Here is a 57,241-nt window from a genome sequence, read left to right on the forward strand (position 1 = left end):
GCCCTGGTCCTCACCGGCCGGGCGAGCGCCGTGGGCACCCCGTACGTGGCCACGCTCGCCCCGCGACCGAACATCGCGGTGGGCGACGAGACCCCGTGGGGCGTGGCCGCCGAGCTCGCCGCGCTGCTTCCCGGGACCGCGTCGGGCGTCTTCCACGAGGGGGTCGGCGTCGGGGAGGTCCTGGCCGCCGCCGGGGAGCGAACGGTCGTCGCGGTGGTCCGGGACGCGCACCGGCATCCTTGGATGACCGAGGTCCTGGACGCCCTCGTGGCGGCCGGGCCGGACACCGTGGTGGTCGAGATGGGCCTGCCCCGGGCCGAGCCGCGCGGCGCGCTGCACATCGCCACGCACGGCGCCTCGCGGGTGTGCGGCCGGGCCGCCGCGGAGGTCATCGCGGGCGCGTAGCGCGCATCCGCACGGCACGGAGGTCGGGGCGCGGCATCAGTACGGCACGGAGGCCGGGCCCCTGAACCGGGGCCCGGCCTCCGTGCGCCGTGGGCGACCTCCGCCGCGGGCGCTCCGCGCTGTTACAGGCCCTGCCAGGCGGGCTTGTCGGCGTAGGTCTGGCGGAAGTAGTCGGCCAGCTTCAGCTTCGATGCGGCGGCCTCGTCCACCACGACCGTCGCGTGGCGGTGCAACTGGAGCGCGGACGCCGGGACGAGGGCGGACAGGGGGCCCTCGACGGTCTGCGCGACGGCCTCGGCCTTGCCCTCGCCGGTGGCGAGCAGCACCAGGTGGCGGGCGTCGAGGATGGTGCCTATGCCCTGGGTGATGACGTGGTGCGGGACCTGGTCCATGTCGCCGCCGAAGAAGCGGGCGTTGTCGACGCGGGTCTGGTGGGTCAGCGTCTTGATCCGGGTGCGGGAGGCGAGCGAGGAGCAGGGCTCGTTGAAGCCGATGTGCCCGTCCGTGCCGATTCCCAGCAGCTGGAGGTCGACGCCGCCCGCCTCGGCGAGGGCGCGGTCGTACGCGTCGCAGGCGGCCACGATGTCCTCGGCGGAGCCGTCGGGGCCCATGAAGGACGCCTCGGACAGCCCGAGGGGTTCGACGACCTCGCGCAGGACGACGGCGCGGTAGGACTCCGGGTGCCCGGCCGGCAGGCCCACGTACTCGTCGAGCTGGCAGATGCGGACCTGCGCAACGTCGGCCGCGCCGGCCTCGACCTTGGCGGCGAGGGCCTCGTACACGGGCAGCGGGGTGGAGCCGGTCGCCACCCCGAGCAGGGCGTCGGGCTTGCGGCGTACCAGGGCGGCCATGGCCTCCGCGATGAGCTCGCCGCCTGCCTTGGCGTTCGGGACGATGACAACTTCCACGCGGGGCCTGCCGATCTGGAGAGGTGATGTGGTATAGACCAATCTAGCAGAATCGACCCGTTCGTGGCGGGCCCTCCGCCCCTCTTCCATGGTGATCCGATCCCCGTCCGGCGGCCTCTCGGCGCGGTCTCGACGGCCCCGCGGCGCCGCCTACAGCAGCGCGAGCTGGAGGCCGCCCGTCGCGTCCAGGTGCTTGCCCGTCATCCAGCGGGAGTCCGGCGAGGCCAGGAAGGCGACGATGTCCGCGACCTCCTCCGCCGTGCCGGTCCGACCGAAGACCGAGCGGGCCGATACGTGCGCGCGGGCGGCCGGGTCGGCCAGCCAGCCCGCGTTGAGGTCGGTTTCGATGACGCCCGGGCCCACCGAGTTGACGGTGATGCCGCGCGGCGCGAGCGCCGCGGCCAGTGACACCGTCAGCGCGTTCACCGCCCCCTTGGCCGTGATCGTCGCCAGGATCGCCGGCAGCGCGAGGTCCGGCGTGCCCGTCACGTTGACGATCCGGCCCCCGTCCCGCAGGCGCGGCAGTCCGTGCTTGATCACGAAGAAGGGCGCCCTCGCGTTGAGCGCGTGCGCGCGGTCGTAGGTCTCCTCGTCCGTGTCCTCGATCCCCGCGAAGGCCGCGGCCCCGGCGTTGTTGACCAGGATGTCCAGCCCCTCCTCCGCCCTCGGGTGGGAGTCGTACGCGGCCCACAGCGCCCGCGCGTCGCCCGGGACCCCCAGTTCCGCCCCGATAGCGAAGGCCCGGCCGCCCTCCGCCTCGATCGAGGCGACCGTCTCCCGCGCGGCCTCCCGGTCGTGGCCGTAGTGCACCGTGACCAGCGCCCCGTCCCGCGCCAAGCGCCGGGACACGGCCCGGCCGATGCCCCGGCTGCCGCCCGTGACCAGAGCCGTCTTCCCCTTGAGCACGCCCATGACGCGCCCCCCTTCAAAATCTCTAGTGGTCGCTACAGAAGGCACCGTAACAGATTCCTTAATGGCCGCTATAGAATGTGCGCATGGTGACCGGACAGCGCGGCAGGCCCCGCTCCTTCGACCGCGACGCCGCCCTCGACACGGCCTTGCGCGTCTTCTGGGAGCGCGGCTACGAGGCGACCTCCATCGCCGACCTCACCCGGGAGCTGGGCATCGGCGCGCCCAGCCTCTACGCGGCCTTCGGTGACAAGCGCACGCTCTTCGAGGAGGTCGTCACGGCCTACGGCGGCCGGTACGGCGGCTTCGCGGCCGTCGCCCTCGCCGAGGAGCCCACCGCCGCCGCGGCCGTACGGCGCGTGCTGCGCGAGGCCGCCGTCATCTACACCGATCCGGCCCACCCCAAGGGCTGCATGGTCATCAGCGCGGCGATCAACACCACCTCGGACGAGGTGGCCGAGGCCCTCCGGGAGCGGCGCAACGAGAACCTGGCGACCTTCGAGAGCCGGATCGCGGCGGACGTCGCCACCGGTGCGCTGCCCGTCGACACTGACGCGAGGGCACTCGCCCGCTACGTCGGGGCGGTGCTCCAGGGGATGTCCCAGCAGGCGCGGGACGGGGCGGGCCGCGAAGAGCTCGAAGCGGTCGCGGAGACGGCGATGCGGGCCTGGCCGCGGTAGGGGCCCGTGGGGAGTGCTTGCTCCGCGCCACGTCTTGCCCGGGGCCGTCGTGTTTCCTCTGGGCCACGGTGCAGGACGGGACCCTCAACCCGTCCGGCACCGTAGCCCGGAGTACTTACGGCCGGCGGGTGTGCGGTTCCCGGCGGCCGGTGGGAGGCGCCTACGCGGTCAGGGCAGAGCGCGCGGCTTCCTCGATCCGTCCTCCTGTGCGGGGAGGGCGGAAGCTTAAACCATTGTGGACTAGACCAATCTGTCCTGTCCATCCAAGGACGGAGGTCGTATTCCCGTCACTTCCTCCAACCCTACGCGGCAGGAGGCCCTCCTGGATACTCCTGGGTATCCGCCGTGGGGAAAGTCATGGTCGTACCCGGGGTACGCTCGGGCCCGTGCCCTCCATGAACGACCTCGTACGCCAGCACACCGCTCTCAGTGAAACCGACCTGGAGTGGCTGCACCTGCTGGTCTCGGAGTGGCAACTGCTCTCCGACCTGTCCTTCGCGGACCTCGTGCTCTGGGTTCCCACCCTCGACGGCACCCGGTACGTGTCGGTCGCGCAGATGCGCCCGAACACCGGCCCCACCTCGTACCAGGACGACATGGTCGGCCATCTGGTGCCCCGGGGCCGCCGCCCGCTCCTCGACGCGGCCCTCGACGAGGGCCGGATCGTCCGCGAGGGCGACCCCGAGTGGCGCGAGGAGGTCCCGGTCCGCGTCGAGTCCATCCCCGTGCGGCGCGAGGGTCGGGTACTCGGAGTGATCGCGCGCAACACCAACCTGCTCACCGTGCGTACACCGAGCCGGTTGGAGCTCACCTACCTCCAGTCCGCGTCCGACCTGGCCCAGATGATCGCGGCGGGCTCCTTCCCCTTCCCTGGCCAGCAGGTGGACATGGACGCCTCCCCGCGCGCCGGGGACGGGTTGATCCGGCTCGACGCCGAGGGCGTGGTGACGTACGCGTCCCCGAACGCGCTCTCCGCCTACCACCGGCTCGGGCTCGCCTCCGACCTGGTCGGCCAGCACCTGGGCACCACCACCGCCGAACTGGCCCCCTCGCGCGGCCCGGTGGACGAAGCCCTGGTGAAGCTGGCCAGCGGCTGGGCCCCCCGCGAGACGGAGATCGAGGGCAACGGCGGGGTCATCCAGCTGCGCGCCATCCCGCTCAAGCCCAAGGGCACCCGCATCGGTTCGCTGGTGCTGTGCCGCGACGTCACCGAGCTGCGCCGTCGCGAACGTGAACTGATCACCAAGGACGCGACCATCCGGGAGATCCACCACCGGGTGAAGAACAACCTCCAGACGGTGGCCGCCCTCCTGCGCCTCCAGGCCCGGCGGATGGATTCCCCGCAGGGGCGCGAGGCGCTGAACGAGGCCGTTCGGCGCGTCGGTTCGATCGCGATCGTGCACGAGACGCTGTCTCAGAACCTCGACGAGCGCGTGGAGTTCGACGAGATCGCCGACCGCGTCATCGCGATGGTCGCCGAGATCTCGCCCGGCAAGGTCGCGTGCCGGCGTACCGGCCGGTTCGGAATCCTGGACGCGGAAGTCGCCACCCCGCTCGCGATGGTGCTGACCGAGATCCTCCAGAACGCCCTGGAGCACGCCTTCACCCAGGGGGAGGGCGGCACCGTCGAGGTGTCCGCCACCCGCTCGGGCACGGGCCGCGCCGACGCCCGGCTGTTGATCAAGGTGCTGGACGACGGGTGCGGCCTGCCCGAGGGCTTCGACCCGCAGCGGGCCGGCAACCTCGGGCTCCAGATCGTCCGCACCCTGGTCGAGGGAGAACTCGGCGGGACGTTCGACATGGTCCGGGTGGAGCCGCACGGCACCCGGGTCGTCCTCGACGTCCCGGCCAGCCCGCAGAAGTAGGCGACCGAGGGTAACGTGGCGCGGCGACGGGTGCGTCACGCTGTGTGACGGCCGCCGTGGTGTCCGGATATCGGGTCCCCCGGGTCGGCACAGCACTGAGCCCCGGACCGATGTTCCGGTCCGGGGCTCAAGAGCACGTTGCTGAGCGCTTCTCAGGTTCTACGCGCTGCGGCTCGAGGCTCGAAAGTCGATGTCAGGCGCTGGCGTTGCGCGCCCGGTTGCGAGCGGCGCGGCGCTTCATGGCGCGGCGCTCGTCCTCGCTGAGACCGCCCCAGACGCCGGAGTCCTGACCGGACTCGAGCGCCCACTGCAGGCACTGCTCCATGACGGGGCAGCGGCGGCAGACGGCCTTGGCTTCCTCGATCTGCAGCAGCGCAGGACCGGTGTTGCCGATGGGGAAGAAGAGCTCCGGGTCTTCCTCGCGGCAAACGGCGTTGTGACGCCAGTCCATGGCTGCTCCATCTCCTTGTATTGCGAACATGTGGCTTGTGAATGTGAACGCTTTCACGAATCCCCCCGTGAGGGAAGGGCTGGCCCTCAGAAGAAGACTGGGGGGTCCGAAGATTCGTGGTGGGGTTCTGGCGGTCTGTGTGGGTGCCGGGTTGTGCGGGCTGTCCCGATCGCCATGTAGAGATTCGCAAACCTCGGACGGGGATACAACCCCTTCCGGAAAGTTTTTTTGGATTCGTCGGTGTCGACTAGGTCACAGCCCTAGTTCCTGGGGGTGTACCGGCGTGTAAACGTTCGAGTGAAAGGACTTTGGGCTCTTCTACTCACACAATCACACGCAGTGCACGGCGAACGCCTGTGAACCGAACGCTGGTCCGCAGTCCCAGGTGATCACCGTCCATCTGGAAGGGGAGCGGAACCTTCGAATGCAAGGTGAAGTCGGTCAGATCGTGCAGACTCACCGCGTGCTTGCCCTGCGGACCGCGCTCAGGAGTCGAGGTCAGGAGCTGCGTCGCGTATCTGGCGACCGCCGGAGTTGACAAACGGTCCAGGGCCAATACGTCAAGTGCGGTATCGAACGACGCGTCCGGGGACGCGTAGAGCGGCCGATTGCCCAGATACGTCCAGGGCGAGGTGTTGCAGACTATCGACAGCACCAGATCCGTCACGGGCTCCGCGCCGGGCCGCTCCAACGTGACGGTCCCGTGCCGGCGATTGGGTTCGTCGAGGAATTGGCGCACCAGTTGTCTTACATAGAGGGCGTGTGTCGAACGCTTGCCGCGCTCGCGCTGCTGCTCGACCCGGCCCACCACCCCCGCGTCGAAGCCGAAGCCGGCGCAGAAGGTGAACCAGCGCGCCGGGACCGACTCGTCCTCCGTGCCGGGGGCGCCGGCCGCCAGGCCCAGGCCCACCGTGCGCTCGCGCCGCTCCCGCAGTGCGTCGAGCAGGGCTCCGGTCGCCTCGACGGCGTCGTTGGGCAGTCCGAGCGCGCGGGCGAACACGTTTGTCGACCCGCCGGGGACCACCGCGAGCCTCGGCAGCCGGTCCGGATCGGGGCCGTCGTGCAGCAGGCCGTTGACCACCTCGTTGACGGTGCCGTCGCCGCCCAGCGCCACCACGAGGTCCAGGCCCTCCCGCGCGGCCCTGCGTCCCAGGTCGCGGGCGTGCCCCCGGTACTCGGTGGTGACCGCCTCCAGCTTCATCTCGCTGGCCAGCGCGTGGGTCAGGACGTCACGCGTACGTGCACTGGTGGTCGTCGCTGCTGGGTTGGCCACGAGAAGTGCACGCATGAGCGCCAGCCTACCCACCCGCCCGCGGGCGTCCCGTACTGCCCGTCCCCGCCGCCGTCCGCTCCGGCGCGGGCGGGGCGCGGCTACCCTGCTGGAGTGAGTGAGAAGCAGACCCCGAACGTCCCCACCGACGCCGCGGCCCCCGGCGGTGCGCCCGCCGGGCTGCCCGGCCGGCTGACCGCCGCCGCCGTACTGTGCGCGCTCCAGGGCCTGGCCCTGGCCGGCCTCGGCGGCTACCTGCTGTTCGACGGGATCGCCGGACACGTCAACTCCGCGCGGCAGGCCGAGACCGGGGGACTGACCCTGCTCGCCATCGCCGCGCTCCCGCTGATCGCGGCGCGCGGGCTGCGCCTGGGTCGCCGGTGGAGCCGGGGCCCGGCGCTGATCACCCAGCTGACGTCGCTGCCCGTGGCGTGGACGCTGTGGACCGCCGGCGGTGCGCTGACCGCCGCCGCGGTGGCCTTGGCGGCGGTCGCGCTGGCGGTCGTGGCCCTGTTGGTGAACCCGACGGCGACCGAGGCCCTCGGCATCGGGCCCGCGGCCTAGGTTTCGGCCGCCTGCGAGCGGACGACCGTCACTGCTCGGTCGTCACTCCTCGGTCGTCACTCCTCCACGAGGAGCTTCTCGCGCAGCTGGGCCAGGGTCCGGGCCAGCAGGCGGGAGACGTGCATCTGGGAGATGCCGACCTCCTGCGCGATCTGCGACTGGGTCATGTTGCCGAAGAACCGGAGCAGAAGAATCCGCTTCTCTCGCGGGGGCAGGCCCTCCAGCAGCGGCTTGAGGGACTCGCGGTACTCGACCCCCTCCAGCGCCTCGTCCTCCGAGCCCAGCGTGTCCGCGACCGCCGGGGACTCGTCGTCCGTGTCCGGCACGTCCAGGGAGAGCGTGCTGTAGGCATTGGCCGATTCCAGCCCCTCCAGAACCTCCTCCTCGGAGATCCCGAGCCGCTCGGCCAGTTCGTGGACCGTGGGCGAGCGGCCGTGCTGCTGGGAGAGTTCCGCGGTGGCCGTGGTCAGCGAGAGCCGCAGCTCCTGGAGGCGCCGGGGCACCCGTACCGCCCAGCCCTTGTCGCGGAAGTGCCGCTTGATCTCGCCGACGACCGTGGGCGTGGCGTACGTGGAGAACTCCACACCGCGATCCGGGTCGAACCGGTCCACCGACTTGATCAGGCCGATCGTCGCGACCTGCGTCAGGTCGTCGAGCGGCTCGCCCCGGTTGCGGAACCGCCGGGCCAGGTGCTCGACCAGCGGCAGGTGCATCCGGACCAGGCGATTGCGCAGCTCCGCCCGCTCCGGCGAGCCATCGGGCAGCTCCCGCAGTTCGAAGAACAGCGCCCGCGCGCCACTGCGGTCGCGCGGGTCCGGCAGCGCCGGAGCCGCCTGGGCCACGGCCGCGGGTGGCTGTGAGGGTTGTGGTTCGTGGTGCTGGTTCTCGCTCATAGGGCCCGCCCGTCGCTCCGCCGAGTCCAAAAAGCCGTCTTCCGCTTCCGCGTCAGCCGGGTGCGGCCGGGCGTGCTGCTGCTCCGGGATGCCGCCGTCGACCTCATGCCGTACCCGGGGCCGATCCCCGCCCCGCACCGGGATCTCCCCGCCGCTCACGCCGGGCCTGGCCCCGCGCCGCGTTGTTTGTAGAGGCTGATGCACACGGTGCGGTCCTCCTCGACCGTCGCCTCGACCTTGCCGGCCAGGGCCGACAGGACCGTCCATGCGAACGTGTCGCGCTCGGGCGCGCGGCCGTCCGTGGTCGGTGCCGAGACGGTGACCTCCAGCGAATCGTCGATCAGCCGGAACACGCAGCTGAGGACGGAGCCGGGCACGGCCTGCTGGAGCAGGATCGCGCACGCCTCGTCCACCGCGATGCGGAGGTCCTCGATCTCGTCGAGGGTGAAGTCCAACCGTGCCGCGAGACCGGCTGTCGCCGTTCGCAGCACCGACAGGTAGGCACCCGCAGCCGGCAGCCGGACTTCCACGAAGTCCTGGGTCGCGGGCTCGCCTGCGATCTGGGACACCCTCACCTCCAAGGTGGTACGAGCTCTGTTCGCCGGTGACGCTACCGCGATCCGGGCGATCGTGTCGCGGCACCCCTCGTGGCGCCCGCCGTGGGCGCCCGGGTCACCCGCCGTTCCCGCGGCCGGTGACCGATGGTAAGCCCATGGGTACGCACAGTGGCTAGGGGTCTGCGGGCCCAATTCGGGGGAACCGGCGGAGGGTTGACCTACCCCGCCTCAGACGATCGAACCGTCGACAAAACACCACCGCCACGTCTCGCCCGGTTCGAAGCTGCGCATCACCGGATGGCCCGTCTCGTGGTGGTGCGCCGTGGCGTGCCGGTAGGGGGAGGAATCGCAGCACGCCACGTGTCCGCACCCCAGACACATCCGGAGTTGCACGGGATGGCTGCCGACCGCCAGACATTCCGGGCAGGTCAGGGCAAGCGGGATGGGCTCGGGGCGCGGCAGTTCGGCAACGTGGGTGCACTCGCTCATGATGGCCAGCGTACTGACGTGCGGGCGCACAGGACGGTTGATACCGAGGAGGATCGATCTTCGATGGAGGTATTGCAGCTGGTGGCCCTGGTGGCGGGCAGCGCGGTCGTCGCCGGGGTGGCCCGCCGCACACCGGTGCCCGCACCGCTGCTGCTCGTCGCCGCCGGCCTGATCGCCTCGTACGTCCCGGGCGTGCCGTCGTACACCCTCGACCCGCACATCGTGCTGCCCCTGCTGCTGCCGCCCCTGCTGTACACGGCCTCCATGGAGAGCTCGTACCTGGACCTGCGGGCCAACCTACGGCCGATCGCGATGCTGTCCGTGGGGTACGTGCTCTTCGCGACGCTCGCCGTGGGGTACGCGGCCTACCTGCTGGTGCCCGGCCTGACGCCGCCGGTCGCGCTGGTGCTGGGCGCCGTGGTCGCGCCGCCCGACGCGGTGGCGGCGACCGCGATCGCCCGGAAACTGGGACTGCCGAACCGGATCACGACCATCTTGCAGGGCGAGTCCCTGGTCAACGACGCCACCGCGATCACCGCCTACAAGGTGGCGTTGGCCGCGGCCGTCGGCGTCGGCGCGGGCTGGGCCGACGGCATCGCGGAGTTCCTGCTCGCGTCGGTGGGCGGCGTCGGGGTCGGGCTGGTGCTGATGGTGCCGATCCACCTGCTGCGCAAGCGGCTGCGGGAGCCGCTGCTGCAGAACACCCTGTCGCTGCTGATCCCCTTCGTGGCGTACGCGGTGGCCGAGCGGGTGCACGCCTCGGGCGTGCTGGCGGTGGTGGTGGTCGCGCTGTACCTCGGGCACCGCAATTGGCAGGTCGACTTCGCGACCCGGCTCCAGGAGGCCGCGGTGTGGAAGGTGATCTCCTTCGTGCTGGAGTCGGTCGTCTTCGCGCTGATCGGCCTCCAGCTGCCGGTGGTCCTCAAGGGGCTCGCCGAGTACGAGGGGGCGCGCGCGGTCTGGTACGCGCTGGGGGTGTTCCTGGCCGTGGTGGTGGCGCGCTTCCTGTGGGTGTTCCCGGCGACCTTCCTGCCCCGGGTGCTGTCCGACCGCATCCGCCGGCGGGAGCCCGAGACGAACTGGAAGGCGCCGGTCATCGTGGGATGGGCCGGCATGCGCGGGGTGGTCTCGCTGGCCATCGCCTTCTCCGTGCCGACGAGCGTGCCGCACCGGAACCTGATCCTGTTCCTGACCTTCACGACGGTCATCGCGACGCTGGTGGTGCAGGGGCTGACCCTGCCGCCGCTGATCCGGCTGCTGCGGTTGCCGCCGCGCGACCTCCAGGCGGAGACGCTGGCGGAGGCCCAGGCGCAGAGCGAGGCCTCGCGCGCGGCGGAGGACCGGCTGGACGAACTGCTGGCGGAGCCGCGCAACGCCCTGCCGCCGCCGCTGGCCGACCGGCTGCGGACGGTGCTGGAGCGGCGGCGCAACGCGGTGTGGGAACGGCTCGGCGAGACCAACCCCGTCACGGGGGAGTCGGCGGACGACATCTACCGGCGGCTGGCGGGGGAGATGATCGAGGCCGAGCGGGAGGTGTTCGTGACGCTGCGCGACCGTCGGCGGATCGACGACGAGATGCTGCGGGTGCTGCTGCGCCGGCTGGACCTGGAGGAGGCCGCGGCCTACCGGGAGGAGTCGGCCTGAGCCGGGCCGGACGGTTCGGGAGCGCCGGTGACGACCGCGGCGAGGGTGGTGCCGCGGGGGAAGGCGCCCGCCGCCGTCAGCTCCGTCAGGGCCCACAGCAGCTTCGCGACGTAGACCCGCTCGACCGGCACGCCGTGGCGCGCCTCGAACCCGGCGGCGAAGGCCTCCAGCTCGGCGGGGACGCGGGCGTAGCCGCCGTGGTGGAAGCCCTCGGCCAGGGTCCAGTCGCCCGCGGGGCCGCCGAAGGCCTGCCGCTGGAGGGAACGTATCTCCGCTCCCAGGAAGCCGCCCGCCAGCACCGGGACGCCCAGGGCCCGCCCGCCCGGCCCCAGCCCTGCCGCCAGTCCGGCCAGGGTCCCGCCGGTCCCGCAGGCGACGGCGACGACATCGGCCTCGCCGCGCAGCTCGCGGCCCAGTTCCGCGCATCCGGACAGGGCGAGGGCGTTGCTGCCGCCCTCCGGGATCACGTACGCGTCGCCGACCCCGGCCGCGGCGAGGAGTGCGGCCCGCACCTCGGGCTCGTTCTTGCGGCGGTACTCCGACCGGGAGGCGAAGTGCAACCGCATCCCGTCGGCGGCGCAGCGGGCCAGCGACGCGTTCAGCGGCCGCCCGGCCAGCTCGTCCCCGCGGACCACCCCGACAGTCGAGATCCCGAGCAACCGCCCGGCCGCGGCGGTGGCCCGCAGGTGGTTGGAGTAGGCCCCGCCGAAGGTCACCAGCCCGGGATGTCCGCCCCGCACCGCGGCCCGCAGGTTCGGCGCGAGCTTGCGCCACTTGTTCCCTGGCAGCTCGGGATGGACGAGGTCGTCCCGCTTGAGCAGCAACCGCACCCCGTGCCGCTCGAACCCGTCGTCGCGGACCTCCCGCAGAGGGGACGGCGGTCGCGGCTGCAGGAGCAGGTCAAGGCGCGTGGTGCGGTTCACCCGTCCATTGTCGCGTCGGGCGGAGCCGGACGTCCGGGCGGCCGTCGCCGACGCCCGGGCGGCTATTTCAGGCGGTCCGCCACACGGGCGCGGAACCAGTCCATCGTGAATCCCTTCGGGTCGATCTTGCCGGGCTGCCATTCGAGGTGGCCGATCACCGAGCGCTCGCACCAGCCGTGCACCCGGCACACCGCGGCCGCCGCCTTGGCCATCGCGTCCAACTGCACCTGCGGCCACGGGTCGTCACCGCTGCCGAGGTTCTCGCACTCGAAGCCGTAGAAGTAGCGGTTGCCGTCGGTGTCGGCCTCGTTGTCGGGCGGGAGCCGCTTCTCCGCGATCACCGCCGCCAGGACGTCGGAGTCGCCCGCGCCCGCGTGGTTGGCGCGGCCGTAGCCGACCAGGTGGACACGGCCGTCCTTGGTGATCACGCCGTGGCACAGGGGGCCGGGAAGCTCCTCGTCGCCGTCGCGGCAGAGGGAGACGGTGTAGGCGGTGCCGTGGGTGACGGTGTGGTGGATCATCACCCCGTGCACCGGGCCCCAGGGCCCCTTGTGGTTGCGGTTGTGGGTGCGCCACGCCCCGACCTCCACCACGGTCAGGCCTTCTTGGCGCAGCGCTCCGATGAACCGGTCCGCGGACATGGGTGCGGACATGGCCGCCTCCTTTGCGATACGGGGCGGTCACCTTGCGTGCCCGTCTCGTCACGTACCGGTGTAATGGAGGCGCCCCTTCCGGGCTAGTGCGTTCGTACGGCGAGCGAGCGAAACCGGCCGGCCGGACCCACCCCCGCCGTCCTCGGCGGTCGGCCCATGAGGGTGCCCACGTCACGTACGGAGTAGTCCCACCCTTTTGTGTAATGGTCTCACTACGTTCCGTACTGAAAGCTGGAGCCGCAGATCCATGGAGTGATCGAAAGGGAAACACATGTCGGTCCAGGCAGGTTCCGAGTCCGAAGCACAGGCCCAGACCCCGCAACGGAGTCTCGGCACCTCGGCCGCGCGGAACTTGGCAACCACGACCAAGTCCGCGCCGCAGATGCAGGAGATCACCTCGCGGTGGCTGCTGAAGATGCTGCCGTGGGTGTCCGTGCAGGGCGGCACGTACCGGGTCAACCGGCGACTGAGCTACTCCGTCGGCAACGGCATCGTGGAATTCGTCAAGACCGGGACCCAGGTGCAGGTGATCCCGGCCGAACTCGGCGAACTCCCGCTGCTGCGCGACTACGAGGACCTCGACGTCCTCACCGAACTCGCCGCCCGTTGCCGGCAGATCGACTTCGAGCCCGGCCAGGAGCTGACCTCCTTCGGCAGTGCCTCCGACCAGGTGTTCCTCCTCGCCCACGGCCGCATCGAGCAGGTCGGCCCCGGCCCCTACGGCGAGGACGCGGTGCTGCGCACCGTCGCGGACGGCGCCTTCTTCGGCGAGGACGCCCTCGTCGACGAGGAGTCGATCTGGGAGTACACCGCCCGGGCGGTCACCTCCGGAACCGCCCTCGTCCTGTCCCGCCAGGACTTCCAGCTCCTCGCGGACCGGGTCGACTCCCTGCGCGCGCACGTGGACCGGCAACGCTCGCTGCCGCCCCAGCGCACCAACAAGCACGGCGAGGCCGAGATCGAGCTCTCCGCCGGCCACCAGGGCGAAGCCGTACTCCCCGGCACCTTCGTGGACTACGAGGCGCGCCCGCGCGAGTACGAACTCTCCATCGCACAAACGGTTCTCCGGGTGCACACGCGCGTCGCCGACCTGTACAACCACCCGATGAACCAGACCGAGCAGCAGTTGCGGCTCACCGTCGAGGCGCTGCGCGAGCGTCAAGAGCACGAGATGATCAACAACCCGGGCTTCGGTCTGCTCCACAACGCCGACTACGACCAGCGCATCCAGCCGCACGACGGCGCGCCCAGCCCGGACGACATGGACCAGCTGCTCAGCATGCGGCGCGGCTCGAAGCTCTTCCTCGCCCACCCCAAGGCCATCGCGGCCTTCGGGCGCGAGTGCAACAAGCGCGGCCTCTACCCCGAGTCCATCGACGTCGGCGGCAACCGCGTGCCCTCGTGGCGGGGCGTGCCGATCTTCCCCTGCAACAAGATCCCGATCAGTGACGCCCGGACGACCTCGATCCTGTGCATGCGCACCGGCGAGGACGAGTCCGGCGTGATCGGCCTCCACCAGCCCGGCATCCCGGACGAGATCGAGCCGAGCATGTCGGTGCGCTTCATGGGCATCAGCGAGCAGGCGATCATCTCCTACCTGGTGACCGCCTACTTCTCCGCCGCGGTCCTGGTGCCGGACGCACTCGGCGTCCTGGAGAACGTCGAGATCGGCCGCTGGCGCTGAGCCGGCCGGCTCGGGGCACGACGGGGCACACGATGGCGACGACCGACACGGTCACCACGGGCGAGGGCCAGGAAGCGGCCGCGCTGCTGGAACGGACGAGGGAAGCGGTCAATCCGAGCCTGCGCCGGGCGGTCGAGAGCCTGCCCGGGTCCATGCGGCGGGTGGCGATGTACCACTTCGGTTGGGAGGGCGCGGACGGCACCCCGGCCTCGGCCGGGGAGGGCAAGGCGATCCGCCCCGCCCTGGTGCTCGCGGCGACGCGGGCCCTGGGCGGACCGGGCGGCGATGAGCAGGAGGACGCCGTACGCGCGGCGGTCGCCGTGGAACTGGCGCACAATTTCACGCTCCTGCACGACGACGTCATCGACAAGGACGTCCGGCGGCGGGGCCGTGCCACGGCCTGGACCGTCTTCGGCATACCGGACGCGATCATCACGGGTGACGCCATGATGGCGCTCGCGCTGAGGCAACTCGCCGAGGACCCGCACCCGGCCTCGGCGGCGGCCGCCGCCCGGCTCGCGACCTGCGTCATCGAGCTGTGCGCCGGGCAGCAGGCGGACTGCGCCTTCGAACAGCGACCGGACGTCTCCCTCGACGAGTGCCTGAGGATGGCCACCGCCAAGACCGGCGCCCTGTTGGGCTGTGCCTGCGCGTTGGGCGCCCTGTACGCGGGGGCCGGGCCGGACCAGGTCGAGGCGATGGACGCCTTCGGCCGGGAGGCGGGGCTGGCCTTCCAGCTGATCGACGACCTGATCGGCATCTGGGGTGACCCCGGGCACACCGGAAAGCCCGCCGGGGCCGACCTGATCGCCCGCAAGAAGTCCCTGCCGGTCGTCGCCGCCCTCACCTCGGGCACCGCGGCCGGGGCGGAGCTGGTCGAGCTGTACGCGGGACCCATGACCGGGGACGACGTACGAAGGGCGGCCGACGCGGTGGACCGGGCCGGAGGCCGCGACTGGGCGCAGGCCCACGCGGCGGACCGGATGGGCCGGGCGGTGCAGCAGCTGTCGCGGGCCGTACCGGACCTCGGGGCGGCGGGCGGTCTGCTGGCGCTGGCGGAGTTCGTCACGCGCCGCACCAGGTGACCGCGCAGGACGCCCGGGGACAGGCCTGTTCCGGCACCATACGGTGCCGGAACAGGCCTGTCCGTGTACGGGGCCCAACTCTAGGATCACTCACGGTCGTTGCGACGTGAGCGAGGGATGGGTTCCGTGGTGTTGGAGATACGTACGGCGGATCAGACGGACCGGGACGCGGTGGCCCGGCTGCTGGACGAGGCGTTCCGCGACGACCCGGTGAGCAGCTGGGTCTTCCCCGACCCGGAGCACCGGGCCGCGGTCCACGGGAGGTTCCTCGGCGTGTTCGTCGACGTGGCGCTGGCCCAAGGGCGGATCGACTACGCGGCCGACGGCTCGGCGGCGGCGCTGTGGCTGCGCATCCCGGCCGGGGACCACGAGGAGGAGGCCGCCGAGGACGACATCCCCGCCAGGATGCGCGAGGTGGCCGACCCGGACAACGAGCGCTGCGAGTTGGTCGGCCGGCTGACGGGCGAAGCGCACCCCACCGCCGAGGACCACGAGTACCTGCTGATGATCGCGGTCGCGCCGGGGCGACAGGGCGAGGGGCTGGGCACGGAGCTGATGCGGCCGGTGCTGGAGCGGTGCGACCGCGAGGGCGTACCGGCGTACCTGGAGGCGAGCAGCGAGCGCAGCAAGGCGCTGTACGAGCGGCTCGGGTGGCGGTTCACGGGCACGGCGGTGCGGCTGCCGGACGGGCCGCTGTTGTGGCCGATGTGGCGCAAGCCCCAGCCGTGACGGCTCCCGCGCCGCCGGATGCGCCGAACCGGCCTACCGTGGAGGTATGGCCGGTGACGAGCGACAGGGCGCTGGAGCGGCGGACGCACCGCCGGCCGGGCACGAGCAGGAGTCGTGCCCGGCCTGCGGGCGACCCGTCGAGCGGGTGATCGTGGGGCGGCACAAGTCCCTCGGGATCTTCGTACCGCGGTGGGGTCCGGGACCGTGCCGTGCCCCCGGCTGCCCCAGGTACGCACCTTAGGAACCCGGGCCCGGACCGGGCGGTCAGGCACGGTCCGGGCTCGGCCCGAACGGGCTCGGTGGGTCAGCTCTTGGTGCCCAGGCCCGAGGCGACCAGGCCGTTCGCCCACAGTTGGTTCACCCGGGAGCGCTCGGTGCTGTTCGGGTACGGGTTCGTGCAGGAGGTGCCCGGCCCGCCGCCCGACATCAGCTCGCTGCACGGGCCCGAGTAGTGGTCCGGCAGGCCCAGCACGTGGCCGGTCTCGTGCGCGGTCACCCGGGTCGAGTCGTACTGCTGGTTCTGCGCGTAGTCGAGGAAGATGTAGCCGCGGCCGTGGCCGTCGGTGCTCGCGTACGAACCCCGCGAGTCGTTGCCCTCCCGGTAGGAGAAGTTCCCGCCCGAGGACACCTCCTGGAGCTTGACGTTGGACACCGAGCCGTTCCAGATCTGCGTGGAACGGGCTATCACGGTACGGAAGCTGGGCGCGTTGCGGGTGTTGTACGTGACGGTGACGGACTGGATGCCCGGGTTCGCGGCGCGCTGCTCGGCCACCGAGCGCTGGACGGCTTCGAAGAAGGCCCGGTTGGCGGCCTGGTTCTCCTGCGAGCCCTGGTAGGCGGCGTAGCTCGCGGGGTTGCCGGAGGGGGCCGGTGCGGCGCCGGCGGTGGGTGCGATACCGACCAGGGCGGCCGCCAGGACGAAACCGATGGTGGCGGCCGGAACGGCCGTACGGGAGTGGCGCATGTGGGGGAGCTCCTACTCATCCGGTGGGGGGTGGGTTGTTCGAACCGGAGTCTGCGGGAGCGCGGGTGCCGGGCGGATGATGTCAGCCACCGATAACACCGGCCTATCGGTGGGTTTTCGGCAGGCCAACTTCCGCGAAATTGGCGGGATTCGGGGGGATACCTGTGGCTGGTGCGGCCGCCAGGGGCCGTCCTACTCTCTGGTCATGGAGCTTGAGGTGAGGCACCTGCGCGCACTGTGCGCCATCGCCGACGCCGGCAGCCTGCACAAGGCCGCGCGGCAGCTCGGCGTGAGCCAGCCCTCCCTCACGACGCAGCTCCGCCGGATCGAACGGGCCCTGGAGGGCGAGCTGTTCCTCCGCGAGAGGACCGGCTGCCGGCCCACGCCGTTCGGCCGTACCGTACTGGGCCGGGCCCGACCCCTGCTGGCCGAGATGGCCGCTCTGGTCGCCGACGCCCGCGCGGTCGCCCGCGGGCCGCGCCTGCGGATCGGCTCGACGGCCAGCCGGGCCCTGCCGGGCTGGTTGCGCAGACTGCACCGGCGCGCGCCCGAGACGGAAACCTCGCTGGTGGTCGACGTGTCGGCCAACGCCCTGCTGCGGATGGTGGAGGCGGGACAACTGGACGTGGCCTTCGTGCACGAGGTCGAGGGGTGCCCGCTGCGGGTGCCGCCGGGGCTGGAGGTGCGCGTCCTGATGGAGCGCGAGCCGCAGTTCGTGTCCATGTCCCGGGACCATCCCGCCGCGCGCAGGCCGGTGGTGGAGTTACGGGAACTCGCCGCGGACCGCTGGACGGTCGACCCGTCGGTGGACGGCGAATGGGACGGACTGCGGCGGGTCTTCGCGGGCGCCGGGGTGGACCCGCCGGTGCTGCACGCCGATTACCACACCGCGGCGTCGCTGATCGTCTCCGGCGAGGCGGTCGCCCCCTGCCAGCCGACCTCCGTACCCCGCGACGACATGGCGATCCGGCCGCTCTCGGGCGACCCCCTCGCCGTGCGGCTGCTGCTGGCGAGCCGGCCGGGCGCGCACGGCGAGGTGTACGAGGACCTCCGCGCCGCCTATCGCGAGGCCGCCCTGCGCACCCCGCCCTACCGGGCGTGGCTCCACCACCACGGAAGCCCGCTGCTGGCCGCGTAGCCCGTGCCCGGCCCCGTGCGCCGGCCCTCCCGCCCCACCTCTTCCCTCCCTGCGCCCCGGACCCCGTCCGGTCCTCGTGCTGCCCGCCCACGGGCCGGCGCCGCGCCGTGTCGGCCGCTTGACTTCGCCGATCCGCGATATATCGTGTTCTGTAGAAGACGCGATATGTTGCGAGCGTCGAGCCCGTCCGTGCGCCCACGAGGAGGATCAGAACCATGGCAGAGCAGATGACGTGGTCCGTCGCCGAACCGCAGAAGCTCACCTTCGAGCAGCCGGTGAGGGAACTCCGCGTCCGCGTCGTCGGCGGCACCGTGAACGTGGTCGCCGCCGCCGACGAGGGCCCCGCCCGGCTCGAAGTGGCCGAGGTCAGCGGGCCTCCCCTGCACGTCGTACAGGAGGGCGGAACGCTCACCCTCTCCTACGAGGACCTCCCCTGGAACGGTTCCCAGGGCTTCAAGAAGTGGTTCGAGGGCAAGCCCTGGAAGGCCTGGTCCGGCAGCTCCGCCGACGGCCGCAAGGCCTGGGAGCGCAGCGCCGCCGTCACCCTCACCGTCCCCGCCGCCACGGTCGTCCAACTGGCCACCGTCAGCGCGACCACCTTCGTCTCCGGCATCGGCGGAGCCACCGACGTCAACGGCGTCAGCGGCGACACGACCCTGGTGGGCCTCTCCGGCAAGGTGAAGGCCAACACGGTGTCCGGCAGCGTCGAGGCGCAGTCCGTGACCGGCGAGTTCGCCTTCCACTCCGTCTCCGGCGGCCTGACCGTCGTCGACGGCGCGGGCGGCAGCGTACGGGCCGACTCGGTCAGCGGTGACATGCTCATCGACCTCGTACTCGACCCGGCCGACGCGCGCCCCGTCGACATCTCGCTGAACTCCGTCTCCGGACAGGTGGCGATCCGCCTCCCGCACCCCGCCGACGCCCGTGTGGAGGCCAACACCGCCACCGGCGGCGTCTCCAACGCCTTCGAGGACCTCAGGGTCACCGGACAGTGGGCCGCCAAGCGGATCACCGGCACGCTCGGCGCCGGTACCGGGACGCTGCGCGCCACCACCGTCTCCGGCGCCATCGCCCTGCTGCGCCGCCCGGCGGCCGACAGCCCCGATGCCGCCGCCCCGCTCGCGCTCGACAAGAAGGTGCTCTGACATGCCGCCCGTCTTCGCCCACGGACGTCTGCGCCTCTACCTGCTCAAGCTGCTGGACGAGGCCCCGCGCCACGGCTACGAGGTGATCCGGCTGCTGGAGGAGCGGTTCCAGGGGCTGTACGCGCCCTCCGCGGGCACGGTGTACCCGCGCCTGGCCAAACTGGAGGCGGAGGGGCTGGTCACGTACGCCACCGAGGGCGGGCGCAAGGTGTACTCCATCACCGAGGCGGGCCGCGCCGAACTCGCCGACCGGGGCGGGGAACTCGCCGACCTGGAACTGGAGATCCGCGACTCGGTCTCCGAACTGGCCGCCGAGATCCGCGACGACGTCCGGGGCGCCGCGGGGGACCTGCGGCGCGAGATGCGGGCGGCGGCCGCCTCGGCGACGGCCACCCAGGTCGAGGACGAGGGCTGGAAGGCGGCCAAGGAGGAGCTCCGCAAGGCGAAGGCGGAGTGGAAGGAGCAGGCGCGGCGGGCGAAGGACGAGAGCCGCCGGGCGCGCGAGGAGGCGCAGCAGGCCCGCCGCCAGGCCAAGGAGGCCCAGGAGCGGGCGCGCGAGGAGGTCCAGCGCATCGCGAGCCAGTTGCAGGAGCAGTTCGCCAAGTCCGGCGGGGTGCTCGGCAGCCTGGCCGGCGCGTGGCTGGGTGGCTCGGGTGGGCACGCCGGTGCCGGTGCCGGGGCGGGTGGGGGTACGCACGCGGGCGCGCCGACCGCCGGGGCGGGGGCCGGCTGGGCCGAGGACCTGGCCCCGACGGCCGACCCCGTCCGGGACCTGGACCGGCTGCTCGACCGCTTCCGCGACGACGTCAGGGACGCGGCCCGTGACCACGGGGTGTCCCCGGCGCAACTGGCCGAGGCCCGGGCCCACCTGGCCGCGGCGGCGAACCGGGTGACGGCGGCGCTCCGCCCGGACCAGGCGTAGGGCACGGCCCCACGGGGTCGCGGTCGGGCCCCCTCGCCGCGCTCGGAACTCCCCGGGGCCCCGCCGGGCCCCCGCGCCTCAATGCCCGGCGAGGATGGTTCGCGGTGCCGCCCCGGCCTCCCGCCTCGAACGCCGGTGGGCCGGGTTGTGCCGGCCCACCGGGTTGTGCCCGGCGGGGTGGGCCGGCCGGTTCGGGCCCGGCCCACCGACGGCTTGGGGCCTTGCCCCCGGCCCGGCGCCGGGAACGCCGGCGGGCCGGTTCGGGGGGCCGCCCCGGCCCCGCCCCGGCCCCCGCCTCGAACGCCGGTCGGACGGGCCGTGGGGGAGGGTCAGACGGTGAGGACGATCTTGCCGAAGAGGTCGCCCGAGGCGAGCTTCTCGAAGCCCTCGCGGGCGCGCTCCAGGGGGAGGACCTCGTCGATCACGGGACGGACGCCGGTGGCCGCGCAGAACGCCAGGAGGTCCTCCAACTCGTCCTTCGAGCCCATCGTGGAGCCCACCACCTTCAGCTCCAGGAAGAAGATCCGCGTCAGCTCCGCGTGCGCCGGCCTGTCGCCGCTCGTCGCGCCGGAGATGACGAGCGTGCCGCCGGGGCGCAGGGACTTCACCGAATGCGACCAGGTGGCCGCGCCCACCGTCTCGATGACGGCGTCCACCCGCCGGGGCAGCCGCGCGCCCGGCTCGTACGCCTCCACCGCGCCCAGCTCGACCGCGCGCTTGCGCTTCGCCTCGTCGCGACTCGTGGCGAAGACCCGCAGGCCGGCCGCCTTGCCGAGGACGATCGCGGCGGTGGCGACGCCGCCGCCCGCGCCCTGCACGAGGACTGAGTCGCCCGGGCGTACCCCGGCGTTGGTGAACAGCATCCGGTAGGCCGTCAGCCAGGCCGTCGGCAGGCAGGCGGCTTCCTCGAAGGACAGCTCGGCGGGCTTGCGCAGCACGTTCCAGGCGGGGACGGTCACCTGTTCCGCGAAGGTTCCCTGGTAGCGCTCGGTCAGGATCGACCGGGGCTCGTCCGGGCCGACCCCGTGACCGCTCTGGCCGATCACGGAGTGCAGGACGACCTCGTTGCCGTCCTGGTCGGTGCCGGCCGCGTCACAGCCGAGGATCATCGGGAGTTTGTCCTCGCCGAGACCCACCCCGCGCAGCGACCACAGGTCGTGGTGGTTGAGGGAGGCGGCCTTGACGTTGACGGTCACCCAGCCGGGGCGGGCCCCGGGAGCCGGGCGCTCGCCCAGTTCAAGGCCGTTCAGCGGCTGGTCGCGGTCGATTCGGGCGGCATAGGCAGCGAACATGCCGCGACGCTACCGCCCGGTAGCGCGCGGGGCCACCCCTGTCGGGGCGCCGGGGGTGAGGCCTTCGTCGCAGTCTCCCGCCGGCCGATACATGGGGGGCGGGAACCGGACAAGGGTATTTCCGCGTCTGGAACGGGCGGCGTGTCACGCCCGTCCGGAAGGAATGACCCACTCCTCAACTGCCACCCGTACCAGCCGGTTTGGTGTCTTCGGGCAGCGAACCGGAATGTCAGGACGGCCCGAGATCGGGGGTAACATTCTGGCCATGCGGCGCGCTCACCATGAGCCTGTCATTGGCGCCGCGGTTCTCTTCGTGTGGTCGGTGCGTCGCTTTCCCGCGCGTCCGGGCCCACGACAGGCGCGGCGACCCCTCCCGGTTCGGGGGCCAGGAGGGTGCGTCCGCGGCCCGGTGTCCGTCATGGCGGGAACAGGGGAAAACGGGAAGGGCCCGGCCGGATGGATCATCAGGCCGGGCCCTTGCCCGTACGTCACACGTGTGGCCGAAGCGGCGGTCAGGCGAGCCGGGCCACGCCGTCCGCCTTCGCGGCGGCGGCGACCGCGGCCGCGACGGCCTCGGCGACGCGCTCGTCGAACGGCGACGGGATCACGTAGTCGGCGGCGAGCTCGTCACCCACGACGCCCGCGATGGCGTCGGCGGCGGCGATCTTCATGCCTTCGGTGATCCGGGTCGCGCGGACCTTGAGGGCGCCCGCGAAGATGCCCGGGAAGGCCAGCACGTTGTTGATCTGGTTCGGGAAGTCCGACCGGCCGGTGGCCACGACCGCCGCGTACTTGTGCGCGACGTCGGGGTGGACCTCCGGGTTCGGGTTGGCCATGGCGAACACGAAGCAGTCCTTCGCCATGGTCGCCACCGCCTCCTCGGGGACCGTGCCACCGGAGACGCCGATGAAGACGTCCGCGCCGACGAGGGCCGCTTCCAGGGGGCCGGACTGACCGGTCTTGTTCGTCAGGCCCGCGATCTCGGCCTTGACGTCCGTCAGGTCCGAGCGGTCCGCCGAGACGACGCCCTTGCGGTCGGTGACGCACACGTCGCCGATGCCCGCGTCCACCAGGATCTTGGCGATGGCGATGCCCGCCGCGCCGGCGCCCGAGATCACGGCTCGCAGGTCGCCGAGGGTGCGGCCGGTGAGCTTCGCCGCGTTGCGCAGGGCGGCCAGCGTCACGATGGCCGTGCCGTGCTGGTCGTCGTGGAAGATCGGGATGTCCAGGGCTTCCTGGAGCCGGCGCTCGATCTCGAAGCAACGGGGGGCGGAGATGTCCTCCAGGTTCACCCCGCCGAAGGACGGCGCGAGACGGATGACCGTCTCGATGATCTCGTCCGTGTCTTTGGTGGCGAGCGCGATCGGGACCGCGTCCACTCCACCGAACTGCTTGAACAGGATGGCCTTGCCCTCCATCACCGGGAGGGAGGCCTCGGGACCGATGTCCCCGAGGCCCAGCACGGCCGTGCCGTCGGTGACGACGGCGACCACGTTGGACTTCCACGTGTACTCGTTGACGAGTTCCGGATTCTCCGCGATGGCGCTGCAGACCTTCGCCACGCCGGGCGTGTACGCGAGGGACAGGTCGTCCTTGTCGCGGACCGGCACGGTGGCCTGCACGGCCATCTTGCCGCCCCGGTGCAGTGCGAACACCGCGTCGGGGTTGTTGTCCGTCACGCTGTCGCTGCGAGGATTGACGATCTCCGCTGCCACTTGTTTGACCCCTTAAGTCTTTAATCGTTGAGGGTGACCACTCCTGGTTAAGGGGTGGGCGGGCACCGCGTCCGTCTCCGCATCGACGGGTTCGGCCCGCCTCCGCGAAGGGGAGGTTCGTACGCGCGGGCGCGCCGCACGCGCGCCCTGAGCCCCGGATGAGGGGTGTAAGGATCTGTTCTACCTGAAAAACGGCCCCCCGGACGAGTCGATTGCCTCACGTTCGCAGGTCTCTTGCCCCGGTTTCGGCGGAAAGTCCGGACGTTGGTGTCCGATAGACGAGACCGACAGTAAAAACTGCGGTCAAAGGGCCTGGTGGCAGTGCATAGTGCGGCCACGCAGCCCGCTCGCCGCAGTCCTGTTGGGAACCCGGGGTCGCCCGTTATCCGATTTTGACCTGACGGCCACCCTGAATGTCGTGGTCCGAATGGCAAGATGCCGTAATCACACAAGGTCGCTGCACTCGATGGTGCGTGCCCGACCGTTCTCGGATGCTTTTTTCCCCACTGCCGGAGGAACCAGCTCATGACCGCAAGCACCACCCGTCGTACGACCGCCGCACGGTCCCGGATCGCCGCGGTCGGCGCGATCGCGGTCGCCGGCGCCCTGATCCTCACCGGCTGTGGCGACCAGACCAAGGGCGGCTCGGGCGACGGCGCCTCGACCGGTACCAAGTCCAGCAGCGCCCCCCTCTTCTCGGCCCTGCCGAAGAAGATCCAGGACGCCGGTGTCATCAAGGTCGGTACCGACTCCGCGTACGCCCCGATGGAATTCGTCGAGAACGGCAAGATCGTCGGTGTGGACCCCGACATCGCGGACGCGCTCGGCAAGCAGCTCGGTGTGAAGGTCCAGTTCACCGCGGGCACCTTCGACGGTCTGATCACCTCGATCTACACCGGCCGCGAAGACGCGATCATGTCCTCCATCACGGACAACAAGCAGCGCCAGGAGGGCCTGGACGACAAGGGCCAGAAGATCGGAAAGGGCATCGACTTCGTCGACTACTTCTCCTCCGGTCTCTCGCTCCTGGTCAAGAAGGGCAACCCCGAGGGCATCAAGACCCTGGACGACCTGTGCGGCAAGACCGTCGCCGTCCAGCGCGGCACCACCTACGAGGACGAGTTCAAGAAGCAGGCCGACAAGTGCGGTGACAAGAAGCTCACCATCCAGGCCTTCGACACCGACGCCGAGGCGCAGACCCGCGTCAAGGCCGGCGGCGCCGTCGCCGACCTGAACGACTACCCGGTCGCCGCGTACACGGTGAAGACCTCCGGCGGCGGCAACGACTTCGAGATCGCCGGCCAGCAGACCGGCGTCGGCCTCTTCGGCATCGGCGTCAGCAAGGACAACACGCAGCTGCGCGACGCCCTCAAGCAGGCCCTGGACGCCGCCATCAAGGACGGCTCCTACGGCAAGGCGCTGGAGAAGTGGAACGTGCAGGACAGTGCAGTCAAGTCCGCGACGGTCAACGCCGGTCAGTAAGTCCCGCGCTCCACGCTCCACTGAAGGGCAGTCATTGTGACTGACAAGATCGACAAGGGTCCGGCCGCAACCCCGCCGGCCGGACCCGGCGCCTCGGGAACCCCGTACGAGGCGATCAAGGCAATTCCCGTGCGGCACTACGGCCGCTGGATCAGCGGCGTCATCGTCGTCGCGCTCCTGGCCTGGCTCGTCTACGCCTTCTCCCAGGGCAACGTCATCTGGGCGACGGTCGGGGACAAGCTCTTCGACCCGGCCGTCCTGAGCGGTCTGTGGAACACGGTGCTCATCAGCGTCGCGGCCATGGCGCTGGGCCTCGTGCTCGGCATCGTCTTCGCGGTGATGCGCCTGTCCAACAACCCGGTGACCAGTGCCGTCTCCTGGCTCTACATCTGGTTCTTCCGCGGCACCCCGGTGTACGTCCAGCTGCTGGTGTGGTTCAACCTGTCGCTGATCTTCGAGTACATCAACCTCGGACCGATCTACAAGAACTACACCGTCGCCGTCATGACCCCGTTCATGGTCGCCCTGCTGGGGCTGGGCCTGAACGAGGGCGCCTACATGGCGGAGATCGTCCGGGCCGGCATCCAGTCCGTCGACGAGGGCCAGACCGAGGCCGCGCACGCGCTCGGCATGCCCCAGACGAAGACCATGCGACGGATCGTGCTGCCGCAGGCGATGCGGGTGATCATCCCGCCGACCGGCAACGAGTTCATCAACATGCTGAAAACCTCCTCACTGGTTTCGGCCGTCCAGTACACCGAGCTCCTACGGGCCTCGTCGAACATCGGCAACACGGCCGGTGCCATCATGGAGATGCTGTTCGTGGCATCCATCTGGTACCTGGCCCTGACCAGCGTGTTCAGCGTCGGCCAGTACTACCTGGAGCGCCGCTTCGCCCGAGGTTCCACGCGGAGCCTGCCGCCGACGCCGTTCCAGCGCCTGCGTGCCAACCTCAACATGTTCCGCCGTACGGAGGTCGCGCGATGACCGCCCAGCCGATGGTCAAGGCAGAAGGCGTCCACAAGTCGTACGGCGCCGCCCACATCCTGCGGGGCATCGACCTCGAAGTCGCCCCGCGCGAGGTCTTCTGCCTGGTCGGCCCGTCCGGCTCCGGCAAGTCGACCTTCCTGCGCTGCATCAACCACCTGGAGCGCATCAACTCCGGGCGGCTGTCGGTGGACGGGCAGCTGGTGGGCTACCGCCAGAAGGGCGACAAGCTCTACGAGCTGAAGGACAGCGAGGTCGCGGCGCAGCGCCGCGAGATCGGCATGGTCTTCCAGCGCTTCAACCTGTTCCCGCACATGACGGCCATCGAGAACGTCATGGAGGCCCCCGTCCAGGTCAAGGGCGAGAGCAAGGCGGTGGCGCGCGAGCGCGCCGTCAAGCTGCTCGACCGCGTCGGCCTCGGCGACAAGGGCGGGAACTACCCCTCGCAGCTCTCCGGCGGCCAGCAGCAGCGTGTGGCGATCGCCCGCGCGCTGGCCATGGAGCCCAAGCTGATGCTCTTCGACGAGCCCACCTCGGCGCTCGACCCGGAGCTCGTCGGCGACGTCCTCGACGTCATGCGGGACCTGGCCGAATCGGGCATGACCATGATCGTGGTGACCCACGAGATGGGCTTCGCCCGCGAGGTCGGCGACAACCTCGTCTTCATGGACGGCGGTGTGGTGGTCGAATCCGGCCACCCGCGCGAGGTCCTGGGCAACCCGCAGCACGACCGGACGAAGGCCTTCCTGTCCAAGGTGTTGTAACCGACCGCGGCCGGCCACGGCCGCGGTGGGAGCCTTCGCGGGGCGAGAGGGGCGGTACGGACACCCGTACCGCCCCTTTCGCGTTGCCTTGCGGCAGCTCGGGAACCACCGGCGGACGCGGTCCGTAATACTTCCGGTACCGCACGCGGGACGGAGCCGGCCGGTGTCCCTCGCCGTCCCCCGACGCGCTCACGAGCCGATGCGGCCGTAATACCCTTGTAGCTGTCTCAGTTGTTACAGGGACCTTCCTCCGCAGCCATAAGGACCACAAGTGGAACTGGCCCATTACTCGGACTACGCCGTGCGCCTGGTCAACACCGAGGAGCCGGCCCGCAACAAGGACGCCCTCACCTCCGTGGACGCCGTGCGCGCGCTCTTCGGCCCCGGGGTGCAGGCCGCCCGCCGCGTGACCGACGCCGACGTCACGCGCTTCCGCAACGTCCGCGGCCGGCTGCGCGCCGTCTTCGAGGCCGCCGACGGCGGCGACCACGTCCTCGCCGTCGACCTGCTGAACTCCCTGCTCATGGAGTTCCCGGTCAGCCCCCAGGTGACCGGCCACGACTCGATCGGCGAGGACGGTCGCCCCCACTGGCACATCCACCTCGCCGACCACCCCTCGAACGCCTCCGCCGGATACGCCGCCCTCGCCTCCTTCGGGCTGGCCTTCCACCTCACCGAGCACGGCCCCGACCGCCTCGGCCTGTGCCAGGCACCGCCGTGCCGCAACGCCTACCTCGACACCTCCACCAACCGGTCCCGGCGCTACTGCTCCGACCGCTGCGCCACCCGGGCGAACGTGGCCGCCTACCGGGCCCGCAAGCGGCTGGAGGCCGAGGAGTCGGCCCGCAGCGGTCGCAGCGCCGAAGCCCCCCAGGACAGCCACGCCCTCAGCGAACGCTGACCGCCCGGGAGCGGTCGCAGCCGCAGTACGGCCGTCGCCAGCACCAGCTCCTCGGGCACCGTCCCGTAGTCGGTGCTGTCACCGGTCGCGTTGTACGGGTTGTCGCCGAGCACCCACCAGCCGCCCGGCCGCCGCTCCACCGCCCGCTTCACCACCAGCAGGTCCTGCTGGAAGGGGTGGCGCAGCACCACCACGGCCCCCGGGCGCACGACGGCCCCGTAGCGGACCAGCAGCCGGTCCCCGTGCAGCAGGGTCGGGACCATCGAGGGCCCCGACACCTCGGCCAGCCCGAACCGGGTGTCCGGGCGCTTCTTCTCCACCATTCACGACCTCCTCGTCCCTCCCGCATGCTGCCGCACGTCCCCGTACGTTCGCTCACCGCGGTCGGCGCGACGCTGGAGTTTTGTCCGAAGCCCATGGGGCCGCCCGCGAATTCCGCTTTCCAAGCGAGTAATCTCGCCCTTGAGAAGACGATCACGAGGAGGACAAACTCCATGCTTTCCCGCCTCTTCGCCCCCAAGGCGAAGGTCTCCGCCCACTGTGACCTGCCGTGCGGCGTGTACGACCCTGCCCAGGCCCGCATCGAGGCCGAGTCCGTCAAGGCCGTTCAGGAGAAGTACCAGGCCAACGACGACGCCGACTTCCGCGCGCGCGCCATCACCATCAAGGAGCAGCGCGCCGAGCTGGCCAAGCACCACGTCTCGGTGCTGTGGAGCGACTACTTCAAGCCGCCGCACTTCGAGAAGTACCCGCAGCTGCACACCCTGGTGAACGACACCCTCAAGGCCCTCTCGGCCGCCAAGGCGTCGAACGACCCGGCGACCGGCCAGAAGGCCCTCGAACTCATCGCCGAGATCGACCGCATCTTCTGGGAGACCAAGGCCGCCTGATCCGGGCCCCGGCCCGATGAAGGAAGCCCGATGACGAAGGGGCCCGACCGGTGACGGTCGGGCCCCTTCACCGTGGGCGCGCCCGCGCCCACGGGTGGCACGACGTGCCCACCGCTGCCTATTCGTCGTCCTCGGCGTCGTCGAGGCGGGCCAGCCAGGTCGCCAGGCGTTCCACCGGGACCTCGAAGTCCGGGTTCAGGTCGACGAAGGTGCGCAGCTGCTCGGCGAGCCACTCGAAGGTGACCTCCTCCTCGCCGCGCCGCTTCTCCAGCTCCTCGATGCCGCGATCGGTGAAGTACAAGTCCGGCTCCGTGTGACGTGGTGACGTGATGGGGGTGTTTCCCGCCAGGATAATCCGCGTATCACAGACACCTCCCGTCCTCCCCGCCCCCGGCGCTAGCCTGGATTGTCTCGACCTGAGGGGGACAGGGGATGCCGGACGGGCGCACGGGCGGCTCCGCGCGCGCCTTCGAGCTTCTGGAACCCCTCGTCAAGGCGGCCACCGTGCGCGTCCACGCGCCCGTGGACGGGTATGGAACCCCTGGGACCGGCCCGACCTGGGGGAGCGGCTTCTTCATCGCCCCCGGCTGGGTCCTCACGTGCGCGCACGTGGTCGGCGAAGGGGGTGCTGCGGTGCGTCTGGTGGGCCGGGAGGTCGGCATCACCTTCTCCGTCGCCGGCGGCCCCGGGGAAGCGGCGGGCACCGGAACGGTGGCGGGACGCGTGGAGTGCGTACTGCCCGAGCGGCTGGAGGAGCGCCGGCCCGCCCCCCGGGCCCTGTGGGACCTGCCCGACCTCGCGCTGGTACGGGTGCTCGCGCCCATCTCGCACGCCTGCGTCTGGCTGACGGACCGGGCCAGGCCCCGCCTCGACGAGGCCGCCTACTTCGGCGTCACCGAGGACCTCGGGGTACGTGAGATCACCGGCCGCACCACCCGGCTGCGCGGCACCGCCGCGAACGGCGCCGCGATCCGCCTCGGTGACGACGACGACATCGAACCCGGCATGTCGGGCGGCCCCCTGGTGGACCTGGCGCGCGGCGAGGTCATCGGGGTCGTCAAGGCCCGCCGGCAGACGGGCGGCGGGGGGATCGCGGTGACGGTGGCGCAGTTGCGGACCCTGCCGACGGGCACGACCGGGCAGGTCGGCCTCTACCGGCGGGTGATGCAGGGCCACGACCTGTACCACTACGACCAGCACGTCAGCGATCTCGACAGCCGCCGCACCTGGACGGACGTGCACGACGAGCTGCCCTCCGAGGACGACGACGCGCCCGGCGGACCGGAACGCCCCACCCGGCTGAGCCGGCTCACCCGCCTCACCCCCGGGGAACGCACCACCCTGTGCGGGCTGCTCGCCGAACTGCCGCCGCCCGGCTCCTCCGAGGCGGTGCGGGCCCTCGTCGAGGCGGCCCGCGGCGAGGAACCCGACACCGGCTTGCCGGCCCCGCTGACCTGGCGCGACGGGCTGGGCCTGCTGCACGACCCGCCGGGCGCGGGCGGCGAGGCCGCCGCGATGCTCCGCTACGCCACCGACGTCAGCGTCGCCGACCACCGGGAGCCGCCGGCCCCCGGCGCGGACGAGGAACTCTGGGACTGGGTGCGGGCGACCGCGGCGCGGCTGTGGCGGCCCCTGCGGCGCGAACTGGGCGAGCGCTACGAGCGCGGCCTCGCGGAACGCGAACGGCGCCGGCGCGCCGGCACCGGCCGGCCGGCGTACGGCCCCTTCCGGCCGGCCGCCGGGGCGCCCCCCGGGCCGTCGGTCCTGCTGGAGACCTGGGCCCACGTCTGGGAGGACGTCTACGACTGGCGGGTCTCCGTCCTGGCCGGCCCGGCCCGCCCCGGCGACGCCACCCCGGTGGCCTCCGGCAACCGGGTCACCCTGGCGGCCCTGCCCGAGGCGGTGCGGGCACCGCTCGCCGAGGGGTTCCGGCGGTGCGACACCCACGAGTCGGCCGCCCTGCTGGAAGTCGTGGTGGCGGAGGAACTGTTCGGGCTGCCGGTGGACGAGTGGACGGTATCGGGCGGGGTCCCCGTCGGGGTGCAGCGGCCGGTCGTACTGCGCTACCCCGGCGGTGACCCGCCCGCGCAGGCCGCCGAGCGGTGGGCGCGGGTGCAGACGGGACCGCTGCTGGGCCTGCGGGCCGACTGCTCGCGCGGGCGCAAGTGGCGCCCCGCACCCGGTTGGCTGGCCGGCCTGGTGGACCAGACGGTGCCGGTGCTGTGCCGGGCCGCGGCCGAGGACCCGACGCGCGGGGTGCTGCACGAGGCCCGGGACGCCGGGTACGGGGTGGTGGCGTGCCGGCGGCCCCCGGCCGACCCCAGGATGTCGTGCGAGCCCTTCCACCGCGGACTGCGCGAGGAACTGGCCGACGCCGGGGGAGGAGCGGCCCTGCCGGCCCGGCTCCAGGCGCTGCGGGGACGGGCGTACGGGGCCGACCCGGACGCCTATTGGGCGGTCGGGACGGCGCTGCTGTGGCAGGACCCGCAGCGCCCGCTCCCGGAGGACGAACCGCTGCAGGGGGACCTGTGAGGGGCCGGCGGCCGAACACCGCCGGATCGACGGGAGGGGCGCGCACATGACCGAGGAGTGGCTCATCTACCGGGGCGTCGGGGAGCCCCACGACGGGATCGACGCCCTGCCGGACCCGCCGCCCTGGCGGGACTTCGACGGCGGCCCCGTCGAGGACGGCCCGGGGGCCTCGGGCCCCGCCGACGGGAACGTGGCCCGCCGCCTCGGCGCGCACCGGCAGGCCGCCGAGTCGCACCGCCCCGAGCCCGAGGAACTGGAGGCCGTCAACGCCGCGCTGTACCTGCGGCGGCCACTGCTGGTGACCGGCTATCCGGGGACCGGCAAGTCCACCCTCGCGCACGCCGTCGCCCACGAACTGAAACTCGGCCGCGTCCTGCGCTGGCCCGTCGTGTCGCGCACCGTGCTCCAGGAGGGCCTCTACCGCTACGACGCCATCGCCCGCCTCCAGGACGTACAGATCGCCGCCGGTGGCGGGACGGCCGCCGACGGACCGCCCGGGATCGGCAAGTACATCCGGCTCGGACCGCTCGGGACGGCGCTGCTGCCCACCACGCGCCCCCGGGTGCTGCTCATCGACGAACTCGACAAGAGCGACATAGACCTGCCCAACGACCTCCTCAACGTACTGGAGGAGGGGGAGTTCACCCTGCCCGAACTGGAGCGGGTGGCGGACTCCGAACCCGAGGTGCGCGTCCTCACCGACGACGGGCGGAAGGTGACCGTCCGGGACGGGCACGTCCGCTGCCGGGCCTTCCCCTTCATCATCCTGACCAGCAACGGCGAGCGGGACTTCCCGGCGGCGCTCCTCAGGCGGTGCATCCAGCTCAAGCTCGGACAACCCGGCGAGAAACGGCTCGCCACCATGGTGCGGGCGCACCTGGGGGAGGAGGCCGCCCAGTTGGGGGCCGAGCTGATCAGGGAGTTCCTCAGCCGTTCGCAGTCCGAGCTGGTCGCCGCGGACCAACTGCTCAACGCCATCTACCTGACCCACTACGCCGCCCCGCCCACCCGGGAGGACCTCGCCGACCTGCTCATCCAACGCCTCGACCGGCCGAGGTGACCCCCGTGCCCCCCGCCGACCCCGTACGGGACCTCGTCGCGCTGCTGCGGGGCGCGGGGCTCGACCCGTCCGCCGAGGAGCTCGCCGACGCACTGTGGCTCGCCGGGCGGACCGGGGCGCCGGCCGGGGCGCCCGGCGCCGCGGACGACCCGGTCCGGGGGCCCGGGCCGGGACCGGGACCGGGACGACAGGAGGGCACGGAGCGGGAGGCCCCGCACGCCGAGGAACCCGTACGGGAGGAACCCGAACCGGAGGACCCCGTACGGCTCTACGCCACGAGGACGGGCGGCGCGGCGGACTCCGACGCGGACCTTCCGGCCGGCGGCGGGGTACCGGTCCGGGTGCCCGGCGCGGCGGCGCTGCCGCGCATCCTGGAGATCCAGCGGGCCCTGCGCGCCCTCCAGCGGCACCGCCCGCCCGGGCCGCCCACCCGGACCGTGCTCGACGAGGACGCCACCGCCGAGGCCAGCGCCCGGGCCCTCGGGCTGGTCATCCCCGTGTTCCGGCCGGAGAGCCGGCGCGAGGCGACCGTACGCCTCGTCATGGACGCGTCGCCGTCGATGGCGGTGTGGCACGAGCTGTTCGAGGAACTGCGCTCCGTCTGCGAACGGCTGGGGGCCTTCCGCGATGTCCAGGTCTCCTACCTGCACCGACTTGCGGACGGCAGCGCCGCCGTCGGCCGTGGGCCGCGTCCCGCCGCCGGACTGCGCTCCGGCGACCAGGTGCGCGACCCCACCGGTCGGGCGCTGACCATGGTGGTCTCCGACTGCGCGGGACCCGTGTGGCGCGAGGGCCGGGCGCAGCGGCTGCTGTACCGGTGGGCCGAGTGCACCCCCTGCGTGGTGGTGCAGCCGCTGCCGCAGCGCCTGTGGAACCGAAGCCGGCTGCCGACCGAGCGCGGGGTGCTCTCCCGCACGGAAGTAGGCCCCCGCAAGCTGGACTTCCGCCCCGACAGGCCGCCCCGGAGCGGCCGGCCCACCGGAGGGCTGACCGTCCCCGTGCTCCCGCCGAACGCAGGCGCGCTCGGTGCCTGGGCCCGCCTCGTCGCCGGGCTGGGCACCGGCCCCGTACCGGCCGAGGTCGGGCGGGTCCTGGCCCGCCACCCCGCCGGGCCCCAGCCCACGCCGCCGGCGGCGCGACCGCCGCGCGAACTGGTGCGCCGCTTCCGCTCCTCGGCCGCGCCCGACGCGGTGCAGCTCGCCCTGTACCTGGCGGCGGCCCCCCTCACGCTCCCCGTGATGCGGCTCGTGCAACGCACGATGCTGCCCGACTCCGAACCCAGCGACCTCGCGGAGGTGCTGCTCAGCGGCTTGCTGCGGCGCGCGCCGGACGCCGGGTGGTACGAGTTCGTCCCCGGGGTCCAAGACGTGCTGCTGGGGCCACTCGGCCGGGACGAGGCGGCCCTGGTGCTCAAACACTGTTCCGCCTACGTCCGGGCCCACTTCGGGCGCGGCGTACGGAACTTCCCCGCGCTCGCCGTCTCACAGCTGACCGGCGCGCCCCTGGAGCCCGACGCGGAACGGGTGCCCGCCGGACGGCTCCCCCAGGCCTTCGCCCAGGTCTCCGCGAAGGTCGTGCGCCGCTACCTGCCCGGGCCGCCGCCCGACGGGCCGCAGACCGAGCCGCCGCCCGCCGCGCCCGCCCGGGAGTGGGCCGTGCGGACGGCCAGGGCCCGGATCGCCGAGGGCGGCCGCAGCGGTCTGTACGAGGCCGTGACCCTGCTGCGCCGGGCCGTGTCGGCGCCCCCCGGCCCCGCCGACCCGCCCGAAGAGGCCGAGGTCGAACTCGCGGAGGCGCTGCTGCGCCTGTGGGCGCTCCAGCGGGACCCGGAGCTGCTCGCGGAGGCGGAGCGGACCGTGGCCGCGCCGGGCACCCCGCGGGCCCGGGCCGCCCGGGGCCGGGTGCTGTACGAGCGGGCCCTGGCCGGCGAGACACCCGACGCCGACCTCCTGGCGGCGGCCGAGCGGGAGTTCGCCGCGGTCGGGGCGGCGCCCGGCACCGACCGGGAGCTGCGGCTCGACTGCGTCGTGCGGCGGGCCCGGGCCCTGGTCCGGCTCGGCGAGCTGCGCGGCGACCCGGCGCCGCTGCGGGAGGCACGGGTCGCGCTGGAGGCCGCCGGGGAGAGCGAGGCGGGGGTCGGGCCGGCCCTCGGACGGGTCCTGCTCGCCCTGCTGCCCCACACCGCGGACCCGGCGGAACGCACCGCCCTCGCCGAACTGGCCGTGGGCCGCCTGGAGGTGGACCCGGAGGCCGGCCCGGAGGACCGGGCCCGGGCGCGGGTGGAGCGGGCCACGGCGCTGCGGTACCTGCCCGCGCGGCTGGAGGAGGCGGCCGGACAGGCGACCCGGGCCCTGCGGGAGGCCGAGGAGACCGCCGGGGAACCGCGGCTGCGGCTCGCGGCGCTGGTGTGCCTCGCGCGGACGCACCGGGCGCGGTACGCCCGGGACGGGGACCCGGCGGCCCTGGACGACGCGGCCGCGGCGTACGAGCGGGCCCGCAGGCTGCTCTCCCGCGACGGGGACGCCTACGGGGAACTGCTGCCCGAGTGGGGCGACGTCCTCCTGGAGCGGGCCTCGGCCGCCGACGCCGACGGGCGGCGGTACGCGTCCACCGCCGTGCGGGTGCTGCGCGAGAGCCGGGCGGCGGTGCCGCAGTCGGACCCCCGCGCGGCCCGGCGGCTGCTGCGACTGGCGGCGGGGCTGCGGCTGCGGCACTCCTACGAGGGCGACCTGGTGGACCTCCGGGAGGCCGAGCACCTGCTGGAGCTGGCCGCACGGCAGAGCCGCAGCCCGCTGGAGCAGGCGCGGGCCTGGCGGGAGCACGGCGACGTGCAACAGGAGATCCACGCCCACACGCGCGGCGTGGACCGGCTCGACCGGGCCGCCGACTCCTACCGCAGGGCCTGGCGCGCGGCCCTGTCCGCCGGCGGCGACGACCTGGAGCGGGTGGCGGTGGAACTGGCCGCGCGGGTGCAGGAGCTGCGAGGCGAGGTGCTGGAGCGGCTGGAGCGGCCCCGGGGAGCCCTGGAGGCCTACCGGGCGGCGCTGGAGCTGTGGCTGCGGGCCGGCGCCGCGGAAGCCCGTGTGTCCAGGGTGGCCGAGCGGATTCGCGCACTGGAGGCGGGTCCGTGAACGGACGGTGGCACGGCCGCCGCCCGCACCGGTCGTTTCCGGCGGGCGCGGGAGGGGAAAGGGCAGTTGACCATTCGGGCAAGAGGGGGACGGGCCACACATGGTGACTCAGGATCAGCAGGTGTCGACCGCCGGGCGGGAGTGTGGCGCGCGGTTGCCGGACCTGTCCGGACTGGATCTGGCCGAGCTGCGCGGGATCGGGCACCCGGTGCTCGCCGAGGTGATCGAAGGCCTGGTCGAGCGGGTCACGCACCCCGCCGAGATACTCAACGCCTTCGACTCAGGGGTGGTGTGAGCGGGCGGGGTTGACCACTTTCCGCCGTTAGTCCGGCTCATCCGAAGGGCAGGGATGGACCGTCCCCCGGGGTACCCCGGGGAGGCGGCGGGGGAGGGAGGCGCAGTCCGATGACGCAAGCGATCACGAGCGACGCCGTGCTGCCCGCGCACCGGCCGCCACCGGCGGGAGCCGACCCCGGCGACGCGCACGTGCGCCACGCGCCCTGGCCCTACGCCCGGCTCGACGTGGCCGCCCTGCGCGCCGCCGGGCACCGGCCCTCACCCGTACGGCAGTTCGTGCTCAAGACCCACAGCCGCTGCAACCTCGCCTGCACCTACTGCTACGTCTACGAGATGGCCGACCAGTCCTGGCGGGACCGTCCCGCCGTGATGTCCGCGGCCACCGTCCGCCGCGCCGCCGAGCGGATCGCCGAGCACGCCGCCTCCCACCGGCTGACCCGCGTCGACCTCGTCCTGCACGGCGGCGAGCCGCTGCTCACCGGCCCCGCCGCGCTCGCCGCGCCCGTCGAGGCGGTACGGGCCGCCGTACCCCCGGGCACCCGGGTCACCGCGACCGTCCAGACCAACGCCACCCTGCTCACCCCGGGCCGCCTCGACGCGCTCGCCGCCGCCGGCATCCGGGTCGGCGTCAGCCTCGACGGCGGGCTGCCCGCGCACAACACCCGCCGCGCCGACCACGCCGGGCGCCCCGGGTTCGGGGCCGCCGCGCGCGGGCTGCGGCTGCTCGCCCGCCACCCGGAGAGCTACGCGGGCGTGCTCTGCGTCGTCGACCTCGCGCAGGACCCCGTCGAGGTGTACGAGTCGCTGCTCGACTTCGCGCCGCCGACCATCGGGCTGCTGCTCCCGCTGGCCAACTGGGGCGACCCGCCGCCCGGCCACGGCCCGCGGGCGACCCCGTACGCCGACTGGCTGCTCGCCGTATTCGAACGCTGGTGGCACGACGGGGAACGCCGCACCCGAGTGCGGATGTTCGAGGAGATCATCGCCCTGCTGCTCGGGCTGCCCACCGCCACCGAGACCCTGGGCCTCGCCCCCGCCACCACGGCCGTCATCGAGACGGACGGCGCCATCGAACAGGCCGACTCGCTGAAATCCGCCTACGAGGGCGCCGCCGCGACCGGGCTCCACGTCGACACCGACGACTTCGACCGGCTCCTGGACCACCCCGGCTTCGCCGCCCGCCAGCTCGGCCGGGACGCCCTGGCCGCCGGCTGCCGCGCCTGCGAACTCGTCGACGTGTGCGGCGGCGGCCACTACCCCCACCGCTACCGGGCCGGCGAGGGCTTCCGCGGGCCGTCCGTGTACTGCGCCGACCTCCAGGTCCTCATCCGGCACATCGCCCGGGCCCTGCACGCGGCCGCCGTCACCGGGCGGGCCGCCTCATGAGCGAAGCCCCGGCCGTCTTCGCCCCGTTCACCGTAGGCCTGTCCACCCTGCGGGCCCTCGCCTCCACCGAACCCTCCCCGGAGGGGACCCGGCTCGTACGCGACGTGCGCCGCTCCAAGCGGCTGCTCCTGCTGCGGGCCGTCCTCGACCGGGCCACCGGGGCCGACGCCGCCGAGCACTGGGCGCTGCTGGAGGAAGCCGAACGGCACGACCCCGGCGCGGTGCGGGACGTACTGCACTACCCGGCCACCGGCGTGTGGGCCGAGGAGACCCTGCGCCGACTGCACGCGCCCGACGGGCCCCCCGCCGACCTCGGGCACCTCGGGGCGCTCGCGGCCGCCGCCGCGCTGCGCGCCGGGATCACCTTCAAGGTCACCCTGCGCCCCGTGGGCGGCCGGCTCGTCCTGCCCACCCTCGGGCTGCTGCGGCCCGACCGCCCCGGCCCCTTCGCCGTCACCGAACGGTCCTGGGCCGGCGCCCCCGACCCCCTCCCGCTGCACGCCCTGCCCGACGGCCGCACCGCCCTCGACGACCTCGACCCCTACCGGGCCCCGACCCGCGACGAACCCGCCCAGGTGCGCCCCGCCCGGCGACTCACCCCCAAGGGGCACAAGCGCTGGGACACCCAGTGGTCCGGCGCCCTCACCCTGTTGCGGCGCTACGACTCCACCCGCGCGGACGAGATCGGCCGGCTGCTGCGCTCGGTCGTCCCCCTGGCCGGCGGCTCCCGCTCCAGCGGCGCGACCCTGCCCGCGGCCGCCGGATCGGTCCTGGCCCGGGCACAGGCCCCGCCCGCCCTGGCCGCCACCTTGGTCCACGAGGTCCAGCACGGGAAGCTCACCGCCCTCACCGACGTCCTGACCCTGCACACCGCCGACCGCACGCCCCGCCACTGGGCCCCCTGGCGCGGCGACCCCCGGCCCCTCGACGGGCTGATCCACGGCGCGTACGCCCACCTGGCCCTCGCCGGCTACTGGCAGCGGGCCGCCCTCTACGGGGCACGCGGCGCGTGGGCCCGGCACGCCCGCCTGCGCGCCCAGGTCGCGGCCGTCCTGCCCGCCATCCGCGCCCATCCGCGACTGACCTCCACCGGGGTCGAGTTCACCGACGCGATGGCCGCCGCCGAGCGGGCCATGGACGAACTCCCGCCCCCCGGGGACCAGCACGCCACCGCCCGCCGGACCCTGGAACGCGAACGCCGCGCCTGGTGCGAGAAGCACCCCGAACTCGCCGATTTCGCGGGGTGCTGAGGGGCCCTGACGGACCGTCCGTTGCGGTACCTTTTCAACCCCGTCCACCGCCCGGTTTCAGGGAGACGGCCGCATGACCACCGTTATTCGGCAGGATCGCGACGGAGCGGCGCAGCCGCCGCAGCGCTTCGTCATCAGCTTCGCGGGCTTCAACCGGCCCTGGGCCGTGTGGATCGCCCACCGCCTGGAGGAGCACGGCCACCGCGTCGCGCTCCAGCGCTGGGACCCGCAGACCAGCCCGGGGATCACCGAGGCCCTCGACGACCTGGCCCGGGCCGGAGGCAAGGTCCTCCTCATCCTCAGCGAGCGGTACTTCTCCGCGGGCACCCACACCGAGGAGTCGTGGAACGCGGCCCTGCGCACGGTCACCGAACACCACCCCGACCTGTTCGCCGCCGTCTGCCTCACCGACGCCCCGCTGCCGAGCGCCGTGGCCGCCCTGGAGAAGACCGACCTGTGGGGCCTGGACGCCTACGAGGCCGAGTACCGGGTGCTGCGCCGGCTGGAGCTGCCCACCGACCGGATCGGCATCGAGAGCGGACGCCGGGGCCCCCGCTTCCCCAACGACCCGCCCGAGATCTGGGGCCGGGTACCGCGCCGCAACCCGCGCTTCACCGGCCGCAACGACGTCATCGGGCGGCTGCGCTCGGCCCTCACCGAGGCACCGCCCGGCGCCTCCACCGTCACCCTGCTCGGCCTGTCCGGCGTGGGCAAGACGCAGGTCGCCACCGAGTACGCGTACCGCTTCGCCTCCGAGTACGACGTGGTGTGGTGGGTCCCGGCGGAGGACCGGCCCACCCTGCGCGAGCGGCTCGCGGACCTGGCGCCCGCACTCGGGCTGCCCCCCGGCGCGGGCAGCTACGGCGAGCAGATCCGCGCCGTGCTGGAAGCGCTGCGGCGCGGCAACCCGTTCTACCGGTGGCTGCTCGTCTTCGACGGCTGCGACAACCCCGACGACCTCACCGACCTGCTGCCCTCCGGCGCGGGGGACGTGATCATCACCTCCCGCAACCGTGAATGGGCCGCCCGCCACACCAGCCTCGTCGAAGTCCCCCTGTACGCGCGCCCCGAGTCCGTCACCTTCATCCGCCGCCGCGCCGGGCGGCTCACCGGAGCCGAGGCCGACCAGCTCGCCGAGGCCCTGGAGGACTACCCCCTCGCCCTCGACCAGACGGCCGGCTGGCTCGCCGACTCGCCCATCGGCGTCGGCGAGTACCTGAACCTGCTGCAACGCAGGCTCGACTCGCACGAGGCCGTCACCCTCTCCGACGACTACCCGCTGCCCTTCCCCACCGCGCTGGCCATACTCCTGAACAACGTACGCGAGAACTACCCCGACGCCCTCGCGCTGCTGCGGCTGTTCGTCTTCTTCGCCCCCGGCCGGGTGCCGCTGCGGCTGCTGAACGAGTTCCCCGCGGACGACGTGCCCGAACAGCTCGCCGGACTGATCAACGACCAGATCCGGTGGAACGCCGCCCTGAACAAACTCGTCCAGTTCTCCGTCGTACGGCTGGAGTACTCGGACCTGGCCGTCGAGGAGGGCGGCGGCCTGGAGACCGTCCAACTCCACCGGATGGTCCACAACATCGTCCGCGGCGACCTGGGCGACGAGGAGTCCGAGCAACTGTCGCGCGTCGTGCGCCAGGTCCTCGCCGCGGCCGACCCCGGCCGGCCCTCCGACTCCCGGCTCTGGCCCCGCTACGCCGAACTCATCCCGCACCTGGAACCCGCCGGGGTCCTGCGCAGCTCCAACCCGCGCATCCAGAACTTCCTGCTGAACTGCCTGCGCTACCTGCTGCGCGCCGGGGAGTACCGCACCTGCCTGCGGCTGGCCGAGGAGACCGACGGCATCTGGCGGTCCGTGCTCGGCGAGGACCACGACCAGGTCCGCGAGCTCAGTTACCACTACAGCGGCGCCCTGCGCATGCTCGGCCACTTCCGCCAGGCCGAGGCCCTCGCCAAGGCGCGGGCGGACCGGTTGGTGACCGAACGCGGCCCCCGCGACCTCGAATCCCTGCGCGCCACCAGCTCCTACGCCGGGGTGCTGCTCAGCACCGCCAAGTTCGAGGAGGCCCGCGAACTGCTCGAACACGCCTTCACGAGCTACCGCGAGCTGCTCGGCGAGGACGACGCGACCACCCTCGCCGCCCAGAACAACGTCGCCGTCGCCCTACGCCTCCTCGGCCGCTACCAGGAGGCCTACGACACCGACCTCGACACCCTGCGGCGCCGCGAACGGGTCCTGCGGGTGCGGCACATCGCCACCCTCTCGTCCGGGATCGGCTGCGCCATGGGCCTGCGCCTGATGGGCCGCTACCGGGAGGCGCTGGCCCGCCAGGAGCAAGGCCTCAAGATCAACGCCCAGGTGCTGGGCACCAACCACCCGCAGACCCTGCGCGCCGAACACAACCTCGGCCTGTGCCTGCGCCGCTCCGGGGACATCCCCGGCGCCGGGGCCCGGCTGCGCAGCGTGCTGGAGCGCTCGACCCGGGTGTTCGGCGCGGAGTTCCCGTGGACGCTGATGGTCGCCTCCGACTACGCGACCTACCTGCGGGAGTACGGCGACGTGGACGAGGCCCGCCGGATCTCGGAGGACGTCGTACGGGGCTACCAGTCGCAATTGGGCCTGGCCCACCCGTACAGCATCGGCACGGTCGGCAACCTCGGGCTGGTGCTGCGGGCCCAGGGCGAGCGGGCGGAGGCGCTGAATCTGGCGGAACAGGCGCTGGTCGGGATGCGGGGCGCGCTGGGGGACCGGCACCCGTGGACGCTGGGCTGCGCGCTGAACGCCGCCGGACACCGGAACATCACCGGGCGGCCGGAGGACGCGGTGGACCTGAGCCGGGAGACGCTGCGGGGGGCGGAGCAGGTGCTGGGGTCGGACCACCCGATGACGTTGAGCGCGCAGATCGCGCTGGCGGCGGACCTGAGGGCGGTACGGGAGGACGCGGAGGCCGCGAAGCACGAGGACGCGGGCCTCAAGGCGCTGACACGCACCCTGGGCGCCCAGCACGTCCACACGGTCTCGGCCCGCCAACAGGCACGCCCGTACTGGGACTTCGAGCCCCAGCCGTAGTCCCGGCGGAGCCGGACAGGCCGGAAGGCCCGGCCCCCACCGGGGGCCGGGCCTTCCCACTTCACCGCGGGTCGCGGAGGCTACGCCTCGAAGACCTCGTTCAGCAGGAGCTGCTGCTCCGCCTGGTGGCGCTTGGCGGAACCCACCGCCGGCGACGAGCCGTGCGGGCGCGAGATGCGCCGCAGGCGCTCGCCCGCCGGGATGTCCGCGCCGACCGCCAGGTCGAGGTGGTCGATCAGGTTCAGCGCGATGAACGGCCACGCACCCTGGTTCGCCGGCTCCTCCTGCGCCCAGATGTACTTCGCCGCGTTCGGGAACTTGGCGATCTCGGCCTGGAGCTCCGCACCCGGCAGCGGGTACAGCCGCTCGATGCGGATGATCGCCGTGTCCGTGACGCCGCGCTTCTCCCGCTCGGCCTCCAGGTCGTAGTAGACCTTGCCCGCGCAGAAGACGACCTTGCGGATCTCGTTCGGGTCGCCCGCTCCGGAGGAGACGCGCGTGTCGCCGATGACCGGACGGAACGAACCGCTCGTGAACTCCTCCGCCTTGGACGCCGCCGCCTTCAGACGCAGCATCGACTTCGGCGTGAAGACGATCAGCGGCTTGTGGTGCGGGTTGTGGACCTGCCAGCGCAGCAGGTGGAAGTAGTTCGACGGCAGGGTCGGCATCGCGACCGTCATGTTGTCCTGCGCGCACATCTGCAGGAAGCGCTCGGGACGCGCGGACGAGTGGTCCGGGCCCTGGCCCTCGTAGCCGTGCGGCAGGAGCAGCGTGACGCCGGAGGTCTGGCCCCACTTCTGCTCGGCCGAGGAGATGAACTCGTCGACGACGGTCTGCGCGCCGTTCACGAAGTCACCGAACTGGGCCTCCCAGAGGACCAGCGCGTCCGGACGGGCCAGCGAGTAGCCGTACTCGAAGCCCATCGCGGCGTACTCGGAGAGCAGCGAGTCGTAGACGTTGTAGCGGGCCTGGTCGTCCGACAGGTACTGCAGCGGGGTGTAGTCCTCGCCCGTCTCCCGGTCGATGAGGACCGCGTGGCGCTGGCCGAACGTGCCGCGGCGGGAGTCCTGACCCGACAGGCGGACCGGGGTGCCCTCCATCAGCAGCGAACCGAAGGCGAGGGTCTCGCCCATGCCCCAGTCGATGGTGCCCTCGTCGATCATCGCCGCGCGGCGCTGGAGCTGCGGCAGCAGACGCGGGTGGACGGTGACGTTCTCCGGGATGTTGACCTGCGCCTCGGCGATCCGCTTGACGACCTCCTGGGAGACCGCGGTGTTCACCGGAACCGGGAACTGCGCGTGGGCGACCGGCGCCGGGGTGCCGATCGCGGGCTGCGTGGCGGCCTCGCGGACCTCCGCGAAGACCTTCTCCAGCTGGCCCTGGAAGTCCTGGAGCGCCTGCTCGGCCTCTTCCAGCGTGATGTCGCCACGACCGATGAGGGACTCGGTGTACAGCTTGCGCACCGAGCGCTTCTTGTCGATCAGGTCGTACATCAGCGGCTGGGTGAAGGCCGGGTTGTCGGACTCGTTGTGGCCGCGACGGCGGTAGCAGATGAGGTCGATGACCACGTCCTTGTTGAACGCCTGGCGGAACTCGAAGGCGAGCCGCGCGACGCGGACCACGGCCTCCGGGTCGTCACCGTTCACGTGGAAGATCGGCGCCTCGATCATGCGGGCCACGTCGGTCGCGTACATGGACGAACGCGAGGACTCCGGGGCGGCGGTGAAGCCGACCTGGTTGTTGATGACGACGTGGACCGTGCCGCCGGTGCGGTAGCCGCGCAACTGCGACATGTTGAGCGTCTCGGCGACGACACCCTGGCCGGCGAAGGCCGCGTCGCCGTGCAGGGCCAGCGGCAGGACCGTGAAGTCCGTGCCGCCCTTGTTGATGACGTCCTGCTTGGCGCGGGCGACGCCCTCCAGGACCGGGTCGACCGCCTCCAGGTGCGAGGGGTTGGCGACGAGCGAGACCTTGATCTGCTCCCCGTCCAGGCCCGTGAAGGTGCCCTCGGCGCCCAGGTGGTACTTGACGTCACCGGAGCCGTGCATGGACTTCGGGTCGAGGTTGCCCTCGAACTCGCGGAAGATCTGCGCGTAGGACTTGCCGACGATGTTCGCGAGGACGTTCAGCCGGCCGCGGTGGGCCATGCCGATGACGACCTCTTCGAGACGGGCCTCGGCGGCCGAGTCGATGACGGCGTCCAGCAGCGGGATGACGGACTCGCCGCCCTCCAGGGAGAAGCGCTTCTGGCCGACGTACTTCGTCTGCAGGAACGTCTCGAAGGCCTCCGCCGCGTTCAGGCGGCGCAGGATGCGCAGTTGCTCCTCGCGCTCCGGCTTGGAGTGCGGGCGCTCGATGCGGTCCTGGATCCACTTGCGCTGCTTCGGGTCCTGGATGTGCATGAACTCGACGCCGGTGGTGCGGCAGTACGAGTCGCGCAGCACACCGAGGATGTCGCGCAGCTTCATCATGGACTTGCCGGAGAAGCCGCCGACCGCGAACTCGCGCTCCAGGTCCCACAGGGTGAGGCCGTGCTCGGTGATGTCGAGGTCGGGGTGCTTGCGCTGCTTGTACTCCAGCGGGTCGGTGTCGGCCATGACGTGGCCGCGGACCCGGTAGGAGTGGATCAGCTCGAAGACACGGGCGGCCTTGGTGACGTCGTCGTCGTGCGAGGCGTCGATGTCCCGGTTCCAGCGGACCGGCTCGTACGGGATGCGCAGGGCCTCGAAGACGTCGTCGTAGAAGCCGTCCTCGCCGAGCAGCAGGTTCGCGACGATGCGCAGGAACTCGCCGGAGGCCGCGCCCTGGATGACCCGGTGGTCGTAGGTCGAGGTCAGGGTCATGACCTTGGAGATGCCCAGCTTGTTCAGGGTGTCCTGCGAGGTGCCCTGGAACTCGGCGGGGTAGTCCATCGAGCCGACGCCCATGATGACCGACTGACCGGGCATCAGACGCGGCACGGAGTGGACGGTGCCCAGGCCGCCGGGGTTGGTCAGCGAGACGGTGACGCCGGTGAAGTCGTCCATCGTCAGCTTGCCGACGCGGGCGCGGCGGACGATGTCCTCGTACGCCTGCCAGAACTCGAAGAAGTTGAGGGTCTCGGCCTTCTTGATGCCGGCCACGACGAGCTGCCGGTCGCCGTTGGGCTTGACCAGGTCGATCGCGAGGCCGAAGTTCACGTGCTCCGGCTTGACCAGGGTCGGCTTGCCGTCCTTCTCCGCGAAGGAGTAGTTCATGGACGGCATGGCCTTGATGGCCTGCACCATGGCGTAGCCGATGAGGTGCGTGAAGGAGATCTTCCCGCCCCGGGCGCGCTTGAGGTGGTTGTTGATGACGATGCGGTTGTCGAACAGCAGCTTCACCGGGACGGCGCGGACGGACGTGGCCGTCGGGACGTCCAGCGAGGCGTTCATGTTCTTGGCTACGGCGGCGGCGGGACCGCGGAGCGTCACCAGCTCGGGCCCGGCGGGGGCCTCGGTGGTGGGCGCGGACTTCTGCGGGGCAACCGGAGCGGCCTGAGGGGAAGGCGCGGCCGGTGCGGCGGCCGGGGCCTGGGAGGTGACAGTCACAGCAGGGGCACCAGAGGGGGTGGCAGGAGCAGGGGCAGGAGCTGACACGGGCTTGGCGGCGGCAGGGGCTCCGTCGGAACCGGTGCCCGCGGCCGGGGGTGCGGCGCTCGCCGCCCCCGTGGCGGCTGCGACGTCGGCCCGCGGGACCTCGGCGGTGACGGCGGCGGCGGCCTGTGCGGAGGCGCCGTCCGGCGTCGTGGACTTCTCGGGACCGTCTGCCTTCACGGGAGCGGCAGCGCCCCCCGGCTTGTAGTCGGCGAAGAAGTCCCACCAGGCCCGGTCGACCGAGTTGGGGTCCTGGAGGTACTGCTGATAGATCTCGTCGACGAGCCACTCGTTGGCACCGAAGCCTGAGGCAGGGGTCTTCCCGCCCTCTGCTGCTTCGGTCGTGGTGCTCGGGTTACTGGGGGACTGTGGCGACACGGCGGCAACCGCCCTCTTCCGCTTCACAAGGTATGGACAGCGGGAATAAAGGCTACGCCTCCCGGACGGTGTGATGCAGGCCGGGCGGGACTTACGTCGCGCAGGTCACATCGAACGGCGGGTTTCATCGCCGGGAATGGCGGGAAACAAGCGTGGTTCGGGTAGGGGGCACCCAGGTTGCGGCCCCCTTGGCTACGCACCCCTTACGACCCCCGCCGGGTGTGGCCGAGATCATGTCTTTTCCCACTCGAACCCTACGTCAACGCGACGCCTGCGAACTGCCCGGAAGCGTGACGAGGATGCGGCAGCCCCGTGACGATTCGGCCACGCGGATGTCCCCGCCGTGCAGGCCCACGGCCCAGCGGGCGATCGCCAGGCCCAGGCCCGTACCGCCGTCGCCGCCACCGGCGCTGCCCCGGTTGAAGCGCTCGAAGACCCTGTGGCGTTCCTCTTCCGGGATTCCGGGGCCTTCGTCCCGGACCTCGACCACGAGGCTCCCGGGCGCGTCGCCGGCCCGGGCGCGGACCGTCACCCGGCCGTGCGGAGGGCTGTGCTTGACCGCGTTGTCGATCAGATTCGCCACGACCTGGTGCAGCCGCTCCGCGTCCGCGTACGCGGTCAGGCCCGACGGGTGCACGTCGAGGTGGAGGTGGACGTCGTTGCGGGTGTGGCCGCCCGACCCGGTGGTCAGGCCCGGCCGGCCCGCCGCCGCCAGCCCCGACTCCTTGAGGACGCCCGACAGGTACGGCCACACCTCGAAGCGGCGCGCCCGCAGGGGCACCACCCCGTTGTCGACCCGGGACAGGTCCAGCAGGGTCTCCACGAGACGACCGAGCCGCTCCGTCTGCTTGAGCGCCGTCCGCATGGTCTCCGGATCGGCCTGCGAGACCCCGTCCACCACGTTCTCCAGCACCGCGCGCAGCGCCGCGATCGGCGTGCGCAGCTCGTGCGAGACATTGGCGACGAGTTCCTTGCGGTGGCGGTCCTCCGCCTCCAGGTCGTCCGCCATCAGGTTGATCGTCGAGGCCAGGTCGCCCAGCTCGTCACGGCGCCCCGCCCCGCGCACCCGGCGCGTGTAGTCCCCGCGGGAGATCGCCCGGGCGACCCGGGTCATGTCGTCCAGCGGCGCCGTGAGGCCGTGCGCCACGAACTGCGTGATCAGCATCGAGGCGATCACCGAGAACACGGTGATGAACCGCAGCTCGGTGGCGGTGCGCAGGGCCACCATCAGCAGCCCGGTCGTGATGAACACCGACACCACGACGAGCACGCCCAGCTTCGTCTTGATCGAGAACGGCGAGAACGGGCGCAGCGCACCCGCGCGGTCCCCGGCCCCCTCGACACGGTCACCGGCTCCGCCGACGCGGCCGGCGCCGCGCATCCGACCGGGACGGGCGCCGCTCACGGCTGGGCCGGGGTCTCCAGGGCGTACCCGACGCCGTGGACCGTGCGAATCCGCTCGGCGCCGATCTTCCGGCGCAGCGCCTTGATGTGGCTGTCGACCGTACGGGTGCCCGAGGCGTCCGCCCAGTCCCACACCTCGGCCAGCAGCTGCTCCCGCGAGAGCACCGCGCGCGGCGTCCCGGCCAGGCACACCAGCAGGTCGAACTCGGTGGGCGTCAGGTGCACGTCCTCGGCCTGCACCCGCACCCGCCGCTGCGCGTGATCGATCTCCAGGTCCCCGAGGCGCAGCGTCGCCCCGCGCGGGGCGGTCGCGGCCTGCGTGGCCCGCTCCACCCGCCGCAGCAGGACGTGGACCCGCGCCGCCAGCTCCCGCATCGAGAACGGCTTCGTCATGTAGTCGTCCGCGCCGACCCCGAGCCCGACCAGCATGTCGGTCTCGTCGTCCCGGGCGGTCAGCATCAGGACCGGCACCGGCCGCTGCGCCTGGACGCGCCGGCAGACCTCCAGCCCGTCGAAGCCGGGCAGCATGACGTCCAGCACCAGCAGCTCGGGCAGCCAGCTCTCGGCCGCGGCGACCGCCGCCGGGCCGTCGTAGGCCGTCTGCACCTGGAATCCCTCGGCGCGCAGCCGGGCCGCGATGGCGTCGGCGATGGTGCGGTCGTCCTCGACCACGAGCACGCGCCGCTGGGCACCTGGAGTGGCCGCGGCGCCGCTGTGGGTGGTGTGTGTCTGTTCCATGTCCCGCCCCTGAAGATCCCGCGTGATGGGGTGCAGCGTAGAGGAGGCACCGGCCCGCGGCCATGTGGGGTTCCGACCTACCGCCCCGGGCGTGCGGACCCGCTCAGCCCTCGAAGGGGGGCAGCGCGTCCAGCACTTTCGTCAACGCGGCTGGAACGGAACCGTCGTTGGTGACCACCTTGGTCGTGCCGCGGACGAAGGTGTACGTGAACCCGTCGAAGACCGTCCCGCCGCTCTTGCCGGTCCGGGGCAGGTGCGCGAAGTCCGCCGCCTCGACCGCCGTGAGCAACCTGCCGAGCTGGGCCTGCGACAGCCGGCCGCCGCCCTCGGGCTCGGCGCGGGCGCCCTGCCGGGTCCAGGCGCCGTCGGAGGCGACGGTCAGGGTGTGGGTCCGGCCGGCGAAGCCGCCGCTGCGGGTGACGGTGACGATTCTCTCGGCGGTGGCGGGAGGCGCGGAGGGCGCACCGGGTTCGGGCGCGGGCGCCGACGTGTCCTGCGGCGAGGGCAGAGCCCCGCCGGCCGTCGCCTCCGCCGTGAACGTGACCAGCGCGTGGTCCGGCCGGGCCAGGCCGCACCCGCTCAGGACCACCGCGCCCAGCACTGCCGCCGCCATCGCCCGGAACGCTCGCACAACCCACCTCCGCTGGAACGGGGGCCGACCCGAACCCCGAGTATGGAGTCCGTACCACTCGCACGGAAGCACCCGGAGGCCGACATCAGCCGCACAGCCCTGTGGCGCGGGCTGCCGCCGCTCCTCGCCGTCGTCCTCGGCCTCTGGGGCCTGGAACGCGGCCCCGGCGGCGGCAGCATGTGGCGCGACGAGTCCGTCACCGTCGAGGTGGCCCACCGCCCGCTCGCCGGCCTCCTGGACCTCCTCTGGCACGTCGACGCCGTCCACGGGCTGTACTACCTGCTGATGCACGGGGTCTACGGCCTGTGGGACGGCGGTCTGTGGGCGCTGCGCCTGCCCTCCGTCGCCGCCACCGCCCTGGCCGCCGCCGGCGTGGCGGCGGTGGCCGACCGGCTGGCCGGACCCCGGGCCGCGCTGATCGCCGGCAGCGCATACGCCCTGCTGCCGCCCGTGCAGATGTACGCCCAGGAGGGGCGCTCGTACGCCCTCGTCGCCTGCGCCGTGGTCTGGGCGACCTACCTGATGCTGGCCGAGCGGTGGGTGGCGTACGCCGTGGTGCTGTTGCTCGGCTGCTGGCTGCACGAATTCGCGGTACTGGCCCTGCCGGCGCACGGCTGCGCCGCCCGGCGCTCGCGCGGCTGGCGGTCGAGCGCGGTGGCCGTCGTCGCCGCCCTGCTGCCGTTGGCCGTCGTCAGCGCCCGGCAGGCGCGGCAGCAACTCGGCTGGCTCGGGCGGCCGAGCTGGCAGGACTGGGCCGCGTACGGGGTGCTCGCGGTGGCGGTGGTGCTGCTGGCCCGGGGCGTCCGGGAGGAGCGGCGGGCCCTGCGCGTCGCCGTACCGCTCGCACTGCTGCCGCCGGGGTTGCTGATGACGCTCTCCCTGGTCCACCCCTGGTACGTCGACCGGTACGTGCTCTACGCGCTGGTCGGGTTCGCACTGCTGATCGGGCTGCGGCTCGCGCGGGTCGAGGGGGTGCGGGCGCGCGCGGTGTGGCCATGGGTGCTGGCCGGGGCGTTGCTGGCGCCGTGGGGATGGTGGTCGCTCTGGCTGCGGACCCCCGAGAGCCGCAAGGACGACGCCTTGGCGGTGGCCGCCGCCGTCCGGGAACGGGCCCGGCCGGGGGACGGCGTGGTGTTCCTGCCCGCACGGCGACGCGAGTGGCTGCTGTCCTCGCCCGACACGTACGCGCCCCTGCGCGACCTGGCCCTGGCAGAGACCCCGGAGGCCTCCCACAGCCTGTGGGGGAGCGAGTCGACTCCCGGACGGATACGGGCGCGGCTGGCCGGGGCGACCCGGGTGGTGGCGCTGCTCGACCCGCCGGACCAGCCGCTGGACCCGTACCCGGCCGAGGTCGCGAAGCGGGAGGCGCTCGCGGACGGGTTCCGGCTGTGCTCGGTCACGGACGTGCGCGGGGCGCGGATCGCCGTGTTCGCCCGGACGGGAGCCGACTGCCGCTGAAAGGCCCGCCGGGGCGCGGTGGTTGGATGGGCGGGTCGATCGCGCCGGAGACCCGGATGCCGGAGGAACCGTATGACTGCGCCCGAACCCGCCTTCGGACCCCTGATCGGGCCCGACCAGCTGGCCCTCCGCCTCCTCGAACCGGACCTGGTGCTGTTCGACGCCTCCGTCGGCGCGCTGCGCGGCGCTGACCGGCGCATCCCGGGGGCCCGCCCCTTCGACCTCGACGGGGCGCTGTCCGACCACGACTCGCCCGTCCCGCACACCATGCCCACCGCCGCGCGGTTCGAGGAGGCGATGCGCGAACTCGGGCTCGGCGACGACGACACGGTGGTCGTGTACGACGGCGCCGGGATCTACTCCGGCGCCCGCGCCTGGTGGATGCTGCGCGCGATGGGCTTCGACCGGGTCGCCGTCCTGGACGGCGGGCTCCCCGGCTGGGAGGCCGCCGGGCTGCCGCTGGAGAGCAACGGTCCGGCGTACGAGGGGCCGCGCGGCACCTTCACCGCCCGGCCGCGTCCGGGCCTGCTGGTGGACGCCGACACGGTGGCGAAGGCCCTGACCGATCCGACCGCCGCGGTGCTCGACGCCCGCAGCCGGGAGAGGTTCGCGGGCACCGCCCCGGAGCCGAGGCCGGGCCTGCGCGGCGGCCACATGCCGGGCGCGGCCAATCTCCCCTTCACGGAACTCCGGGCACCGGGCGGGTCGATGCTCACCCCGGGGGAACTGCGCGAGGCGTTCCGGGCGGTGGCAGGGGACCGGGAGCGGCTGTACTTCAGCTGCGGCTCCGGGGTGACGGCCTGCGTCCTCGCGCTGGGCGCCGAACTGGCCGGGTACCGGCACACGGCCGTGTACGACGGCTCGTGGAGCGAGTGGGGACTGCCCGGTGCGTCGCGGGAACGGCCGGTGGCGACGGGGGGCTGACCGGCCGGTGGCGAAGGTGGGGCAGGCCCCAGGGTCGGTCCGGGTAGCGGCCCCATGGTGGTGGGGGGAACGGCTCGGCAGACTCCGTGCATGACTTCCCCGGCGCGCGCCTTCCCCACCCGACACGCCCTGGCCATACCGGCCCTGGTCCTACTCGCCCTCGCGGCGGGTCTGCTGCTCACGGGCTGTTCCCTCGGCCGTCTCGCCGAGGGCGGGCAGAAGACGGCGACCGACGACGCCACCGTGGCCGAGACCGTCCGCGCGGTGGAGGTGGCGGACGGGCGCCACGGCTCCGTCGAGGTCACGCCGGGCGGTGGCCCGGGCGTCACCGTCCACCGCACGGTCCACTACCGCGGCGACACCCCGCCCCGGCCGGGCCAACGGGTCACGGGGGGCGTGCTCACCTTCACGACCGGCTGCGCCGACACCTGCTACGTCGACTACCGGCTGGAGGTGCCGGCCGCGGCGACGGTGCGGCTGGCGACCGACAGCGGCCGGCTCAAGGTCACCGGCGTCACCGCCGCCGACCTCTCCTCCTCCTCGGGCGCCGTCACCGCCGAACACGTCGCGGGCCCGCTGAAGATCCGTACCTCCTCCGGTGACGTGGGGGCCGGGCGGATCGGGGGCCCGATGGAGATCCGTACCTCCTCGGGCGACATCCGGGCCGTTGACCTGTCCGGCACCCGGGCCGAGGTCCACTCCGGTTCGGGCGACGCCCGCCTGGTCTTCACCACGCCCCCGACCTCGGTCACCGCCGAGACCGCCTCGGGCGATGTGACGCTGCGGGTGCCCAGGGGCGCCTACCGGATCGCCGCCGGCACCTCCTCCGGCACCCGTGACATCACCCTCCCCGCCGACCCGACCGCCCCGGCGGGCATCTCGGTGAAGACCGGCTCGGGCGACATCCACCTCTCGGCCGGCTGACGGCGCCACTTGTTCGCCCCGGGCGAACGGAGGTTGGGGAACATCGACGGGCTCCAGGACATTGAGTCGGCGTAGCTCAACTTCACTGCCGGAGGGAAGATCATGGCATCGACGTCCGTAACGCTCACCCTGCCCGTGCTGCCGCTCGATGACGAGGTCGTGCTACCCGGAATGGTGGTACCGCTGGACCTGTCCGACGCCGAGGTGCGCGCAGCCGTGGAGGCCGCCCAGGCCGCCGCGGGCAGCGGGAAGCCGCGGGTGCTGCTCGTACCGCGGGTCGACGGCAAGTACGCGGGGATCGGCGTGCTCGGGACCGTCGAGCAGGTGGGACGGCTCTCCGACGGTGACCCCGGGGCGCTGATCCGCGGCCGTGGCCGCGTCCGGATCGGCGCCGGCACCACCGGGCCCGGGGCCGCGCTGTGGGTCGAGGGCGAGACCGTGGACGAGCAGGTGCCGGACCCGCTGCCCGGGGCCGTCGCCGAACTCGTCAAGGAGTACAAGGCACTCGCCACCAGCTGGCTCAAGAAGCGCGGGGCCTGGCAGGTCGTGGACCGGGTCCAGCAGATCGAAGGGGTCTCGGCCCTCGCCGACAACTCCGGGTATTCGCCGTTCCTGACGGTGGCCCAGAAGGTCGAGCTGCTGGAGACGACCGACCCGGTCGCCCGCCTCAAGCTCGCGATCAAGGCGCTCAGCGACCACCTCGCCGAACAGGACGTCGCCGAGTCCATCGCCAAGGACGTCCAGGACGGTGTCGACAAGCAGCAGCGCGAATTCCTGCTGCGCCGCCAACTGGAGGCCGTCCGCAAGGAACTGCGCGAGTTGAACGGCGAGAAGGAGGGCGAGGAGTCCGACGACTACCGGGCCCGGGTCGAGGCCGCCGACCTGCCGGAGAAGGTACGGGAGGCCGCGCTGAAGGAAGTCGAGAAGTTGGAGCGCTCCAGCGACCAGTCGCCCGAGGGCTCCTGGATCCGCACCTGGCTCGACACCGTGTTGGAACTGCCCTGGAACGAGCGCACCGAGGACGAGTACGACATCCGCGGCGCCCGCGCGGTGCTCGACGCCGAACACGCCGGGCTGAGCGACGTGAAGGACCGGATCACCGAGTACCTCGCCGTGCGCAAGCGGCGCTCCGAACGGGGCATGGGCGTCATCGGCGGCCGCCGAGGCGGTGCCGTACTGGCCCTGGTCGGCCCGCCCGGCGTCGGAAAGACGAGCCTCGGGGAATCGGTCGCGCACGCCATGGGCCGCGAATTCGTCCGGGTCGCGCTGGGCGGCGTACGGGACGAGGCCGAGATCCGCGGCCACCGGCGGACGTACGTCGGAGCGCTGCCCGGCCGCATCGTGCGGGCCATCAAGGAGGCCGGGTCCATGAACCCGGTCGTGCTCCTGGACGAGATCGACAAGGTGGGCTCCGACTTTCGCGGGGACCCGGCGGCGGCGCTGCTGGAGGTGCTGGACCCCGCGCAGAACCACACCTTCCGGGACCACTACCTGGAGGTCGAGCTCGACCTCAGCGACGTGGTCTTCCTGGCCACGGCCAACGTGCTCGAAGCCATCCCCGAGGCGCTCGCGGACCGCATGGAACTCGTCCGACTCGACGGCTACACGGAGGACGAGAAGATCGTCATCGCCCGGGACCACCTGCTGCCCCGCCAACTGGAGCGGGCCGGCCTCGCGGCCGACGAGGTGGTCCTGGAGGAGGCCGCGCTGCGCAAGCTGGCCGGGGAGTACACCAGGGAAGCGGGGGTGCGCACCCTGGAACGGTCCCTCGCGCGGCTGCTGCGCAAGGTCGCCTCGCAGCACGAGCTGGGTGAGCGGGACCTGCCCCTCACCATCGCGGCCGACGACCTGCGGGCGCTCATCGGGCGGCCGCACCACGTCCCGGAGTCCGCGCAGGACCCGGCCGAGCGGCGCACCGCCGTGCCGGGCGTGGCCACCGGCCTCGCCGTGACCGGAGCGGGCGGGGACGTGCTGTTCGTGGAGGCCTCGCTGGCCGACCCGGAGACCGGGGCGGCCGGGCTGACGCTGACGGGGCAGCTCGGCGACGTGATGAAGGAGTCGGCGCAGATCGCGCTCAGCTTCCTGCGCTCGCACGGCGCGGAGCTGGAGCTCCCGGTCGCCGACCTCAAGGACCGGGGCGTGCACATCCACTTCCCGGCGGGCGCGGTGCCGAAGGACGGCCCGAGCGCCGGCATCACGATGACGACCGCGCTGGCCTCGCTGCTGTCGGGGCGGCAGGTCAGGACGGACGTGGCCATGACGGGGGAGGTCTCGCTGACCGGGCGGGTGCTGCCGATCGGCGGGGTCAAGCAGAAGCTGCTCGCCGCGCACCGGGCGGGGCTGACCACGGTGATCATCCCGAAGCGGAACGAAGCCGATCTGGACGATGTCCCGGCCGAGGTGCTGGAGGGGCTGGAGGTGCACCCGGTGACGGACGTACGCCAGGTACTGGAGCTGGCCCTGGCCCAGGCGGAGGTGGCCGCCGTGGCGGCCTGACACCCTTCGCCCGGCCGGCGGTGCGGGTGTACCGGCCGTAGCCGAGGGGGTCGGACTCCGCCCGACCCCCTCGGCCAGCCGGTCCCGGGCCCCTGGGCTTCGTCCCGGGCCTCTTGCCCCCGGGCACTCCCGGGCGGCGGGCCCCGCCGGGCGGCCCGCCCCACCCCGTTCCCGCCGGGCTCCCCGAGGGGCCGGTGGGAACGGCGGGTGGGGCGGGCCGGCGGGTTTGGGGCGGTGCGTCGAAAAAGGGGCGGGGCGGGGGCATCGGTGGGGGCGCTGCGAAATAATGGGAGTACGCAGCGTGAGAACACCACCGACGGGAGCCGGACGTGCACGGGAGAGAAGACCAGGAGTTCCTTGCCCTGGAGCGGGAGCTGTCCGTCTTCCTCCGGCGTGCCCGCGCCTCCTCCGGCGAGATGGCCCGCGCCCTCCACCCCGAGCTGGAGCCGGCCGCGTACGGGCTGCTCGTCCGGCTGGAGGCCGCGGGGCGGCAGCGGGCCACGGAGCTCGCCGCCTACTTCGGCGTCGGCAAGGCCACCATGAGCCGCCAGCTGCGCGCCCTGGAGGTGCTCGGCCTGGTGGCCCGGGAGCCGGACCCCGCCGACGGCCGGGCCTTCCTCGTCGGACTCACCGAGGAGGGCCGGGCGCGGTTCCTGCGGGTCCGGGGCGCCCGGCGCGAGCAGTACATGCGCACGCTCGCCGACTGGGACCGGGGCGAGGTCGCCGAACTGGCCCGGCTGCTCCACCAGCTGAACCAGGGCGCCGAATAGGCGCTCCCCGATCCGGTCCGATCCGACCCGATCCGACCGGCCCCCTCCCGTCCCGCCCCGGTCACAGTTCCGCGTACACCGCCGACGCGTCGTCGTGGCGCTTGTGGCGCGCCGACGGCCGGGCCGGGTCGGACTCGATCGCACGGAGCCGGCCGATCAGCCCCTCGGCACCCTCCTTGCGCAGCACCGTCATGCAGTCCTTCCAGTCGCCCTCCCGGAAGGTGTCCGTCCACCGGCCGGCCCCGTCCGTGAGCGCGGCCACCGCCCGCACCTCCTCGCGCGGGGTACGCCCGGTCACCGCCCTGGCCGCCACCGCCGGGTCCGCGGCCGCCGTGAAGAAACCGCCCTCGGCGTTGCGCAGCGCGTCCGCCGCGGCCACCGAGCGCAGCGCCTCGGGCGGGACCCGGTCCAGCCGGTCGTCCCGTACGGCGGTGACCTCACCGCCGGGCGTCTGGAGGAGCAGGACGGAATCCGACAGCACCAGGTGCTCCACCTGCGTCTCGTCCCAGCGGGCCATCACCACCGTCGCCTGCGGGGTTCGAACGTGAGAAAGGTCACACCGGCCGCCGTGGGCGTCGGCGGTCGCCCGGATGGCCTCCGCGAGAATCCGCTCCAAGGACATGTCCCTTCGCGAGCCCGAGAGTTCGACCAATCGGCCGCCGAGCCGGGCCGCGAACCACGGCACCCCGTGCACGCACCCGTCGTCGCCGCGTGGCGGGGTGACCCCGTCGAGAACCACCACAACTCCGCCGCCCAAGGCGGGTATCGCGGCCGCCACCCAGTCCTCGTTGGGGCGTTCCGGACTGCCGGCCGCCGAGGCCAAGTCGATGCGCATGCGGACATTCTGCCCCGCGCCGTGGCAGAGGAAAGGCCCCGCGACGCGGAAGGTCCGTACCAAATCGGGAGGGGTGGGGCGGCCCGCCCCGGGACCCTCGGGGCGCGAAGGGCGGGGCATCTTGCCAAAGCGCGCCTCGAACTTTCAACCGTCTGTCCACGGAAGGCCCCTGGCACGCGCCGCCCGAGTTGGCCGCCCACTCCTCCGTGATGTTCACTCCTTCGAGTGGCGGGGTGGGCGATGTGCGGCTCTGTTCCCATCGCACTGCGAAGGTCTGAGGCGGTACGAGGGGGCAGGGGGCGTTTACTTGTTGACCGGCCGTTACCTCGGCCACACGAGTAGACGAGCACGAGCACACGTACAGGATTGCGAGCACCGGTGCAGAAGAAGCGGTCTCGGAAGAACGGCACCGCCAGCGCAGACGGACCCGCCCCCGCAGGACGTCGCGTCCGCGTGCGCAGCAGGCTGGTGGTCGGCGTTGCCGTCGCCGGCCTCACCGTCCTCGCGGCAGGCGCTCCCGCCGTCGTCTCCGCAACCAGAGAACTGAACGACTCCCAGCGGCTGGTGACCCTCGCCGAGCAGGCGCAGGGGAGCCTGACCCTGGCGCACCTCCTCGGCGACGAGCGGGACGCCGTCGTCGAGTACGCCGCCAAGGGCCGACCCGCGGGCGCCAAGGCCCCCGTGCTGGAACGCGCCGCCGGCACCGACCGGCAGGTGTCCGAGGTCCGGGCCGACGCGGACGGGCGACTCGCGGGCGTACTCGGCCGCGTCAAGACGGTGCGCGCGGAGGCGGTGGACGGCAAGGGCAGCCCCCTCGCCGCACACCAGGCGTACACCGCCGTCATCGCGGAACTCCTCGCGCCGGGCGACCGGCTGGCCGAACTGACCCCGCCGCGCGCGGAGGCGGCGCTGGTGACCACCCGCCCGCTCGCCCCCCTCGGCCAGGCCGTCGAACAGGCCTCCGCGACCCGTGGACTGCTGCTCGCCGCGCTGGCCGTCCCGGCCCCCCGGGGCGAGCAGTCCTCCGGCTCCGCCGCCTCCGACGAACTCACCGCCGCCGCCCAGCGCGCGCGGGTGCGGGAACAGGCCGCCCTCGACGACTTCGCGCGGGCCGCGCGGCCCGACGTACGGCAGACGCTGACCGACACCGTCACCGGCCCCGAGGTCAAGTCGGCCGACGACTACCTCAAGCGCCTCACCGAGCGGCCGACGCTGTCCACGGCTGACCGCAAGGCCGACTCCGGCTCCGTCGGCTCGGCCCTCACCGCCCGGATCGACCGGATGCGTTCGGTGGAGTCCACCCTGGCGGGCCGGCGATCCACCGCCCTCGCCACCCTGCGCGACGACGACGTCCAGCGGTTGGAGCTGCTCGTCGCCTTCCTGGGCGTGCTGTTCCTGCTCGTCGTGGGAGTCTCCACGGCCGTCGCCCGCTCGCTGACGCGACCGCTGTCGGTGCTGCGCCGGGGCGCGGAGCGGCTGGCGACGCCGGAGGGCTCGGTGGAGCCGGTCCGGTTCACCGGCCGCAACGACGAGTTCGCCCAAGTGGTGGCCCACCTCAACGCGGTGCGGGACCAGACCGTCGCCCTGCACACGAAGATCGCCGGGCTCGACGCAGACCGGCGCCGGCTCATCGGTCGCAACGAGGCGCTGTCCTCGGGCCGGACCGCGCTGGAGACGGAGCTCAAGGAGGTCCGCGCAGGGCTGGAAACGGAGCTGGAGGAGGTGCGGACCAGGCTGGAAGAGCACCGCCGCATCACGTCCACGACCTCCGTCTCCCTCTCGCTGCGGACCCTGGGCCTGGTCGAGCGCCAACTGGCGGTCATCGAGGAGCTGGAGTCCAAGGAGCAGGACCCGGAGCGGCTCGCGACCCTGTTCAAGCTGGACCACCTGGCGACGGTCATGCGCCGGCACAACGAGAACCTGCTGGTGCTGGCCGGACAGGAACACGGCCACGGGCAGGTCCTGCCGGTGCCGCTGGTGGACGTCATGCGGGCGGCGGTCAGCGAGATCGAACGCTACGAGCGGGTCGACCTGGCCGCGCTGCCGTCGTACACGCACGTCGCCGGGCACGCCGCCGACGACATCTCCCACGTGCTCGCGGAACTCCTGGAGAACGCGACGACGTTCTCGCCGCCGGACGCCAAGGTGAAGGTGTCGGGGCGGCTGCTGGACTCCGGTGAAGTGGTGCTGTCCGTGGTGGACGAGGGCATCGGGGTCACCGCCGACCGGCTGGAGTCCCTGAACGCCCGTCTGGCCACCCCGGAGGCGTACGACGAGGAGCCGGAGGCGGAACACGGCCTGGGACTCGGCCTGTACGTGGCCGGCCGCCTCGCGGCGCGCCACGGGGTGACGGCGGAGCTGCGGGCCGGCCGGTACGGCGGGACGGAGGCCCTGGTGGTCGTCCCCGCCGCGCTCCTGCCGACCGCGC

47 protein-coding genes and 1 pseudogene (1 of these 48 cut by a window edge) are annotated in these 57,241 nt (G+C 72.8%); 29 read left to right on the forward strand and 19 right to left on the reverse strand.

Annotated features, from left to right (window positions below; all coding sequences use genetic code 11):
- Positions 1-405 (forward strand): annotated as a pseudogene (locus E6R62_RS20940) (glycoside hydrolase family 3 protein); the annotation flags it as partial.
- A 122-nt stretch (positions 406-527) separates the two neighbouring features.
- Here the strand turns inward: E6R62_RS20940 and nagB are convergent.
- The gene (gene nagB / locus E6R62_RS20945; RefSeq protein WP_136215037.1) at positions 528-1,313 is read right to left on the reverse strand and encodes a glucosamine-6-phosphate deaminase; all 786 of its coding nucleotides are present in this window, start codon (positions 1,311-1,313) and stop codon (positions 528-530) included.
- Positions 1,314-1,463: 150 nt separating this feature from the next.
- The gene (locus E6R62_RS20950; RefSeq protein ID WP_136215038.1) at positions 1,464-2,225 is read right to left on the reverse strand and encodes an SDR family oxidoreductase; all 762 of its coding nucleotides are present in this window, start codon (positions 2,223-2,225) and stop codon (positions 1,464-1,466) included.
- 83 nt (positions 2,226-2,308) lie between these two features.
- Here E6R62_RS20950 and E6R62_RS20955 point away from each other — a divergent pair, with 83 nt between their 5' ends.
- Complete coding sequence (locus E6R62_RS20955; RefSeq protein ID WP_136215039.1) at positions 2,309-2,902, forward strand: TetR/AcrR family transcriptional regulator; 594 nt, start codon at positions 2,309-2,311, stop codon at positions 2,900-2,902.
- A 395-nt stretch (positions 2,903-3,297) separates the two neighbouring features.
- The gene (locus tag E6R62_RS20960) at positions 3,298-4,767 is read left to right on the forward strand and encodes a sensor histidine kinase (protein WP_206308798.1); all 1,470 of its coding nucleotides are present in this window, start codon (positions 3,298-3,300) and stop codon (positions 4,765-4,767) included.
- A gap of 193 nt (positions 4,768-4,960) precedes the next feature.
- On the opposite strand, the gene E6R62_RS20965 is transcribed toward E6R62_RS20960, so the two are convergent.
- Entirely contained in the window at positions 4,961-5,218 is a 258-nt protein-coding gene (locus E6R62_RS20965; RefSeq protein WP_003953983.1) for a WhiB family transcriptional regulator, read from the reverse strand.
- Positions 5,219-5,540: 322 nt separating this feature from the next.
- On the reverse strand, positions 5,541-6,506 hold the full coding sequence (locus E6R62_RS20970; RefSeq protein ID WP_136215041.1) for a diacylglycerol kinase family protein: 966 nt from the start codon (positions 6,504-6,506) through the stop codon (positions 5,541-5,543).
- Positions 6,507-6,602: 96 nt separating this feature from the next.
- Here E6R62_RS20970 and E6R62_RS20975 point away from each other — a divergent pair, with 96 nt between their 5' ends.
- Positions 6,603-7,052, forward strand: coding sequence for a hypothetical protein (locus E6R62_RS20975; protein WP_136215042.1), 450 nt, complete (start codon positions 6,603-6,605; stop codon positions 7,050-7,052).
- Positions 7,053-7,108: 56 nt separating this feature from the next.
- Here E6R62_RS20975 and E6R62_RS20980 read toward each other — a convergent pair whose 3' ends face one another.
- The 3 genes from E6R62_RS20980 to E6R62_RS20990 form a co-directional block, all read right to left on the reverse strand.
- Entirely contained in the window at positions 7,109-8,104 is a 996-nt protein-coding gene (locus E6R62_RS20980; RefSeq protein WP_240801798.1) for an RNA polymerase sigma factor SigF, read from the reverse strand.
- Positions 8,101-8,514 carry an anti-sigma regulatory factor gene (locus E6R62_RS20985; protein ID WP_136215044.1) on the reverse strand — a complete coding sequence of 138 codons (414 nt, stop codon included), beginning with the start codon at positions 8,512-8,514 and terminating at the stop codon, positions 8,101-8,103. The genes E6R62_RS20980 and E6R62_RS20985 overlap by 4 nt, the downstream gene beginning before the upstream one ends.
- A gap of 216 nt (positions 8,515-8,730) precedes the next feature.
- Positions 8,731-8,991: a UBP-type zinc finger domain-containing protein gene (locus E6R62_RS20990; RefSeq protein WP_136215045.1), complete on the reverse strand. Its 261-nt coding sequence runs from the start codon at positions 8,989-8,991 to the stop codon at positions 8,731-8,733.
- A 63-nt stretch (positions 8,992-9,054) separates the two neighbouring features.
- Here E6R62_RS20990 and E6R62_RS20995 point away from each other — a divergent pair, with 63 nt between their 5' ends.
- Positions 9,055-10,635, forward strand: a complete 1,581-nt coding sequence (locus E6R62_RS20995) for a Na+/H+ antiporter (protein ID WP_136215046.1) — start codon at positions 9,055-9,057, stop codon at positions 10,633-10,635.
- Here the strand turns inward: E6R62_RS20995 and E6R62_RS21000 are convergent.
- Both E6R62_RS21000 and E6R62_RS21005 read right to left on the reverse strand, forming a co-directional pair.
- Complete coding sequence (locus E6R62_RS21000; protein ID WP_240801799.1) at positions 10,614-11,558, reverse strand: 1-aminocyclopropane-1-carboxylate deaminase/D-cysteine desulfhydrase; 945 nt, start codon at positions 11,556-11,558, stop codon at positions 10,614-10,616. The genes E6R62_RS20995 and E6R62_RS21000 overlap by 22 nt on opposite strands.
- 62 nt (positions 11,559-11,620) lie before the next feature.
- Complete coding sequence (locus E6R62_RS21005) at positions 11,621-12,211, reverse strand: N-acetylmuramoyl-L-alanine amidase (protein WP_136215048.1); 591 nt, start codon at positions 12,209-12,211, stop codon at positions 11,621-11,623.
- A 271-nt stretch (positions 12,212-12,482) separates the two neighbouring features.
- On the opposite strand from E6R62_RS21005, the gene E6R62_RS21010 reads away from it, so the two are divergent.
- The 3 genes from E6R62_RS21010 to E6R62_RS21020 all read left to right on the forward strand — a co-directional run bounded on the left by E6R62_RS21010 (position 12,483) and on the right by E6R62_RS21020 (position 15,709).
- Positions 12,483-13,895: a family 2B encapsulin nanocompartment shell protein gene (locus E6R62_RS21010; RefSeq protein WP_136215049.1), complete on the forward strand. Its 1,413-nt coding sequence runs from the start codon at positions 12,483-12,485 to the stop codon at positions 13,893-13,895.
- Between the two features lie 32 nt (positions 13,896-13,927).
- Positions 13,928-14,980, forward strand: coding sequence for a family 2 encapsulin nanocompartment cargo protein polyprenyl transferase (locus E6R62_RS21015; RefSeq protein ID WP_136215050.1), 1,053 nt, complete (start codon positions 13,928-13,930; stop codon positions 14,978-14,980).
- 126 nt (positions 14,981-15,106) lie between these two features.
- A complete protein-coding gene (locus E6R62_RS21020; RefSeq protein ID WP_136215051.1) occupies positions 15,107-15,709 on the forward strand; it encodes a GNAT family N-acetyltransferase in 603 nt (200 codons plus the stop codon).
- A 304-nt stretch (positions 15,710-16,013) separates the two neighbouring features.
- On the opposite strand, the gene snpA is transcribed toward E6R62_RS21020, so the two are convergent.
- Positions 16,014-16,673 (reverse strand): snapalysin, encoded by a 660-nt coding sequence (snpA, locus tag E6R62_RS21030; protein ID WP_136215053.1) that lies wholly within the window; start codon positions 16,671-16,673, stop codon positions 16,014-16,016.
- A gap of 205 nt (positions 16,674-16,878) precedes the next feature.
- Between snpA and E6R62_RS21035 the strand changes: the two genes are divergently transcribed.
- The 3 genes from E6R62_RS21035 (at position 16,879) to E6R62_RS21045 (ending at position 19,878) form a co-directional block, all read left to right on the forward strand.
- On the forward strand, positions 16,879-17,811 hold the full coding sequence (locus E6R62_RS21035) for a LysR family transcriptional regulator (protein ID WP_136215054.1): 933 nt from the start codon (positions 16,879-16,881) through the stop codon (positions 17,809-17,811).
- Positions 17,812-18,026: 215 nt separating this feature from the next.
- Positions 18,027-18,956, forward strand: a complete 930-nt coding sequence (locus E6R62_RS21040; protein WP_136215055.1) for a DUF4097 family beta strand repeat-containing protein — start codon at positions 18,027-18,029, stop codon at positions 18,954-18,956.
- Position 18,957: 1 nt separating this feature from the next.
- Positions 18,958-19,878 (forward strand): helix-turn-helix transcriptional regulator, encoded by a 921-nt coding sequence (locus E6R62_RS21045; RefSeq protein WP_136215056.1) that lies wholly within the window; start codon positions 18,958-18,960, stop codon positions 19,876-19,878.
- 329 nt (positions 19,879-20,207) lie between these two features.
- Here E6R62_RS21045 and E6R62_RS21050 read toward each other — a convergent pair whose 3' ends face one another.
- Both E6R62_RS21050 and E6R62_RS21055 read right to left on the reverse strand, forming a co-directional pair.
- Positions 20,208-21,170: a zinc-binding dehydrogenase gene (locus tag E6R62_RS21050; RefSeq protein WP_136215057.1), complete on the reverse strand. Its 963-nt coding sequence runs from the start codon at positions 21,168-21,170 to the stop codon at positions 20,208-20,210.
- 512 nt (positions 21,171-21,682) lie between these two features.
- On the reverse strand, positions 21,683-22,873 hold the full coding sequence (locus E6R62_RS21055; RefSeq protein ID WP_276615637.1) for an NADP-dependent malic enzyme: 1,191 nt from the start codon (positions 22,871-22,873) through the stop codon (positions 21,683-21,685).
- 537 nt (positions 22,874-23,410) lie between these two features.
- Here E6R62_RS21055 and E6R62_RS21065 point away from each other — a divergent pair.
- From E6R62_RS21065 to E6R62_RS21080, 4 genes are all read left to right on the forward strand, one after another.
- Complete coding sequence (locus tag E6R62_RS21065; RefSeq protein ID WP_136215060.1) at positions 23,411-24,367, forward strand: ABC transporter substrate-binding protein; 957 nt, start codon at positions 23,411-23,413, stop codon at positions 24,365-24,367.
- Positions 24,368-24,403: 36 nt separating this feature from the next.
- Positions 24,404-25,354 carry an amino acid ABC transporter permease gene (locus E6R62_RS21070; protein ID WP_136215061.1) on the forward strand — a complete coding sequence of 317 codons (951 nt, stop codon included), beginning with the start codon at positions 24,404-24,406 and terminating at the stop codon, positions 25,352-25,354.
- Positions 25,351-26,118 (forward strand): amino acid ABC transporter ATP-binding protein, encoded by a 768-nt coding sequence (locus E6R62_RS21075; protein ID WP_136215062.1) that lies wholly within the window; start codon positions 25,351-25,353, stop codon positions 26,116-26,118. The genes E6R62_RS21070 and E6R62_RS21075 overlap by 4 nt, the downstream gene beginning before the upstream one ends.
- A 271-nt stretch (positions 26,119-26,389) precedes the next feature.
- A complete protein-coding gene (locus E6R62_RS21080) occupies positions 26,390-27,019 on the forward strand; it encodes a CGNR zinc finger domain-containing protein (RefSeq protein WP_136215063.1) in 630 nt (209 codons plus the stop codon).
- Here the strand turns inward: E6R62_RS21080 and sodX are convergent.
- The gene (sodX, locus tag E6R62_RS21085; protein WP_136215064.1) at positions 26,923-27,342 is read right to left on the reverse strand and encodes a nickel-type superoxide dismutase maturation protease; all 420 of its coding nucleotides are present in this window, start codon (positions 27,340-27,342) and stop codon (positions 26,923-26,925) included. The genes E6R62_RS21080 and sodX overlap by 97 nt on opposite strands.
- Positions 27,343-27,513: 171 nt before the next feature.
- On the opposite strand from sodX, the gene sodN reads away from it, so the two are divergent.
- Entirely contained in the window at positions 27,514-27,909 is a 396-nt protein-coding gene (gene sodN / locus E6R62_RS21090; protein WP_136215065.1) for a superoxide dismutase, Ni, read from the forward strand.
- A 118-nt stretch (positions 27,910-28,027) separates the two neighbouring features.
- On the opposite strand, the gene E6R62_RS21095 is transcribed toward sodN, so the two are convergent.
- On the reverse strand, positions 28,028-28,210 hold the full coding sequence (locus E6R62_RS21095) for a DUF6104 family protein (protein WP_136215066.1): 183 nt from the start codon (positions 28,208-28,210) through the stop codon (positions 28,028-28,030).
- 131 nt (positions 28,211-28,341) lie between these two features.
- Here E6R62_RS21095 and E6R62_RS21100 point away from each other — a divergent pair, with 131 nt between their 5' ends.
- The 7 genes from E6R62_RS21100 (at position 28,342) to fxsT (ending at position 40,641) form a co-directional block, all read left to right on the forward strand.
- Entirely contained in the window at positions 28,342-30,441 is a 2,100-nt protein-coding gene (locus E6R62_RS21100; RefSeq protein WP_136215067.1) for a trypsin-like peptidase domain-containing protein, read from the forward strand.
- Between the two features lie 46 nt (positions 30,442-30,487).
- Positions 30,488-31,501, forward strand: coding sequence for a MoxR family ATPase (locus E6R62_RS21105; protein WP_136215068.1), 1,014 nt, complete (start codon positions 30,488-30,490; stop codon positions 31,499-31,501).
- 5 nt (positions 31,502-31,506) lie between these two features.
- Positions 31,507-34,632, forward strand: coding sequence for an SAV_2336 N-terminal domain-related protein (locus E6R62_RS39655; protein WP_168714125.1), 3,126 nt, complete (start codon positions 31,507-31,509; stop codon positions 34,630-34,632).
- 100 nt (positions 34,633-34,732) lie between these two features.
- Complete coding sequence (gene fxsA / locus E6R62_RS21115; protein WP_136215069.1) at positions 34,733-34,927, forward strand: FxSxx-COOH cyclophane-containing RiPP peptide; 195 nt, start codon at positions 34,733-34,735, stop codon at positions 34,925-34,927.
- 110 nt (positions 34,928-35,037) lie between these two features.
- Positions 35,038-36,315: an FxsB family cyclophane-forming radical SAM/SPASM peptide maturase gene (locus E6R62_RS21120; protein ID WP_136215070.1), complete on the forward strand. Its 1,278-nt coding sequence runs from the start codon at positions 35,038-35,040 to the stop codon at positions 36,313-36,315.
- Positions 36,312-37,565: an HEXXH motif-containing putative peptide modification protein gene (locus E6R62_RS41785; RefSeq protein WP_136215071.1), complete on the forward strand. Its 1,254-nt coding sequence runs from the start codon at positions 36,312-36,314 to the stop codon at positions 37,563-37,565. The genes E6R62_RS21120 and E6R62_RS41785 overlap by 4 nt, the downstream gene beginning before the upstream one ends.
- Positions 37,566-37,638: 73 nt before the next feature.
- A complete protein-coding gene (fxsT, locus tag E6R62_RS21130) occupies positions 37,639-40,641 on the forward strand; it encodes an FxSxx-COOH system tetratricopeptide repeat protein (protein ID WP_136215072.1) in 3,003 nt (1,000 codons plus the stop codon).
- 80 nt (positions 40,642-40,721) lie between these two features.
- Here fxsT and E6R62_RS21135 read toward each other — a convergent pair whose 3' ends face one another.
- From E6R62_RS21135 to E6R62_RS21150, 4 genes are all read right to left on the reverse strand, one after another.
- Positions 40,722-44,633, reverse strand: a complete 3,912-nt coding sequence (locus E6R62_RS21135) for a multifunctional oxoglutarate decarboxylase/oxoglutarate dehydrogenase thiamine pyrophosphate-binding subunit/dihydrolipoyllysine-residue succinyltransferase subunit (RefSeq protein ID WP_136215073.1) — start codon at positions 44,631-44,633, stop codon at positions 40,722-40,724.
- Between the two features lie 259 nt (positions 44,634-44,892).
- Complete coding sequence (locus E6R62_RS21140) at positions 44,893-46,038, reverse strand: HAMP domain-containing sensor histidine kinase (protein WP_240801800.1); 1,146 nt, start codon at positions 46,036-46,038, stop codon at positions 44,893-44,895.
- Entirely contained in the window at positions 46,035-46,775 is a 741-nt protein-coding gene (locus E6R62_RS21145; RefSeq protein WP_136215074.1) for a response regulator transcription factor, read from the reverse strand. Before E6R62_RS21145 ends, E6R62_RS21140 begins: the two co-directional genes overlap by 4 nt.
- Positions 46,776-46,878: 103 nt before the next feature.
- Complete coding sequence (locus E6R62_RS21150; RefSeq protein WP_136215075.1) at positions 46,879-47,388, reverse strand: hypothetical protein; 510 nt, start codon at positions 47,386-47,388, stop codon at positions 46,879-46,881.
- Positions 47,389-47,448: 60 nt separating this feature from the next.
- Between E6R62_RS21150 and E6R62_RS21155 the strand changes: the two genes are divergently transcribed.
- From E6R62_RS21155 to E6R62_RS21175, 5 genes are all read left to right on the forward strand, one after another.
- On the forward strand, positions 47,449-48,864 hold the full coding sequence (locus E6R62_RS21155; protein ID WP_168714126.1) for a glycosyltransferase family 39 protein: 1,416 nt from the start codon (positions 47,449-47,451) through the stop codon (positions 48,862-48,864).
- Between the two features lie 72 nt (positions 48,865-48,936).
- Positions 48,937-49,788, forward strand: a complete 852-nt coding sequence (locus tag E6R62_RS21160; RefSeq protein WP_136215076.1) for a sulfurtransferase — start codon at positions 48,937-48,939, stop codon at positions 49,786-49,788.
- A 90-nt stretch (positions 49,789-49,878) separates the two neighbouring features.
- Positions 49,879-50,712 (forward strand): DUF4097 family beta strand repeat-containing protein, encoded by an 834-nt coding sequence (locus E6R62_RS21165; protein WP_136215077.1) that lies wholly within the window; start codon positions 49,879-49,881, stop codon positions 50,710-50,712.
- Between the two features lie 102 nt (positions 50,713-50,814).
- Positions 50,815-53,208 carry an endopeptidase La gene (gene lon, locus E6R62_RS21170; protein WP_136215078.1) on the forward strand — a complete coding sequence of 798 codons (2,394 nt, stop codon included), beginning with the start codon at positions 50,815-50,817 and terminating at the stop codon, positions 53,206-53,208.
- A 329-nt stretch (positions 53,209-53,537) separates the two neighbouring features.
- The gene (locus E6R62_RS21175; protein ID WP_136215079.1) at positions 53,538-53,978 is read left to right on the forward strand and encodes a MarR family winged helix-turn-helix transcriptional regulator; all 441 of its coding nucleotides are present in this window, start codon (positions 53,538-53,540) and stop codon (positions 53,976-53,978) included.
- 61 nt (positions 53,979-54,039) lie between these two features.
- On the opposite strand, the gene E6R62_RS21180 is transcribed toward E6R62_RS21175, so the two are convergent.
- On the reverse strand, positions 54,040-54,813 hold the full coding sequence (locus E6R62_RS21180) for a protein phosphatase 2C domain-containing protein (RefSeq protein WP_136215080.1): 774 nt from the start codon (positions 54,811-54,813) through the stop codon (positions 54,040-54,042).
- Positions 54,814-55,266: 453 nt separating this feature from the next.
- Between E6R62_RS21180 and E6R62_RS21185 the strand changes: the two genes are divergently transcribed.
- Positions 55,267-57,241: the 5' portion of a nitrate- and nitrite sensing domain-containing protein gene (locus E6R62_RS21185; protein ID WP_240801801.1), read on the forward strand. The gene runs 1,013 nt beyond the window's last position; 1,975 of the gene's 2,988 nt are visible here — the first part of the coding sequence; its start codon is at positions 55,267-55,269; its stop codon lies beyond the right edge, outside the window.

Source organism: Streptomyces sp. A1136 (genome assembly GCF_004795055.1).
Taxonomy (GTDB): Bacteria; Actinomycetota; Actinomycetes; order Streptomycetales; family Streptomycetaceae; genus Streptomyces.

Excerpts from the sequence above, each read along its gene's own strand:
- E6R62_RS20950 (WP_136215038.1), bottom strand. The coding sequence starts at position 2,225 with ATGGGCGTGCTCAAGGGGAAGACGGCTCTGGTCACGGGCGGCAGCCGG.
- E6R62_RS20955 (WP_136215039.1), top strand. The coding sequence starts at position 2,309 with ATGGTGACCGGACAGCGCGGCAGGCCCCGCTCCTTCGACCGCGACGCC.
- E6R62_RS20960 (WP_206308798.1), top strand. The coding sequence starts at position 3,298 with ATGAACGACCTCGTACGCCAGCACACCGCTCTCAGTGAAACCGACCTG.
- E6R62_RS20965 (WP_003953983.1), bottom strand. The coding sequence starts at position 5,218 with ATGGACTGGCGTCACAACGCCGTTTGCCGCGAGGAAGACCCGGAGCTC.
- E6R62_RS20970 (WP_136215041.1), bottom strand. The coding sequence starts at position 6,506 with ATGCGTGCACTTCTCGTGGCCAACCCAGCAGCGACGACCACCAGTGCA.
- E6R62_RS20990 (WP_136215045.1), bottom strand. The coding sequence starts at position 8,991 with ATGAGCGAGTGCACCCACGTTGCCGAACTGCCGCGCCCCGAGCCCATC.
- E6R62_RS20995 (WP_136215046.1), top strand. The coding sequence starts at position 9,055 with ATGGAGGTATTGCAGCTGGTGGCCCTGGTGGCGGGCAGCGCGGTCGTC.
- E6R62_RS21005 (WP_136215048.1), bottom strand. The coding sequence starts at position 12,211 with ATGTCCGCACCCATGTCCGCGGACCGGTTCATCGGAGCGCTGCGCCAA.
- E6R62_RS21010 (WP_136215049.1), top strand. The coding sequence starts at position 12,483 with ATGTCGGTCCAGGCAGGTTCCGAGTCCGAAGCACAGGCCCAGACCCCG.
- E6R62_RS21015 (WP_136215050.1), top strand. The coding sequence starts at position 13,928 with ATGGCGACGACCGACACGGTCACCACGGGCGAGGGCCAGGAAGCGGCC.
- snpA (WP_136215053.1), bottom strand. The coding sequence starts at position 16,673 with ATGCGCCACTCCCGTACGGCCGTTCCGGCCGCCACCATCGGTTTCGTC.
- E6R62_RS21035 (WP_136215054.1), top strand. The coding sequence starts at position 16,879 with ATGGAGCTTGAGGTGAGGCACCTGCGCGCACTGTGCGCCATCGCCGAC.
- E6R62_RS21040 (WP_136215055.1), top strand. The coding sequence starts at position 18,027 with ATGGCAGAGCAGATGACGTGGTCCGTCGCCGAACCGCAGAAGCTCACC.
- E6R62_RS21045 (WP_136215056.1), top strand. The coding sequence starts at position 18,958 with ATGCCGCCCGTCTTCGCCCACGGACGTCTGCGCCTCTACCTGCTCAAG.
- E6R62_RS21050 (WP_136215057.1), bottom strand. The coding sequence starts at position 21,170 with ATGTTCGCTGCCTATGCCGCCCGAATCGACCGCGACCAGCCGCTGAAC.
- E6R62_RS21065 (WP_136215060.1), top strand. The coding sequence starts at position 23,411 with ATGACCGCAAGCACCACCCGTCGTACGACCGCCGCACGGTCCCGGATC.
- E6R62_RS21075 (WP_136215062.1), top strand. The coding sequence starts at position 25,351 with ATGACCGCCCAGCCGATGGTCAAGGCAGAAGGCGTCCACAAGTCGTAC.
- sodX (WP_136215064.1), bottom strand. The coding sequence starts at position 27,342 with ATGGTGGAGAAGAAGCGCCCGGACACCCGGTTCGGGCTGGCCGAGGTG.
- sodN (WP_136215065.1), top strand. The coding sequence starts at position 27,514 with ATGCTTTCCCGCCTCTTCGCCCCCAAGGCGAAGGTCTCCGCCCACTGT.
- E6R62_RS21100 (WP_136215067.1), top strand. The coding sequence starts at position 28,342 with ATGCCGGACGGGCGCACGGGCGGCTCCGCGCGCGCCTTCGAGCTTCTG.
- E6R62_RS21105 (WP_136215068.1), top strand. The coding sequence starts at position 30,488 with ATGACCGAGGAGTGGCTCATCTACCGGGGCGTCGGGGAGCCCCACGAC.
- fxsA (WP_136215069.1), top strand. The coding sequence starts at position 34,733 with ATGGTGACTCAGGATCAGCAGGTGTCGACCGCCGGGCGGGAGTGTGGC.
- E6R62_RS21120 (WP_136215070.1), top strand. The coding sequence starts at position 35,038 with ATGACGCAAGCGATCACGAGCGACGCCGTGCTGCCCGCGCACCGGCCG.
- E6R62_RS41785 (WP_136215071.1), top strand. The coding sequence starts at position 36,312 with ATGAGCGAAGCCCCGGCCGTCTTCGCCCCGTTCACCGTAGGCCTGTCC.
- fxsT (WP_136215072.1), top strand. The coding sequence starts at position 37,639 with ATGACCACCGTTATTCGGCAGGATCGCGACGGAGCGGCGCAGCCGCCG.
- E6R62_RS21145 (WP_136215074.1), bottom strand. The coding sequence starts at position 46,775 with ATGGAACAGACACACACCACCCACAGCGGCGCCGCGGCCACTCCAGGT.
- E6R62_RS21150 (WP_136215075.1), bottom strand. The coding sequence starts at position 47,388 with ATGGCGGCGGCAGTGCTGGGCGCGGTGGTCCTGAGCGGGTGCGGCCTG.
- E6R62_RS21155 (WP_168714126.1), top strand. The coding sequence starts at position 47,449 with ATGGAGTCCGTACCACTCGCACGGAAGCACCCGGAGGCCGACATCAGC.
- E6R62_RS21160 (WP_136215076.1), top strand. The coding sequence starts at position 48,937 with ATGACTGCGCCCGAACCCGCCTTCGGACCCCTGATCGGGCCCGACCAG.
- E6R62_RS21165 (WP_136215077.1), top strand. The coding sequence starts at position 49,879 with ATGACTTCCCCGGCGCGCGCCTTCCCCACCCGACACGCCCTGGCCATA.
- lon (WP_136215078.1), top strand. The coding sequence starts at position 50,815 with ATGGCATCGACGTCCGTAACGCTCACCCTGCCCGTGCTGCCGCTCGAT.
- E6R62_RS21180 (WP_136215080.1), bottom strand. The coding sequence starts at position 54,813 with ATGCGCATCGACTTGGCCTCGGCGGCCGGCAGTCCGGAACGCCCCAAC.